The organism is Candidatus Sodalis pierantonius str. SOPE, from assembly GCF_000517405.1.
Lineage (GTDB): Bacteria > Pseudomonadota > Gammaproteobacteria > Enterobacterales > Enterobacteriaceae > Sodalis_C > Sodalis_C pierantonii.
The window spans coordinates 2,415,073-2,472,743 of record NZ_CP006568.1; the positions used below are offsets into that span (position 1 = coordinate 2,415,073).

39 protein-coding genes and 17 pseudogenes (2 of these 56 only partly in view) are annotated in these 57,671 nt (G+C 58.1%); 25 read left to right on the top strand and 31 right to left on the bottom strand.

The features are described from left to right. Positions 1-3,230, bottom strand: partial view of a transcription-repair coupling factor gene (gene mfd / locus SOPEG_RS12340; RefSeq protein ID WP_025245570.1) — the 5' portion only. Its footprint begins 220 nt before the window's first position; 3,230 of the gene's 3,450 nt are visible here — the first part of the coding sequence; the start codon lies at positions 3,228-3,230; its stop codon lies beyond the left edge, outside the window. A gap of 209 nt (positions 3,231-3,439) precedes the next feature. Here mfd and lolC point away from each other — a divergent pair, with 209 nt between their 5' ends. The 5 genes and pseudogenes from lolC to pepT all read left to right on the top strand — a co-directional run bounded on the left by lolC (position 3,440) and on the right by pepT (position 8,801). Beyond that, a complete protein-coding gene (gene lolC / locus SOPEG_RS12345) occupies positions 3,440-4,642 on the top strand; it encodes a lipoprotein-releasing ABC transporter permease subunit LolC (protein WP_025245571.1) in 1,203 nt (400 codons plus the stop codon). Beyond that, on the top strand, positions 4,635-5,342 hold the full coding sequence (lolD, locus tag SOPEG_RS12350) for a lipoprotein-releasing ABC transporter ATP-binding protein LolD (RefSeq protein ID WP_025245572.1): 708 nt from the start codon (positions 4,635-4,637) through the stop codon (positions 5,340-5,342). The genes lolC and lolD overlap by 8 nt, the downstream gene beginning before the upstream one ends. Beyond that, positions 5,339-6,583, top strand: coding sequence for a lipoprotein-releasing ABC transporter permease subunit LolE (lolE, locus tag SOPEG_RS12355; RefSeq protein ID WP_025245573.1), 1,245 nt, complete (start codon positions 5,339-5,341; stop codon positions 6,581-6,583). The genes lolD and lolE overlap by 4 nt, the downstream gene beginning before the upstream one ends. Before the next feature lie 22 nt (positions 6,584-6,605). After that, positions 6,606-7,436, top strand: a pseudogene (gene cobB / locus SOPEG_RS12360) (Sir2 family NAD+-dependent deacetylase). A 102-nt stretch (positions 7,437-7,538) separates the two neighbouring features. Next, positions 7,539-8,801 (top strand): peptidase T, encoded by a 1,263-nt coding sequence (gene pepT / locus SOPEG_RS12365; protein ID WP_025245574.1) that lies wholly within the window; start codon positions 7,539-7,541, stop codon positions 8,799-8,801. A 240-nt stretch (positions 8,802-9,041) separates the two neighbouring features. Here pepT and SOPEG_RS12370 read toward each other — a convergent pair. The 9 genes and pseudogenes from SOPEG_RS12370 to SOPEG_RS24785 form a co-directional block, all read right to left on the bottom strand. Further along, positions 9,042-10,160 (bottom strand): annotated as a pseudogene (locus SOPEG_RS12370) (ribosomal protein uL16 3-hydroxylase). A gap of 112 nt (positions 10,161-10,272) precedes the next feature. Then, entirely contained in the window at positions 10,273-11,739 is a 1,467-nt protein-coding gene (phoQ, locus tag SOPEG_RS12375; protein WP_025245575.1) for a two-component system sensor histidine kinase PhoQ, read from the bottom strand. 5 nt (positions 11,740-11,744) lie between these two features. Further along, positions 11,745-12,416 (bottom strand): two-component system response regulator PhoP, encoded by a 672-nt coding sequence (gene phoP, locus SOPEG_RS12380; RefSeq protein WP_025245576.1) that lies wholly within the window; start codon positions 12,414-12,416, stop codon positions 11,745-11,747. A 178-nt stretch (positions 12,417-12,594) separates the two neighbouring features. Then, positions 12,595-13,965 (bottom strand): adenylosuccinate lyase, encoded by a 1,371-nt coding sequence (gene purB, locus SOPEG_RS12385; RefSeq protein WP_025245577.1) that lies wholly within the window; start codon positions 13,963-13,965, stop codon positions 12,595-12,597. A gap of 21 nt (positions 13,966-13,986) precedes the next feature. After that, the gene (gene hflD / locus SOPEG_RS12390) at positions 13,987-14,616 is read right to left on the bottom strand and encodes a high frequency lysogenization protein HflD (protein ID WP_025245578.1); all 630 of its coding nucleotides are present in this window, start codon (positions 14,614-14,616) and stop codon (positions 13,987-13,989) included. Between the two features lie 218 nt (positions 14,617-14,834). After that, positions 14,835-15,944 (bottom strand): tRNA 2-thiouridine(34) synthase MnmA, encoded by a 1,110-nt coding sequence (mnmA, locus tag SOPEG_RS12395; protein ID WP_025245579.1) that lies wholly within the window; start codon positions 15,942-15,944, stop codon positions 14,835-14,837. 248 nt (positions 15,945-16,192) lie between these two features. Beyond that, on the bottom strand, positions 16,193-16,639 hold the full coding sequence (locus SOPEG_RS12400) for an NUDIX domain-containing protein (protein ID WP_025245580.1): 447 nt from the start codon (positions 16,637-16,639) through the stop codon (positions 16,193-16,195). 36 nt (positions 16,640-16,675) lie between these two features. Further along, positions 16,676-17,233 carry a pseudouridine synthase gene (locus tag SOPEG_RS12405; RefSeq protein ID WP_038470111.1) on the bottom strand — a complete coding sequence of 186 codons (558 nt, stop codon included), beginning with the start codon at positions 17,231-17,233 and terminating at the stop codon, positions 16,676-16,678. Positions 17,234-17,646: 413 nt separating this feature from the next. Beyond that, positions 17,647-17,784, bottom strand: a complete 138-nt coding sequence (locus SOPEG_RS24785; RefSeq protein ID WP_071882196.1) for a GhoT/OrtT family toxin — start codon at positions 17,782-17,784, stop codon at positions 17,647-17,649. A gap of 227 nt (positions 17,785-18,011) precedes the next feature. Between SOPEG_RS24785 and SOPEG_RS12410 the strand changes: the two genes are divergently transcribed. Then, positions 18,012-19,220, top strand: a complete 1,209-nt coding sequence (locus tag SOPEG_RS12410; protein ID WP_025245582.1) for an IS256 family transposase — start codon at positions 18,012-18,014, stop codon at positions 19,218-19,220. A 60-nt stretch (positions 19,221-19,280) separates the two neighbouring features. On the opposite strand, the pseudogene SOPEG_RS12415 reads toward SOPEG_RS12410, so the two are convergent. The 3 genes and pseudogenes from SOPEG_RS12415 to SOPEG_RS12425 form a co-directional block, all read right to left on the bottom strand. Next, positions 19,281-20,356, bottom strand: a pseudogene (locus tag SOPEG_RS12415) (mechanosensitive ion channel family protein). Next, complete coding sequence (locus SOPEG_RS12420; RefSeq protein ID WP_025245583.1) at positions 20,349-20,801, bottom strand: DUF4385 domain-containing protein; 453 nt, start codon at positions 20,799-20,801, stop codon at positions 20,349-20,351. The pseudogene SOPEG_RS12415 and the gene SOPEG_RS12420 overlap by 8 nt, the downstream one beginning before the upstream one ends. Positions 20,802-20,985: 184 nt before the next feature. Beyond that, positions 20,986-22,293: pseudogene (locus tag SOPEG_RS12425) on the bottom strand (MFS transporter). 270 nt (positions 22,294-22,563) lie between these two features. On the opposite strand from SOPEG_RS12425, the pseudogene SOPEG_RS12430 reads away from it, so the two are divergent. The 5 genes and pseudogenes from SOPEG_RS12430 (at position 22,564) to SOPEG_RS12445 (ending at position 25,947) form a co-directional block, all read left to right on the top strand. Further along, positions 22,564-23,329, top strand: a pseudogene (locus SOPEG_RS12430) (SDR family oxidoreductase). 298 nt (positions 23,330-23,627) lie between these two features. After that, the gene (locus SOPEG_RS12435) at positions 23,628-24,317 is read left to right on the top strand and encodes a DJ-1/PfpI family protein (RefSeq protein ID WP_025245584.1); all 690 of its coding nucleotides are present in this window, start codon (positions 23,628-23,630) and stop codon (positions 24,315-24,317) included. Positions 24,318-24,375: 58 nt separating this feature from the next. Continuing rightward, positions 24,376-24,951 carry a Rossmann-fold NAD(P)-binding domain-containing protein gene (locus SOPEG_RS29570; RefSeq protein WP_236851465.1) on the top strand — a complete coding sequence of 192 codons (576 nt, stop codon included), beginning with the start codon at positions 24,376-24,378 and terminating at the stop codon, positions 24,949-24,951. After that, on the top strand, positions 24,839-25,384 hold the full coding sequence (locus tag SOPEG_RS29575; RefSeq protein WP_236851813.1) for an NAD(P)-dependent oxidoreductase: 546 nt from the start codon (positions 24,839-24,841) through the stop codon (positions 25,382-25,384). The genes SOPEG_RS29570 and SOPEG_RS29575 overlap by 113 nt, the downstream gene beginning before the upstream one ends. A 2-nt stretch (positions 25,385-25,386) precedes the next feature. After that, positions 25,387-25,947, top strand: coding sequence for a GNAT family N-acetyltransferase (locus SOPEG_RS12445; protein WP_025245585.1), 561 nt, complete (start codon positions 25,387-25,389; stop codon positions 25,945-25,947). Between the two features lie 18 nt (positions 25,948-25,965). Here the strand turns inward: SOPEG_RS12445 and SOPEG_RS29580 are convergent, their stop codons facing one another. The 8 genes and pseudogenes from SOPEG_RS29580 to SOPEG_RS24790 all read right to left on the bottom strand — a co-directional run bounded on the left by SOPEG_RS29580 (position 25,966) and on the right by SOPEG_RS24790 (position 34,025). After that, positions 25,966-26,697 (bottom strand): hypothetical protein, encoded by a 732-nt coding sequence (locus SOPEG_RS29580; protein WP_236851467.1) that lies wholly within the window; start codon positions 26,695-26,697, stop codon positions 25,966-25,968. Then, positions 26,580-27,146 carry an alpha/beta fold hydrolase gene (locus SOPEG_RS29585; protein ID WP_236851469.1) on the bottom strand — a complete coding sequence of 189 codons (567 nt, stop codon included), beginning with the start codon at positions 27,144-27,146 and terminating at the stop codon, positions 26,580-26,582. The genes SOPEG_RS29580 and SOPEG_RS29585 overlap by 118 nt, the downstream gene beginning before the upstream one ends. Positions 27,147-27,551: 405 nt before the next feature. Further along, positions 27,552-28,690 (bottom strand): annotated as a pseudogene (locus SOPEG_RS12455) (FAD-dependent oxidoreductase); the annotation flags it as partial. Positions 28,691-28,782: 92 nt separating this feature from the next. After that, on the bottom strand, positions 28,783-29,394 hold the full coding sequence (locus SOPEG_RS12460; protein WP_025245586.1) for a hypothetical protein: 612 nt from the start codon (positions 29,392-29,394) through the stop codon (positions 28,783-28,785). 411 nt (positions 29,395-29,805) lie between these two features. After that, positions 29,806-31,143 (bottom strand): argininosuccinate synthase, encoded by a 1,338-nt coding sequence (gene argG, locus SOPEG_RS12465; RefSeq protein WP_025245587.1) that lies wholly within the window; start codon positions 31,141-31,143, stop codon positions 29,806-29,808. 213 nt (positions 31,144-31,356) lie between these two features. Beyond that, positions 31,357-31,743, bottom strand: coding sequence for a helix-turn-helix domain-containing protein (locus SOPEG_RS12470; RefSeq protein ID WP_038468712.1), 387 nt, complete (start codon positions 31,741-31,743; stop codon positions 31,357-31,359). 516 nt (positions 31,744-32,259) lie between these two features. Beyond that, a pseudogene (locus SOPEG_RS23000) lies at positions 32,260-33,432 on the bottom strand (IS256 family transposase). Continuing rightward, entirely contained in the window at positions 33,342-34,025 is a 684-nt protein-coding gene (locus tag SOPEG_RS24790; protein WP_071882197.1) for a GNAT family protein, read from the bottom strand. The pseudogene SOPEG_RS23000 and the gene SOPEG_RS24790 overlap by 91 nt, the downstream one beginning before the upstream one ends. 60 nt (positions 34,026-34,085) lie before the next feature. Between SOPEG_RS24790 and SOPEG_RS28300 the strand changes: the two genes are divergently transcribed. Then, the gene (locus SOPEG_RS28300; RefSeq protein WP_158382398.1) at positions 34,086-34,229 is read left to right on the top strand and encodes a hypothetical protein; all 144 of its coding nucleotides are present in this window, start codon (positions 34,086-34,088) and stop codon (positions 34,227-34,229) included. A gap of 714 nt (positions 34,230-34,943) precedes the next feature. Here the strand turns inward: SOPEG_RS28300 and SOPEG_RS12480 are convergent. From SOPEG_RS12480 to SOPEG_RS12495, 4 genes and pseudogenes are all read right to left on the bottom strand, one after another. After that, positions 34,944-35,776: pseudogene (locus tag SOPEG_RS12480) on the bottom strand (metal ABC transporter permease). 40 nt (positions 35,777-35,816) lie between these two features. Further along, the gene (locus tag SOPEG_RS12485) at positions 35,817-36,677 is read right to left on the bottom strand and encodes a metal ABC transporter permease (RefSeq protein ID WP_025245590.1); all 861 of its coding nucleotides are present in this window, start codon (positions 36,675-36,677) and stop codon (positions 35,817-35,819) included. Further along, a pseudogene (locus SOPEG_RS12490) lies at positions 36,670-37,452 on the bottom strand (ATP-binding cassette domain-containing protein). The gene SOPEG_RS12485 and the pseudogene SOPEG_RS12490 overlap by 8 nt, the downstream one beginning before the upstream one ends. After that, a pseudogene (locus SOPEG_RS12495) lies at positions 37,449-38,322 on the bottom strand (metal ABC transporter substrate-binding protein). Before SOPEG_RS12495 ends, SOPEG_RS12490 begins: the two co-directional pseudogenes overlap by 4 nt. Before the next feature lie 328 nt (positions 38,323-38,650). On the opposite strand from SOPEG_RS12495, the gene mntR reads away from it, so the two are divergent. From mntR to tus, 5 genes and pseudogenes are all read left to right on the top strand, one after another. Further along, positions 38,651-39,118, top strand: coding sequence for a manganese-binding transcriptional regulator MntR (gene mntR / locus SOPEG_RS12500; RefSeq protein ID WP_025245594.1), 468 nt, complete (start codon positions 38,651-38,653; stop codon positions 39,116-39,118). A 187-nt stretch (positions 39,119-39,305) separates the two neighbouring features. Further along, positions 39,306-39,551, top strand: a pseudogene (locus tag SOPEG_RS24795) (thiamine pyrophosphate-binding protein); the annotation flags it as partial. Positions 39,552-39,633: 82 nt separating this feature from the next. Then, positions 39,634-40,843: pseudogene (locus SOPEG_RS12505) on the top strand (IS256-like element ISSoEn2 family transposase). Positions 40,844-40,879: 36 nt separating this feature from the next. Beyond that, a pseudogene (locus SOPEG_RS12510) lies at positions 40,880-41,103 on the top strand (MFS transporter); the annotation flags it as partial. A gap of 355 nt (positions 41,104-41,458) precedes the next feature. Next, positions 41,459-42,388, top strand: a complete 930-nt coding sequence (gene tus / locus SOPEG_RS12515; protein WP_025245596.1) for a DNA replication terminus site-binding protein — start codon at positions 41,459-41,461, stop codon at positions 42,386-42,388. A 52-nt stretch (positions 42,389-42,440) separates the two neighbouring features. On the opposite strand, the gene fumC is transcribed toward tus, so the two are convergent. Next, positions 42,441-43,838 (bottom strand): class II fumarate hydratase, encoded by a 1,398-nt coding sequence (gene fumC / locus SOPEG_RS12520; RefSeq protein WP_025245597.1) that lies wholly within the window; start codon positions 43,836-43,838, stop codon positions 42,441-42,443. 163 nt (positions 43,839-44,001) lie between these two features. On the opposite strand from fumC, the gene manA reads away from it, so the two are divergent. From manA to add, 4 genes are all read left to right on the top strand, one after another. After that, on the top strand, positions 44,002-45,180 hold the full coding sequence (manA, locus tag SOPEG_RS12525) for a mannose-6-phosphate isomerase (RefSeq protein ID WP_025245598.1): 1,179 nt from the start codon (positions 44,002-44,004) through the stop codon (positions 45,178-45,180). A 142-nt stretch (positions 45,181-45,322) separates the two neighbouring features. Continuing rightward, positions 45,323-46,132, top strand: a complete 810-nt coding sequence (locus SOPEG_RS30255) for a YdgA family protein (protein WP_081743003.1) — start codon at positions 45,323-45,325, stop codon at positions 46,130-46,132. Between the two features lie 34 nt (positions 46,133-46,166). Next, positions 46,167-46,853 (top strand): YdgA family protein, encoded by a 687-nt coding sequence (locus SOPEG_RS30260; protein ID WP_250635984.1) that lies wholly within the window; start codon positions 46,167-46,169, stop codon positions 46,851-46,853. Positions 46,854-46,980: 127 nt separating this feature from the next. Then, positions 46,981-47,859 (top strand): adenosine deaminase, encoded by an 879-nt coding sequence (add, locus tag SOPEG_RS12535; RefSeq protein WP_025245599.1) that lies wholly within the window; start codon positions 46,981-46,983, stop codon positions 47,857-47,859. Between the two features lie 69 nt (positions 47,860-47,928). Here the strand turns inward: add and SOPEG_RS12540 are convergent, their stop codons facing one another. The 3 genes from SOPEG_RS12540 to SOPEG_RS23005 form a co-directional block, all read right to left on the bottom strand. Beyond that, entirely contained in the window at positions 47,929-48,204 is a 276-nt protein-coding gene (locus SOPEG_RS12540) for a hypothetical protein (RefSeq protein WP_025245600.1), read from the bottom strand. Positions 48,205-48,212: 8 nt separating this feature from the next. Beyond that, entirely contained in the window at positions 48,213-49,154 is a 942-nt protein-coding gene (locus tag SOPEG_RS12545; RefSeq protein ID WP_025245601.1) for a hypothetical protein, read from the bottom strand. A gap of 114 nt (positions 49,155-49,268) precedes the next feature. Then, positions 49,269-50,465 (bottom strand): hypothetical protein, encoded by a 1,197-nt coding sequence (locus SOPEG_RS23005; RefSeq protein WP_025245602.1) that lies wholly within the window; start codon positions 50,463-50,465, stop codon positions 49,269-49,271. A gap of 807 nt (positions 50,466-51,272) precedes the next feature. Here SOPEG_RS23005 and SOPEG_RS12560 point away from each other — a divergent pair. Beyond that, positions 51,273-52,253 (top strand): annotated as a pseudogene (locus SOPEG_RS12560) (IS256 family transposase); the annotation flags it as partial. Here the strand turns inward: SOPEG_RS12560 and SOPEG_RS30895 are convergent. Together SOPEG_RS30895 and SOPEG_RS12575 are read right to left on the bottom strand one after the other, a co-directional pair. Beyond that, positions 52,246-52,969 (bottom strand): annotated as a pseudogene (locus SOPEG_RS30895) (ATP-binding cassette domain-containing protein); the annotation flags it as partial. The pseudogenes SOPEG_RS12560 and SOPEG_RS30895 sit on opposite strands and share 8 nt — an antisense overlap. Positions 52,970-53,084: 115 nt before the next feature. Beyond that, positions 53,085-54,065 (bottom strand): arabinose ABC transporter substrate-binding protein, encoded by a 981-nt coding sequence (locus SOPEG_RS12575; protein ID WP_025245606.1) that lies wholly within the window; start codon positions 54,063-54,065, stop codon positions 53,085-53,087. Positions 54,066-54,439: 374 nt separating this feature from the next. On the opposite strand from SOPEG_RS12575, the pseudogene SOPEG_RS26400 reads away from it, so the two are divergent. From SOPEG_RS26400 to ydgT, 3 genes and pseudogenes are all read left to right on the top strand, one after another. Beyond that, positions 54,440-55,773: pseudogene (locus tag SOPEG_RS26400) on the top strand (ribulokinase); the annotation flags it as partial. Positions 55,774-55,830: 57 nt separating this feature from the next. Beyond that, positions 55,831-57,337, top strand: a pseudogene (araA, locus tag SOPEG_RS12585) (L-arabinose isomerase). Between the two features lie 250 nt (positions 57,338-57,587). Then, a protein-coding gene (ydgT, locus tag SOPEG_RS12590) for a transcription modulator YdgT (RefSeq protein WP_025245609.1) crosses the window boundary here: on the top strand, positions 57,588-57,671 show its 5' portion. It continues 132 nt past the right edge of the window; 84 of the gene's 216 nt are visible here — the first part of the coding sequence; the start codon lies at positions 57,588-57,590; its stop codon lies off the right edge, out of view.

Genomic DNA, 57,671 nt, shown 5'->3' on the forward strand with positions numbered 1-57,671 from the left:
CGGCGGATACCCAAACTTTGCGTCCGCTGCCTGAGGCGGGCTATCGCCAGCAAATAGCGCGCCGGGTCAGGCAGCAGACCGAAGCGGTCGATAAGCTCCACTTTCAAATCTTCGATTTCACGGTCATCGGCGGCGCTGGCAATGCGTTTATACAGCGACAAACGCGTGTTGACGTCAGGGATATACTCTTCCGGCAGCAGCGCGGGCATACGCAGCTCCACCTCGGTCAATTGGTTGGTGAGATCTTCCAAAGACGGTTCGCGTCCGGCCTTAAGGGCGTCCACCGCGCTTTCCAGGAGCTCCATATACAGGGAAAAACCGACGGTTTCCATCTGACCGCTTTGATCTTCTCCCAGAAGTTCACCGGCGCCGCGGATTTCCAAATCGTGCGTCGCCAACGCAAAGCCGGCGCCCAGATCCTCCAGCGAGGCGATCGTCTCCAACCGCTTATGGGCATCCTGGCTTAGCGTTTTCGGCGGCGGAGTCAGCAGGTAGGCGTAAGCCTGGTGGTGCGATCGTCCGACGCGGCCGCGTAATTGGTGCAGCTGCGCCAGGCCGAAATGGTCCGCTCGCTCGATGATAATGGTATTGGCGTTGGCGAGGTCGATACCGGTTTCAATGATGGTGGTACATACCAGCACGTTAAAGCGCTGATGGTGAAAATCATTCATCACCCGTTCCAAATCGCGCTCGCACAGCTGGCCGTGACCGATGGCGATGCGCGCCTCCGGCACCAGCGTTTCCAGGCGGCGGGCGGCTTTTTCAATATTCTCGACGTCGTTGTAAAGATAATAGACTTGGCCGCCGCGCAGCACTTCGCGCAGGATGGCCTCGCGTACCACCAGCGCGTCGTATTCGCGTACAAACGTTTTCATCGCCAGCCGGCGCGCCGGCGGCGTGGCGATAATCGACAGATCGCGCATGCCGCTCATCGCCATATTCAGCGTGCGCGGGATGGGGGTGGCGGTCAGGGTGAGAATATCGACATCGGCGCGCATCGCTTTGATGCGCTCTTTGTGGCGCACGCCGAAGCGGTGCTCCTCGTCGACGATGAGCAGACCCAAATCATGCCATTTGACATCGCTTTGCAGCAGCTTGTGGGTTCCAATCAGAATATCCACCTTGCCCTCGGCGGTCTGCTCCAGCACTTGGGCCTGATCCCGTGCGCTGCGAAAACGTGAAATCATCTCAATCCGCACCGGCCAGTTGGCGAACCGGTCGCGAAAATTGTCGAAATGCTGCTGCGCCAAGAGGGTGGTGGGTACCAGCATGGCCACCTGTTTGTGGTTTTCGATCGCCAAGAAAGCGGCGCGCATCGCGACTTCCGTTTTACCGAAGCCGACATCGCCGCAGACCAGGCGGTCCATGGCCAACGGCTGGCACATGTCGCTGAGCACCGCATTGATTGCCTGAGCCTGATCCACGGTAGGTTCAAACGGAAATCCCTCGCAAAACAATTGATAATTTTCCCGATTATGGCGGAAGGCGAAGCCGCTTTTGGCGGCGCGCTGGGCATAAATATCCAAAAGTTCCGCCGCCACGTCCCGCACCCGCTCGGCCGCTTTTTGCCGCGCCCGTGCCCAGGCGTCGCCGCCCAGTTTGTGCAGCGGCGCGTTTTCATCGGCGCCGCCGGCGTAGCGGCTGATGAGATGTAGCGAGGACACCGGCACGTAGAGCTTGTCGTTGCCGGCATAAGTGAGAATTAAATACTCGGCCTTGATGCCCCCCGCCTCCAGGGTGGTCATGCCGGCGTAACGGCCGACCCCGTGTTCCAGATGTACCACCGGCTGGCCTTCATGCAACTCGGCCAGATTGCGGATTAAAGTATCGGCGTTAATGGTGCGGCGATTATCCTGCCGGCGGCGGCTGACCCGTTCCCCCAGCAGATCGCCTTCGCAAATCAATGCCCTTGTGCGCGGCGCATCGATAAAACCCCGTTCGCTGGCGCCGATGATGAGATAAGCGCCCCGTTCGGCGGCGTCCTTCAGCCGGCTTATCAGCTTCGGCAGAATCTTCACCCGCGCCAGCAGCTCGCTTAAGGTTTCCCGCCGACCTTCGCTTTCCACCGAGAAAATCACCGGGCCGTCAAACTGCTCGCAAAACCGGCGTAACTTGTCCATGGGCGCTTTGCTCTGCACCTCCACCGCCAAATCCGGCAGCGGCCGATAATCCATGTTGTGCTGGCCGGCTTTCTCCGGCAGCGTTTGCGTGCTGAGCTGCACCCGCGGCCAGCGTTTAAGTTCGGCGAACAGACCCTCAACCCGCAGCCACAGGGCCTCGGGCGGCAGCAGCGGGCGCATGGGATCCACGCGGCGATTGTCAAAACGCACGCAGGCGTCGTCCCAGAAACGGCCGGCGCCGGCCTCGAGATCTCCGGTGTTGACCACCAGCGTGCCCGCCGGCAGATAGCTGAACAGCGGCACCAGCGGCTCGCTGAAAAACAGCGGCTGCCAATATTCGATCCCCGCCGGCAGCGTCCCTTTGCTTACCTGCTGGTAAACGTGCTCGGCGTCACGGCGCACATCAAACTGCTCGCGCCACTGGCTGCGGAACAGCTCTATCGCGGCTTTATCGGTAGGGAATTCGTGCGCCGGCAGCAGATTGATGGAGGTGACTTCTTGGAGGGTGCGCTGGGTATCCACGTCGAAAATACGCAGGCTGTCGATGTCGTCATCAAAAAAATCGATGCGGTAAGGCTCTTCGCTACCCATGGGATAGAGATCCAGCAGCGCGCCGCGGGTGGCGAATTCACCGTGCTCCATCACCTGATCGACGCTGCGGTAGCCGGCCTGTTCCAGCTGGGCGCGCAAGGTCTCCCGCGACAGACGTTGGCCTTTGGTCATCAACAGCGTGTGGCGGTGCAAAAAGGCGTGCGGGCAGACGCGCTGCATCAGGGTATTTACCGGTAGGATGATGACGCCGCGCGCAAGGGTAGGCAACTGGTAGAGGGTGGCTATCCTGTCGGAAATAATTTCTTGATGGGGAGAGAAACTGTCGTAGGGCAGGGTCTCCCAATCGGGTAGAGTAAGGACCGGGTGACGGGTGAACTGCCGGATCTCATCATGCAGCCGCAGCGCGCTTTGCATGTCGGTAGCGATGAGCAACACCGGTCCCGGATAGCGGTCGACAATGGCGGCGCACTCTACGGCGCTGGCGGCGCCGGTAAGCTGACCCAGGGTCAGTTTTTTGCCGGTTTGGGTCGGTAAGGTATAACGATCGCGTTCTGACATAGCTAATGATAAATCTCTTTTCTCACATCACGGGGCCATCGCAGCACAGCCTGCGATAGAATGCCGCAGCGGCGGGGAAGATGGCTAAAAAATGCGCGTTTTCAGGAATAAAAGCCGGCCGTTGCGGCGCTTAATGGTTCCATAATGCCATACGACCCTTTATTATCCTTGATCACTTTGCTTTCGCAACCGCATCCAGACGGAAATCAATGTATCAACCTGTCGTATTATATATTGGCCTGCGCTATATGCGTGGGCGGGCATCAGACCGCTTCGGTCGTTTTGTCTCCTGGCTCTCCACCAGCGCCATCACGCTTGGCGTGATGGCGCTGGTGACGGTGTTATCGGTGATGAACGGTTTCGAGCGTGAACTGGAGAGCAATATCCTCGGATCGATGCCCCAGGCGCTGTTGACTACCCCCGAGAGGCGGCTTGATCCTAAACGTATTCCGGCCTCGGTGCCAGATGCGCTTGCGGGGGTAACGCGCGTAGCGCCGCTGACCACCGGCGATGTCGTGCTGCAAAGCGCGCGCAGCGTCGCGGTGGGCGTGATGCTCGGCGTCAATCCGGGGGATCCCGAACCGCTGTCGCATTATTTGCTGGAGACCCGACAAGATGACCTGGTGGCCGGCCAATACCGGGTGATCCTGGGCGACGAACTGGCCGCCGCGCTCAGCGTGAAGCGCGGCGATGCGGTGCGGCTGATGGTGCCCGGGGCCAGCCAATTCACTCCGATGGGCCGTATTCCCAGCCAGCGTTTATTCACCGTGGCCGGCACCTTCGCCGCCAACAGCGAAGTCGATGGCTACCAACTGCTGGTCAATCAGCAGGATGCGTCGCGCCTGATGCGCTATCCCGCCGGCTACGTTACCGGCTGGCGCTTGTGGTTGCAGCAGCCGCTGGCGGTAGAAAGTTTGAGCACGCAGTCTTTGCCGGACGGCCTGGTGTGGCACGATTGGCGCGAACGCAAGGGGGAATTATTCCAGGCCGTGCGTATGGAAAAGAACATGATGGGCCTGCTGTTGAGCCTGATCGTCGCGGTGGCGGCGTTTAATATTATCACCTCGCTTGGACTGCTGGTGATGAAAAAACAGGCCGAGGTGGCGATATTACAGACCCAGGGTCTGACTCGCCGTCAGGTTATGCTGGTGTTTATCGCCCAGGGGGCCAGCGCCGGCGTTGTCGGCGCGTTGCTTGGCACCGGCCTCGGCGTTTTGCTGGCCAGTCAACTGAACCGTCTGATGCCGGCCCTCGGAGCGCTGCTTGACGGGGCCGCGCTGCCGGTGGCTATCGAACCGGTACAGGTGGCGGTCATCGCGCTGTCGGCCATGGCCGTAGCGCTGCTGTCCACGATTTATCCTTCCTGGCGCGCCGCCGCCGTTCATCCCGCTGAGGCTTTACGATATGAATGATGCTCCTTTGTTACACTGTTCCCAACTCAGCAAACGTTATCAGGAAGGTAAGCTTTACACCGATGTATTGCGTAACGTGAGTTTCACGCTGCAGCGCGGCGAAATGATGGCGATTGTCGGGAGTTCCGGTTCCGGTAAAAGCACGCTGTTACATCTGCTGGGCGGGCTGGATGAACCGACCGGCGGCGAGGTGATATTTGAAGGCCAGCCGCTGAATACGCTTTCTTCCGCCGCGCGCGCGCTGTTGCGCAACCGGCGGTTGGGTTTTATCTACCAGTTCCATCATTTACTGCCCGATTTCACCGCGCTGGAAAATGTGGCGATGCCGCTTCTGATTGGCGGTAACCGCCCGGCCCAGGCGCAAGAGACGGCGCGGGAAATGCTGGCGGCGGTAGGGCTTGAGAAACGCGGCCACCACCGCCCGGCGGAACTGTCCGGCGGCGAGCGGCAGCGGGTGGCTATCGCGCGCGCGCTGGTGAATCATCCGGCGCTGGTGCTGGCCGACGAGCCCACCGGCAATCTGGATCAGCGCAATGCGGACAGTATTTTTGAACTGTTGGGCGAGCTGAATATGCGCCAGGGCACCGCCTTTTTGGTGGTGACTCACGATCTTCAACTGGCGAAGCGCCTGCACCGGCAGCTGGAAATGCGCGATGGCGCGCTGCAGGCCGAAGGCGCGCTGCTGGGAGCCGGGCAATGAAGATGCCGCTGTCGTTGCAAATCGCGCTTCGCTTCAGCCGGGGGGGGCGGCGGGGCGGTATGGTGTCGTTGATTTCGGTCATCTCCACCATCGGCATCGCGCTCGGGGTCGCGGTGCTGATTATCGGCCTGAGCGCCATGAACGGGTTCGAGCGTGAGTTGAACAACCGTATTTTGGCGGTGGTGCCCCATGGCGAGATCGAACCGGTGAATCCGCCGTTCGCCGACTGGCCGGCGGTGTTAAAACGTATTGAACAAGTGCCGGGCATCCTTGCTGCCGCGCCCTATCTGAATTTTACCGGCCTGGTGGAGCGTGACGACAAGTTGCAGGCCATCCAGGTAAAAGGCGTCGACCCGGCGCTGGAACTTCGGCTCAGCGCGCTGCCGCGCTACGTAAAGGGTGATGCCTGGTCGCATTTTCAGGCCAGTCATCAGCAAATCATCGTTGGTAAAGGGGTGGCCGATACGCTGAAGGTCAAGTCCGGCGACTGGCTGACGGTGATGATTCCCAACAGCGATCCCCAGATGAAGCTGTTACAGCCAAAACGTATTCGCTTGCAGGTCAGCGGGATTTTGGCGCTGAATGGCCAGCTGGATCACAGTTTTGCCATGGTACCGCTGGCGGACGCCCAGAACTATTTGCAGCGCGGTGAAGACGTCGGCGGCATCGCCATTAAGGTCAGCGACGTTTTCAACGCCAATAAACTGGTGCGGGACGCGGGGGAGGTGACCAATGCTTATGTCAAAATCCGCAGCTGGATCGGCACCTACGGCTATATGTATCGCGATATTCAGATGATCCGCGCCATTATGTACCTGGCGATGGTGTTGGTAATAGGCGTCGCCTGTTTCAATATCGTTTCCACGCTGGTGATGGCGGTTAAGGATAAAAGCGCCGATATCGCGATTTTGCGCACCCTTGGGGCCAAAGACGGGCTGACCCGTGCTATTTTTATTTGGTATGGCTTGCTGGCGGGCTTGACCGGTAGCGTTATCGGCGCGGTGGGCGGCGTGTTGATGGCGCTCAACCTAACGACGCTTGTGAAGGGGCTTGAGCGTCTGCTGGGCCACCGGCTGCTGTCCGGGGATATTTACTTTATCGATTTTCTGCCGACCGAGCTGCACTGGGTGAACGTCACCAGCGTGCTGGCCACGGCGCTGTTGCTCAGTCTGCTGGCGAGCTGGTATCCGGCGCGGCGCGCAAGCCGCATCGATCCGGCCCGGGTATTGAGCGGTCAATGAGGCCGCATAAGGAACAGTGCGCATGCGTATTCATCGTCGGTTAATCCGGTTTCGCAAAAGTAAAAGATTACGGCAGCAACGCCTGCGCGCCCGTATTTTTCACCGGGACTTACTAGCGGTGACCAAAATGAAAAAACCTTTTGTTGTGGTGCTTACGGGCGCGGGTATTTCCGCGGAGTCGGGCATTCGCACTTTCCGGGCCGAAGACGGGTTATGTGAGGAGCATCGGGTGGAAGATGTCGCCACCCCCGAAGGGTTTGCCCGCAACCCCGCGCTGGTGCAGGCGTTTTATAACGCCCGCCGGCGTCAGCTGTTGCAGCCGGAGATCGCGCCCAATCCCGCGCATTTGGCGCTGGCTGAACTGGAGCAGATGCTGGGCGATAATTTTCTGCTCATTATGCAAAATATCGATAATCTGCACGAACGCGCTGGTAACCGGCGTATCATCCATATGCACGGTGAATTGCTAAAGGTGCGCTGCAGCCAAAGCGGCCAGATCCTCGAGTGGCGTGACGACGTCACCGAGGCTGATCGCTGCCATTGCTGCCAGTTTCCCGCCGTGCTGCGTCCCCATGTGGTCTGATTTGGCGAAATGCCGCTCGGGATGGACGATATCTACCATGCCCTGGCGCGCGCCGATTATTTTCTGGCGATTGGCACCTCGGGCCACGTCTACCCGGCCGCTGGCTTTGTTCACGAGGCACCTCTTTGCGGCGCCCGCACCGTCGAACTGAATCTGGCGCCGAGCCAGGTGGAAAGCCAGTTCGAGGAAAAATACTATGGCCCGGCCAGCCGCTGTGTGCCGCAGTGGACCCGCGAGTTTATCGACGGTTTCATCGCCCAGCGCGGCTGAGCCGTCGGTTTTGCTCTCTTCAGGCATAAAACTGACCTGACACAATATTTTCCAGCGCGTCGCTGGTCATAATGGGCCGTGGCGAAGAGACAGGCGGAAACAATGAATAAATTACTCGATCGTTTTTTACATTACGTATCTTTTGATACCCAGTCCAAGCCCGGCGTAAAGCATGTGCCCAGTACCGACGGTCAATGGAAGCTGGCCCGCGCGCTGCAAGATGAGCTTGCCGCGCTGGGGCTTGCGGATATTACGCTTAGCGATCATGGCTGCCTGATGGCGACTTTGCCGTCCAATGTGTCCTGGCCGGTGCCGGTTGTCGGCTTTATCGCGCATATGGATACCGCGCCGGATTTCACCGGTAAAAACGTCAATCCGCAAATCGTGGAACAGTATCGCGGCGGCGATATTGCTCTCGGCAATGGCGATGAGGTCCTTTCGCCGGTCATGTTCCCGGTGCTGCATAATTTGATTGGCCATACGCTTATCACCACCGATGGCAAAACGCTGCTGGGCGCCGACGACAAAGCGGGGCTGGCGGAGATCGTCACCGCGATAGTGCGGCTCAAGGAGCAGAGCATTCCTCACGGCACGATCCGCATCGCGTTTACGCCGGACGAGGAAGTGGGCAAGGGGACGCAATTTTTCGATATCGAGCGCTTCGGCGCCGAATGGGCCTACACCCTGGACGGCAGCGATGTCGGCGAGCTGGAGTATGAAAATTTCAACGCCGCCTCGGTGACGGTGAAGATCGTCGGCAATAATGTGCATCCGGGCACCGCCAAAGGGGTGATGGTAAACGCGCTGTCGCTGGCCACCCGCTATCATCAGATGATGCCCGCTGCGGAAAGCCCGGAGGCGACCTCCGGCTATGAGGGGTTCTATCACCTCAATACGATGAAAGGCAGCGTGGATAAGGTGGAAATGCACTATATCGTGCGTGATTTTGACCGCCAGCGGTTTGAAGCGCGTAAGCAGTTCATGATAACCAGCGCCGAGACGCTGGGGAAAGGGCTGCATCCGGATTGCTATATTGAGCTGACTATTGAGGACAGCTATTACAATATGCATGAACATGTCGCCAATCACCCCCATATCATCGAGCTGGCGCGGCAGGCGATGGTGGACTGCGGCGTCGAGCCGGTCATCAAGCCCATCCGCGGCGGTACCGATGGCGCCCAGCTCTCCTGGCGCGGTTTGCCCTGCCCGAATCTGTTTACCGGCGGCTATAACTACCACGGCAAACATGAATTTGCCTCGCAGGACGTGATGGAGAAAGCGGTGCAGGTGATAACTCGCCTTGCCGCGTTAACGGCACTCCGGGCTAAAGGCGCGCATGCCAAGCCCGCGCCGGCGGCGGAGTAACGGGTGATGCCGTTCGCACAACGGAGGGCATGACTGCCCCGTCGCGGCGCCCGGCGAGCGCGTGATTTACTCGCCTAGTGATGGTGTGTGGTGGCAATCTCACCCAGGGCGAGGCGGCGATGGCTGCTCGCGCATCGCTCTCGGGGCCGCCCACCGCATCGGAAACGCGACATGCCCCAGGCAAAAACACCCCCCGCCGGGTAGCGGGGGCCTGAAGGGGCGTCTCAGCCGCCGGGGAGATCAGTTTTTAAAATACCAATAGCCGCTATTAATCAGGCCCGCCAGCAGCGCCAAGAACGAAGGATCCTCCAGCGCGTCGCCTAACTGTTCCCGACTGATGTCGTAACGTGCGGCAAGCGCGGCGGCGGCACGGTGTGGCGTCACAATCTTTTCGCCGTTGACGTAGCTGTCATCGCCGACCCGCAGCACCCGCAGCCCGCCGACGCGAAACAGGCTTTCGCCCTGATTGAGCAAATCATAGATTTCTCCGGCCTGATAGGGCGGCTCGAGCGGCGCCAAATCCAGCTCATGGCGCGATTGGGAAATAAATTCGCCAAACCATTGATTGAATTGATCGGGCTGCTGCATCAGCGCCATCATCATGGCGCGCAGCGCATCGACTTCCGCCGGCAGGATATGGGCGGGATCGTCGAGCGACGGGATCGCCGGATCGCTGTAGCGTTGGCCGCCCAGTTCCTGGGCCAGCACATAATCGGCAAAACCGCTTACCAGCTCGCGGCTGCTCTGCGCCCGGAAGCCAACGGAATAATTCAGCGCGTTCTCCAGCGCATAGCCTTCATGGGGGAAGCCGGGCGGAATATATAGCATATCGCCGGGCTCCATTTGTTCGTCGATAATCGCCTCAAAGGGCTCGACCTGTAGCAAATCGGGATGGGGACAGTGCTGTTTCAGCGGGATTTTATCGCCGACGCGCCAGTGCCGGCGGCCCTGGCCTTGAATAATAAACACATCATATTGATCGAGATGAGGGCCGACGCCGCCGCCGGGAACCGAAAACGAAATCATTAGATCGTCTATGCGCCAGTCAGGCAAGCGACGGAAGGGCTGCATGAGCGCCGCCGAGGGTTCGTGCCAGTGATCGACCGCCTGTACCAGCAGCGACCAGTTGTGGTCCCCCAACTGATCGTAGCTGGCAAAGGGACCATGGCTCACCTACCAAACGCCATCGTCATGGCTGACCAGACGGCTGTCCACTTCGGCTTCCATGGCCAGGCCGGCCAGTTCGTCAGGCGACAGCGGATCGACGAAGTCGCGAAATGCGCGTTTAATGATTACCGGGCGTTTCTGCCAGTAGCGTTGTAGAAAGTCGTTCCAGTCCAACTCAAGTTGATAATCCATAGCCTGATTCCAGCGCGGGAGAAATTAGAGGAATTATAACGGATAGCAGCGGCGCAGGCCGGAGATTTTTACCCGCGCTGCGCCAAACGGGATGGGGCGCCCATAACCGGCCTTAATCGTCTTCGGGCTGCGTACCCTGCTGCTTGAAGATGACCTCCACCAGCGCCCCGCCGAGGGCGCTTTCGCCAATCACAATATCGCCGTCGTACTGCTCAAGAATTTCCGCCGCCACCGAGAGCCCCAGACCTTGGCCGGGACGCAGCGTATCGGCGCGCTGACCGCGCTGGAAGATAAGGGTGCGCTTGGACTCCGGGATGCCCGGGCCGTCATCTTCGATAATAATATGTAGCGCGCTTTCCCTTTCGCGGGCGCTAACCTCGACAAATTCCAGGCAATATTTGCAGGCGTTGTCCAGAATATTACCCATCACCTCCATAAAGTCGTTTTTCTCGCCAATAAACGTCAACTCCGGCGAAATATCCAGCGACAGGGAAACCCCTTTGCGTTGATAAACTTTGTTGAGGGCCGAGCACAGGCTATCGAGCAGCGGCGGCACGGAATGCAGCTCGCGGCTCAGGACATTATGATCCGAGTGGACGGTGGCGCGGTGCAGGTAATAGCCGATTTGCTGGGAAATGCGGCTGATTTGCTCCAGCATAATCGGTTCCGCCATTTCAATATTGGTGTCGCGATCGGTGCGCAGGGAACGCAGCGTGGTTTGCAGCACCGCCAGCGGCGTTTTCAGACTGTGGGTCAAATCAGACAGGGTGGAGCGGTACTTCTGGTAGCGCTGGCGTTCGTTATTCAGCAAAATATTTAAATTGCGCACCAGGATATCCAGTTCGCGCGGCGGGTTCTCATCCAGACGTTCCCGTTCACCGACCTCCAGCTCGCGCACCTGCCTGACCAGATCTTTTATAGGGCGCAGGCTCCAGTGTGCCGCCAGCCACAGCAGCGGCACCACCAGCAGGAGATTGGCCAGCAGAACATAGCTGAACCATTCCCAAACGAGATCGGTGCGCTGCAGCTCATGGGGAATGGTATCGACGACCACTATGGTCAGCGGCGGCAGGCGGCCGGTCGCCGGATAGCGGTTGACCGCAACGGAATGGGTCAGGGCATTATCGTCGCTGCTGTCGAACTCTTTGAGCCGCACCTGGGCGCTGGGGTTGTTACCCACCACCGCGCTGCTGGTGCGCATATCGGTATCGAGCTCGAAATAGCCGGTCTTGGTCAGCCAGTCCTGCTGCAGGCGAGACTCCAGCGCCGGCACATAACGCTGGCGCCAGAGTATATGGCCATTTTCATCATAAATCAGCACCAGCGCGGCGAAGTTGATATCGATATTCGGCGGCACGGCTATCGACAGTTTGTTGTCCTTCCACTGCGCCAGACTGAAAAAGAGATTACTTTCGCCCCGCAGCAGGCGGAATGACGTTTTATCAAAGCTGACGCTGTAGCCAATGACGGCCACCATGCCGTAGCACAGAGAGAGCGCCAGAACTACGCAGGCTGCAGCCAGCAAAAATCTGACGCGCAGGGAAAACGGTTTTTTGTGGCGAAACGGAAATAGGGTCATAGAGCCTAGTTAACATCAAAACGGTAGCCCTGACCGCGAATTGTGGTGATCACTTCATGCGGGTAATTGGCCTGCATCTTTTTCCGTAGACGACCCATTAACACGTCGATGGTGTGACTCTCGCGCAATTCAGCGTCGGGATAAAGTTGCAGCATCAGCGAATCCTTGCTGACGACTTTGCCGGCGTTGCGTATCAATGTCTCAACTATAGTATATTCAAACGCGGTGAGCCTGATATTAACCTCGTTAATCATGAGCTCACGGCGCGAAAGGTCAATGAGGAAGGGCGGCAGCTCGATGACCTGCGACGCCAGACCGCTGTTGCGGCGCATCAACGCCTGCATGCGCGCCACGACCTCTTCCAAATGAAACGGTTTAGTGACATAGTCGTCGGCGCCAGCTTCCAGCACCGTGACTTTATCCTGCCAGCCTTCGCGGGCGGTGAGCACCAGCAGGGGAATTTTCACCTGATGGCTGCGCCAGCGGCGAATAAGGTTGAGACCGTCCTCATCCGGTAGGCCTAGATCAACAATAGCGATATCGGGTGGATGCTCATTTAGAAAGTAGTCCGCCTCCCTGGCGTCCGCTGCGGCATCCACCTGGTGCCCCATTTCACGCATCTGTACCGTCAGATGATGACGAAGAAGAGAATTATCTTCTATTACCAGAACTCGCATCGCAGCTCCTAAATAAAATCACTCTTAACGGATCCGGTGGCGCAATCCGTCTTGCTTAAGCGGTTATCCTCCCGGCTGGGAAGGAATATCTTACCGGATAAGAGTATCCCAGAGAGTGACTAAACTCCGCATAAACAGAGAGGGAACCAGGGTCGGACGCAGGTTCCCTTTTTATCACCTATTTTAATTCATCAACCATCGCCGCCGCGCGGCCGATATAGTTAGCCGGCGTCAGCGTTTTCAGTCGCGCTTTTTCCGCATCCGGCAGCGGCAAACTGTCGATAAAGGCTTTCATGCCTTCAGCGTCGACGCGCTTACCGCGGGTGAGTTCTTTCAGCTTCTCGTAAGGTTTTTCAATCCCGTAGCGGCGCATCACCGTCTGTATGGGTTCAGCCAGGACTTCCCAATTATGGTCGAGCTCCGCCAATAAATGGGCCTGATTGACCTCCAGTTTACTAATTCCTTTAAGCGTAGACTGGTAAGCGATAAGCGCATAACCAATACCGACGCCTAAATTGCGCAGTACGGTGGAGTCGGTCAAATCCCGCTGCCAGCGCGAGACCGGCAATTTCGCCGCCAAGTGGTTCATCACCGTATTCGCCAGTCCCAAATTCCCTTCTGAATTCTCGAAGTCGATGGGGTTCACCTTGTGCGGCATGGTCGACGAGCCGATTTCGCCAGCGACGGTACGCTGTTTGAAATGATTAAGAGCAATATAGCCCCAGACGTCACAGTCGAAATCAATCACGATAGTATTAAACCGCGAGATGCAGTCGAACACTTCGGCGATATAATCATGCGGCTCGATTTGGGTGGTAAAGGGGTTCCAACCGATACCGAGCCCGGTGACGAACTCTTCGCTGAAACGATGCCAGTCCACCTCGGGATAGGCAACCATATGGGCGTTGTAATTGCCGACCGCGCCGTTAATCTTGCCCAGAATCTCTGCCTGTTCGAGCTGAAGATACTGGCGCGTCATGCGATAGGCGACATTCGCCATCTCCTTGCCAAGCGTCGAGGGCGTCGCCGGCTGGCCGTGGGTGCGCGACAGCAGGGGAATATCGCGATAGCGTTCGGCAAGCGCGGTGACGCCGTCGATGATTTGGCGCCAGGCGGGCAGCAGGATAGTCTCGCGGGCGGTGGCCAGCATCAGCGCGTGGGAGAGATTATTGATATCTTCGGAGGTACAGGCGAAATGGATAAATTCGCTCACCGCCAGCAGCGCCGGTTGCGCGGCAACTTTCTCTTTCAGAAAATATTCAACCGCTTTCACATCATGATTGGTGGTGCGCTCAATGGTTTTGATGCGCTCGGCGTCTTCGACGCTGAAATTGGCGACAATCGCGTCAAGGTAACCGTTTGCGTGGTCGTCAAAGGGTGGGACCTCTTTGATCGCGTCACAGGCGGCCAGCTTTTGCAGCCAGCACACTTCCACCTGTACGCGAAATTTCAGCAAACCAAATTCGCTGAAAATAGCGCGCAGCGGGCTGACTTTGTCGCCGTAGCGGCCGTCGACGGGCGAAACGGCGGTCAGAGAGGATAATTCCATCGATTGCGACTCCTGGAAAGATTAAGAATGGGTAAGTATCTGTTTAGCTTCTTTAAATAACCGGTTGCGGCCGAACATCAGCTGAAGCCGTCCGCCGCCGACCTGTTGCCATAGCACGGCGGAACGGATGCCGGCCAGCAGTACGGCGCGCACCTTGGCCTGGATCTGGGTGTTTTGCAATACCGCCGGCGCGCCGGTGACCTGGATGCGCGGCCCGAGCGGGCTGATAATGTCCACATAGATGCTGGCCATGGCGCTGATAAGCGTATCCGACAGCAAATCAAAATGGCCGAGCTGGCGGTGAAGTCCGTCGATGCGGCGGCTCAGCGCCTCTTGAGCGCCGCGGTTGCCGTTCAGCTTGCGTTCAAGCACCATCAGCCCCAGGGTATAGCGGGTCAGCTCGGCGCCAAGCCCTTCTCGCGACGAAGCATTCAGCACGGCCTGCAGCGTCTCCAACCCCATGCGCAGATAGGTCGGGTTATCGCCGTAGACCGCACGCACCGACGGCGGATTAAGATCCAGCAGGCTTTGCAGCGAGACGCGTAAGGGCTGCTCGTTGCATTGGCTCTGGTGGGCGAGCTGCTGCACAAGGCGCGCGCTTTGGCAAACACCCGCCAGCGCCAGCGTAATGTCAAAATAGTTCTTGGCCAAAATGACTCCTGTATCCATCCCTGAGGTTAAGTCCACCCGCCGGGCGTCCGCTCAACGGCGCGGCAGGCGCGCTACGCTTGCGCGATCATGCCATAAAAGCGTGGTCAAACACAGCGGTAAAGGCGCGCGGCGGGCGTTTCGCCACCCCATTAGGGTTTCGCGCGACGCCACCCGCCAGGGATGCTACCGGTCAGGACACCACCGGCGCGGGGAGCGTCTCAGTGAGGCAACGGCTGGCGCGCTTCAATGATGCCGCCGCCCAAGCAGCGTTCCGCCAGATAAAATACCGCCGACTGGCCCGGCGTGACGGCGGCCACCGGCCGATCGAAAGTCACCTGCAAACGTCCGTCCGACAGCGGCGTCACCAGACACGCGATGTCCGGCTGACGGTAACGGGTTTTCACCGTACAGCGCAGCGCGTCTGTAAGCGGTTCCCGATCGACCCAGTGCAGCTGGCCGGCGACAAGGCCGGTAGACATCAGCCGCGGATGTTCGTGGCCCTGGGCGACAATCAACCGGTTATTGTCAAGATCCTTGTCCACCACATACCAAGGGTCCTCGCTGCCGTCGCGGGTGCCGCCAATGCCCAGCCCTTTGCGCTGGCCTAATGTATGGTACATCAACCCCTGATGGCGGCCCGCCTCCTGGCCGTCAACGGACATAATCGCACCCGGCTGTGCCGGTAGGTAGCGGCCGAGGAAATCGCGGAATTTCCGCTCGCCGATGAAACAGATGCCGGTGGAGTCTTTTTTGGCCGCGGTCGCCAGGCCGAGCTCGGTGGCGATGCGCCGCACTTCCGGTTTGGCTACTTCCCCAATCGGGAACAGGCAGCGCGCAAGCTGCGCATGGCCTAACGTATAGAGAAAATAGCTCTGGTCTTTGTTATCGTCCAGACCGCGCAGCAGTCGGCTTTTGCCGTCCACGTCGGCGCGGCGCACGTAATGGCCGGTGGCGATAAAGTCGGCGCCGAGATCCTCGGCGGCAAATTCCAAAAAGGCTTTGAACTTGATTTCCTTATTGCACAAAATATCCGGATTGGGCGTGCGGCCAGCCTGGTATTCGGCAAGGAAGTGCGCAAAAACGTTATCCCAATATTCGGCGGCGAAATTAACCGTATGCAGCGTGATGCCCAGGGTGTCACATACCGCCCGAGCATCGGCCAGATCGCTTGCCGCGGTGCAATATTCCTCGTTGTCGTCCTCTTCCCAGTTTTTCATGAACAGTCCCTCCACCCGATAGCCCTGTTGCAGTAGCAACCAGGCGGAGACGGAAGAGTCGACACCGCCGGACATACCGACGATTACTTTTTTTTGACCGTTGTCTGACATGGGATTCTCACGAGCGGGATGACCGCCGCGCGGCGCAGTAAAACAGGCGGCATATTTTATCACGATCCGACCCCGTGCCGCCACCTTCCCCCATAAGGCGCGTTTTCGTCGCCCTCTGCGGCCCTAAAGGGGCGAAAAGCCGTCACATACGCGCCTTGAGGACCCTCAAAACGACCCGCGGCGACGGACACAGACGTTAGCAGCATCGACCCTGTACGCCATTGCTCCCCGCCGGCAACCTGACGCCGTCAAAACGGCCAATTGAATGCCTGGAGGAAAGTCAGCGGCAGGTGTTCGCCGCGCTGATAGCAGCGAAGACTTTCCGCCACCAGGTGGGAGCGCAACTGGTCTGACGCGAAAAGAGTCTCAGCGGGCAGCCAAAGACAGCGAACGATATCGTCATCTTGCGGGATGGCCGTCACGCAGCGTGGCAAATCGATAACGAACAAAAACCGCAGAAACGGCGTGTTGTCGGGCGCAATCCATTGATGTATCCGCAATAACGCCTGGGGTTGGGCGTGGATACCCGCTTCCTCCCACAATTCACGCTGCGCCGCCTCGATAAGGGTTTCATTCGCCTCGAGATGACCGGCCGGCTGATTCCAGCGCGGTTGACTGTGAATCGTTTCCTCTACCACCAAAAATTGGCTCTCCGCTTGTACCACGCAGGCGACGGTAACATGGGGTTTGAACATAGCGGGGCTTGTCCTCCATAGGTAGGGCAAAAAGCATTACGCCGGGTCGATATCGCGCCACTCTCCTGGCGCCAGACCGGCCAGGCACCATTCCGCGATTTGATAGCGAATCAGCCGCAGCGTGGGATGCCCGATATGGGCGGTCATACGGCGCACCTGACGGTTTTTCCCCTCGTACAGGGTTACCCGCAGCCAGCACGTAGGAATAGCCAGGCGCACGCGGATCGGCGGCGTTCGCGGCCATAACCAGTCAGGCTCGTCAACGCGCGCCACGCCGGCGGCCAGAGCGGCCCCGTCCGGCTCGCCTTCCACCTGAACATAATAGATCTTAGCGGTTTTCTGCGCCGGCTGCGTCAATCTGGCCTGTAGCTTACCCTCATTGGTCAGGATCATCAGCCCTTCACTGTCGCGATCTAACCTGCCGGCGGCGTAAACCGACGGTATGGGAATATAATCTTTGAGCGTAGCGCGGCCGGCGTCATCGCTGAATTGCGCAAGCACGTCATAGGGTTTATTGAACAAAATGACACGGCGCGGATCTCGCGCTGGCGCGGTTTTGCGGCGGAAGTTGCGTGCGGGGCTGGGCTTTTTGATAACGGAGTACGCTCTTTCGGGGCCAGAAAAAAACAGTATACCGGAATAGGGACCCCGCGTGCCAAGCGTGGCGCCGCGGCGATAAAAAAAGCGAGCCCGCAGGCCCGAAAAAATGGGCAAACTACAAACTTGCATGTGGAACACTAACTCTAGCCGAGGGCGCGTCTTTTGCTTCACGGTAACGAATTAATAATTAAAAACTGTTATGCAGCTGCGTCGGTCGTGTGTAAACGGCGGATAGCGGATAGCGGATAGCGGATAGCGGATAGCGGATAGATCTCCCGGCCGGTTGCGGCAAAAGCGCCGCCGGCCGCGATGAATCAGCCTGCAAGGGTGTCATGAGGCGTTAAGCGATGCGCGCAAGCGTAATGTCAGAATAAAGCAAACAGCACCACCACCGGCAGGCTCATCGGTCAGGTCAAACCAATGATTTTCGCGGTAAACAAACGAATGCGCAGGGAAGGATCGTGACTCAGCAGGAAGGTGACGGGCACCGCGATGAAAAGTCCGATGATATAAATGTGCGTCAGCGCTTCCCAAGCGGGGGACATAGCTTTACCGATCCTGTTTTATTTTTGTGAGCGCGGAGTGTAGCCGTTCATTGCGCGTTAAGCAATCGGCCGCCCGCCCGGCGTTTACCGGCGCCCGGTGGAGAACGTGCGGAGCGGGCGGCCGGGTCAAAGAGCGTCAGCGCCGCCCGGGCAATGAGCCTGTTTAGAAATTTGTGTATTTGCCTGATTTTGATATGTTCAATCCAACATCAAAAACAGGTTAATTTATGGACGAAAAACAGTTGCAGGCTCTGGCTAACGAACTGGCCAAAAATCTCAAAACCCCTGAAGATCTCAGTCACTTCGATCGGCTGCTGAAAAAAATCAACGTCGAAGCAGCTCTCAATGCCGAAATGACCCATCACCTCGGCTACGATAAAAATCAGCTTAAACCGGGGACCAACGCCCGCAACGGCTATTCCACAAAAACCGTTACCACTGGCGATGGCCCGCTGGCGCTGCGTACTCCGCGCGATCGTGACGGTTCCTTTGAACCGCAACTGGTGAAGAAGAACCAGACCCGGATTACCGGGATGGATAACCAGATTTTATCGTTGTACGCCAAAGGGATGACCACCCGCGAGATCGCCGCCGCGTTCAAAGAGCTGTATGACGCCGATGTCTCGCCGGCGCTGGTCTCAAAGGTCACCGATGCGGTCATGGAGCAGGTTGTCGAATGGCAAAACCGGCCTCTGGATGCAGTCTATCCCATTGTTTATCTTGACTGTATCGTTCTAAAAGTCCGGCAGGACAGCCGCATCATCAATAAATCTGTGTTCCTGGCGCTGGGCATCAACATCGAAGGCCAGAAAGAGTTGCTAGGTATGTGGCTGGCCGAAAATGAAGGCGCAAAGTTCTGGCTGAACGTGCTGACAGAGCTGAAAAACTGCGGCCTGAACGATATCCTTATCGCCTGCGTAGACGGGCTGAAAGGTTTCCCTGACGCTATTAACGCGGTGTATCCGGAGGCGCGGCTCCAGCTGTGTATCGTGCATATGGTGCGCAACAGCCTGCGGTTCGTCTCCTGGAAGGACTACAAGGCCGTCACCCGCGACCTGAAAGCTATCTATCAGGCCCCTACGGAAAAAGCCGGCTTACAGGCGCTGGAAGCGTTCTCCAGTGCCTGGGACATCCGCTACCCGCAAATAAGTCGAAGCTGTCAGGCAAACTGGGCCAATCTGGCCACGTTCTTTGCCTACCCAACGGACATCCGCAAGGTGATCTACACGACCAACGCCATCGAGTCGTTAAACAGCGTGATCCGGCATGCCATCAAAAAGCGCAAGGTGTTCCCGACCGACGACGCAGTGAAAAAGGTGGTGTGGCTGGCGATACAGGCGGCCTCACAGAAATGGACAATGCCTTTGAGGGACTGGCGCATGGCAATGAGCCGCTTTATTATCGAGTTCGGTGACCGCCTGGACAGTCACTTCTGAGAAAAGGCATTTACACAGAATCGTGTACAGGGTCCGGGCAATCGGTGAGTGAAGCGGCCTTCAGCCGGTGCCGTTTTGCGTCACTTGTACCGGCGCCGTTTCCTCGCCCACCACTTTCAGCGGGGGGAACTCGCTTTCATTGAACAGCACATTTTGCGTCGGGATGGCAAGCTTGATGTCCAACGCTGCCAGTTCCTCCATTAGGCGAATATTAATCTCCTGCTGGATGTCCATATACTTATTGTAATCCGCGCTGGCGACGATATGCACCACTTCAAAGGTCAGGCGGAAATTATCGAAGGACAAGAAATGGGCACGGTCGAAACGGGTTTCCGGGATTTCCTTGATGATTTTTTTCACCCTATCGCCCACCAGGCGTAATTTTTCGGGCGGGGTGGAATAGGCCAGGCCAAAGGTGAAAACAATCCGGTGCGTCAGCATCCGCTTGTAATTGTGTATGGTTTGCTGCAGCAGGATTGCATTGGCGCAAACAATTTGCTCACCGCTCAGACTGCGGATACGGGTGGTTTTCAAACCGATATGCTCTATGGTGTCGGCGATATCGTTAAACACCACGAAATCACCGATGACGAAGGGTTTATCGAAGCCTATCGCCAGCGAGGCGAAGACGTCGCTCTGCACCGTTTGGATCGCCAGCGCGATGGCGATGCCCCCCCTACGCCCAAACTGGCCACCAGGGCGGTGATGTTCACGCCGACATTGCCCAGAATGGACAACATCATCACCGCCCAAATCAGCACCCGCATCATTAAGCCCAGGATGACCATGGTCACCGGGTTACGCGCCGCGCCAGGCTCGCGGGTCATGTTGCTTAGCCAGACGTGGACGGCGCTGTCCAGCCACATGGCGATTTGCAGCGCCAGAACCAAAAACCAGCCGTGGGAGATAACGTTATTCCAACTACCGGGCAAATCGATGAAATGAATACTCAGCAGCAGCGCGGTAAAGAAGATAAGCAGGCTTTTGGTGTTGTCGAGCATCTCTACCACCACCCGGTACAAAATGCTGTGCTTGCCGCTGCTCCACTGCTTCACCCGATGGCCGGACAGACGGATAATTTTGTTGATGACCCAATAAATAATAAAGCTGGCGACGACACACGCGCGGCTAACCATAACGCTGCTGGTGGGCTTTTTTTCGCTGCAGGTAATCTTCATCGGCGCGCAGGCGGTCCCAGTACTGTTTGAAGATGGCCGCCGCCGCTGCTTTGACCGGATCGTTACTGTGGGGCTTGACGGCCCGGTCTTCATCATATTTCCTGCCGCCCTGGTGATTGGCATAACGCCGCGCGCGGGTGTATCCCATTTGGATGAATTTGCGCGCCATATCCATGCCGACAAAATCGTCCGCCCGCCGGTACTGCTCGAAAAGCTGATAAATGGTCTCGGCTGACTGCGCCGCGACCTGCGGATTTTTGAACCGCCAGTGCGGTAAGATCTCCCCTTTATAAGGCTCAACCAGCAGGACGCCCTGTTCGCCGCGACCGACCTGATAACGCTCGGGGTGCTGGCGAAAATCAATCTGGCTGAAATCCTGCTGATAGTTAAAAGGGATACCCATTTCTGCTCATCCGCCGTGTCGTGCCGCAGGCGGCAGGAGATTTTCCGCGCGCCAGGCATGATTAACTAGCATAGTGCCGAATGCGGCGATTTTCATCCCGCCGACAAGCCTGCAAAGGCGCCGAGGTGTCGGTTACGGCGGATGACGGTGGCGCCCTCAGCGCCATGGCGTTGCCAACAGCTCATCAGCCCAGGGTGTCGTCCAACTCGCGCACATGATCATCCTTGTTCAATGTCATAAGCGCGAAGAAACTGATGATGGCGGTGATAACTACATACCAGGCCGGGATATCCAGGTTGCCGGTCTGTTTAATCAGCCAGGTAATCATCAGACCCGCGCAGCCGGAAAAGACCGCATTTGACAACGAGTAGGCCAGCGCCAGCCCGGTATAACGTACCCGGGTGGGAAACATTTCCGCCAATATCGCCGGGCCTGGACCCGCCAGCAGGCCTACCGCGCCGCCGGCGATAAAGACCGCCAGCCCTTTGATTAGCAGAGCGCCCTCCGGATTTTGCAATAGTCGCAGGAGCGGAAAGGATAACGCCAACAGCAGCACGGTGGCGGTCATGAGCACGCGTCGCCGGCCTATCCTATCGCTCAACATGCCGGCGGGGATAATGGTCAGAGCAAAACCGGTGTTGGAAATCACGGCGATAAGCAAGGCGGTTTGCATATGGGTGTGCAGCGCCGATTGCAGGTAGGTAGGCATGATCACCAAAAAGGTATACCCTGCCGCGGACCACGCCATCAGCCGGCTGATACCGAGGGCGATGATGTAACTCATCACGCCGGCGCCGGGCGCGAGGGCGGGCGTGGCCGCCGCCTGGCGCGACCGAATGAAGGCCGGCGTTTCCTTAAGACTCAGGCGTAGCCACAGCGCCACGGCCCCCATCGGCAGCGCCAGGAAAAACGCGATCCGCCAGCCCCATTGCAGCAACGCCTCTTGCCCCAATACCGCCGCCAGCAGGGCCACCACGCCGGCGCCGGCCAACAGGCCCAGCGCGACGGTCAGGGACTGCTAGGCGTCGTATAGGCCGCGTTTACCCCTCGGGGCGAATTCGGTCATCAGCGCCACCGCGCCGCCGTATTCGCCGCCGGCAAAGAGCCCTTGCAGGATGCGCAGTAGCGTCATGAGGACTGGGGCGGTAATACCGATACTGGCATAGGTTGGCACCAGTCCAATCACTGCGGTGGCGATAGTCATCAGCACCAGCACCAAAATCAGCGTCGGCTTACGGCCCAGGCGATCGCCAAGGCGGCCGAACAGCGCCGCGCCGAGCGGCCGAAAGAAAAAGGCGACGGCGAACGACGCATAGGTGAGGATAAGCCCGGTGAGGGTGCTTTCTCCCTGCAGACGGAAGACATTCTCCGCGATCACCGTCGCCAGGAAACCGTAGACCGCAAATTCATACCATTCGATAAAATTACCAACGGCCCCGGCCAATAAGGCCTTTTTATGGGACAGCGGGGATCTGCTGCGCGCGTGATGCATAACGGTATCCTTAAGGCGAGAGAGAAAGGCCAACGCCGTCTCGCGCCGGTGAACGGCGTATCGCCGAACGGGGTCAGGCGCGCTGCATGAGACGGTGAGGTAGGGCAACACGCGGCGCCGGCGCGGGTGCCGTCTGACCAATTTATCCTAAATCAACGCGTCATCATGTCAACGGTCGGCCGCGGCGCCACCGTCTATTACTGCATGAGGCGGGCACGGGGGCGCCGGCAATTCGGCCCGGCGCCGGGGTGGTGACGCAGGAGACAAAGTATGACCGAGACAATACAAAAAGTCGCCGTGGTAACGGCATCGGATTCCGGTATCGGCAAAGCGGCCGCGCTGGCGCTGGCCGCCCAGGGGTATGATGTCGGCATCACCTGGCATTCCGACAGGCAGGGCGCCGAGGACACCGCTCGCCAGGTGGCGGCGCTGGACTTGACCACGCCGCCCGCCGCCGCCGAGGTGATTGATGATTTTGCCAACGCTTTCGGTCGACTGGATGTGTTGGTCAATAATGCCGGCGCCAGACATAACGACCCGCTGTTGACGCTTGAGTATGAACGGTGGCGACAGGTCTTTTCCATTGTTCTCGACGGAGCTTTCCTGTGCGCCCAGCGCGCCGCCCGGGTCATGAAGACTCAGGGCTCGGGCGGGCGCATCATCAATATTACCTCAGTGCATGAACATACCCCGCTACCCAACGCGGGGGCGTATACCGCCGCTAAACACGGCCTGGGTGGCTTGACCAAATCGCTGGCGCTGGAACTCGCGCCGTATGGCATTTTAGTCAATGCGGTGGCGCCCGGTATGATCGCGACGCCTATCAATGATATGAACGAAGAGGCGGCCTGGCATACTCCCGAACCGGGTATTCCCCTCGGCCGCCCCGGGCCATGTGCGCGAGATAGCCGGTATGGTGGCCTGGCTTGCCAGCGACGCCAGAAGCTATACCACTGGTCAATCTTTCGTCATCGACGGGGGGTTTATGCTGGTTAACCTACAATTCGAGGCGCAGAAAAAACAGGCGGCCGAATAGCCGGACAGGGTGGCGACAGCGGCCGCGCGTACCTACCGTTAAGGACGATGAGCCGCTGACGGCGGTTAGCAGGGCGCTTTAGGCGACGCCGAATGCGGTGCCGGCGCAGGACGGGAATGTGATGGCCGTCATGGCCAGAAGGCCGTGCGGCTTTACTTATGGCGCACATTTTGTATACTAATTTAATTGTTTTGATGATAACTAACTGGGCGGATTGCCCGTTCGCGCGCACTGCCGGTCACCCAAATAACCTCGTGGCGCGGCTGCGATGCGGTTCGCCTTTGTTTGAGGATGCTGGATGTCCACCCCCTTTACGTTGCTTTTCGCGCTGTATCCCGGCGTAACACAACTGGATTTCACCGCGCCGCATCAGGTTTTCAGCCATTGGCAGGGGGCCTCGGTGCGCGTCGCGTCCCTCGAAGGCGCGCCGGTGAGCGCCAGCGGCCTGCATTTTTCCCAGCTCGACGCGCTGGAGGCGGTGGAAAACTGCGATTTGCTGTGCCTTCCCGGTGGACCGGGCTGCACCGAAGCGATGCTTGATGCGCGTTTCATGGCGCAGATCCGCCGACTGGCGGCCGGGGCGCGCTATATCACTTCGGTATGCACCGGTTTATTAATCCTGGGGGCCGCCGGTCTGTTACAAGGGCGGCGCGCCACCTGCCATTGGTCGATGCTGGAGAGCCTGTCACTCTTCGGCGCCCTGCCGCGCGCCGAGCGGGTGGTGCGCGATGGTCATCTTATCACCGGCGCCGGCGTCATCTCCAGCATCGATTTTGCCCTGACGGTTGTGGCGGAAGTGGCGGGAGAGAGTGTGGCGCAAGCTATCCAACTGGGGCTGGAATATGCGCCGGCGCCGCCGTTTGATGCCAGCCATCCCGCCACGGCGCCGGCCGCGATTGTGCACGAAGCACGCGAGCGGCAGGCGGCCTTCCGCGCCCGGCGCTTGGCGCAGGTCGCGACGGCGGCCGCGGCATTAAAGGCGCGCTAAACGGTTGTCCAGGCCAACAAAGGAGTAGGGTAATGTATTCTGCGCACGGGGTTTTGTTATGACGGTCCGTCTCTTATCACACATCGATGTTCCCCCCACGCACCGGCCGGCATTCGCCGCCGCGGGCGTGACGCTCTATCTGGCGCCGCGAGCGGATCACACCGGCCCACTGTGGCCCGACGGCTCGCTGCGGCCCGTGCCGGCAACCGCGGCGCAGGGATCCGCCGAAGATGAATTGTTCGATGCGGCCGCAATTGACGTCCTGTTGACGATCGGGTCGCTTGGGATAAGCGCTCAGGAGATGGACAAACTGCCCACGCAGCGTCTGATTTGCTGCCTGGGGGTGGGCTATGAGCGCGTCGACCTGGCCGCCGCCGCCGCGCGCGGCATCCGCGTGACCCACGGCCGCGGCACCAATGACACCTCGGTGGCCGATCATGCGATGACGCTGATGCTGGCGCTGGTGCGCGATATCGCCCCCCTGGATCGTGCGGCGCGGCCAGTGGCAACAGTCGCGGCGTTTGCGTCCGCAGCTGAGCGGCAAACGGGTCGGGATCCTGGGGCTGGGCACAATCGGCGCCAACATCGCCGAGCGGTGCGCGCGCGGATTTGCCATGGAGGTCGGCTACCATAACCGTCACCCGAAACCGGATTGTGCTTACCATTACTGCTCTAGCGCAACGGCGCTGGTGCAATGGTGCGAGATTTTGGTCATTGCGACTCCCGGCGGCGCTGCCACCCGGCATTTGGTGGATGAGGGGGTGCTCACGGCGCTGGGCGCGGAGGGTTTCCTGATTAATATCGCCCGCGGCAGCGTGGTCGATACGGCGGCGCTGACCGCGGCGCTGCAGGCGCAGGCCATCGCCGGCGCGGCGCTGGATGTTATCGAAGGTGAACCGCAGGTACCGCCCGCGCTGCTGGCGCAGGATAATGTGCTGATAACGCCCCATGTGGTGGCGGCGCGCTCCCCCCAGGCGATGACGGCGATGTACCGGCAGATGCTGGAAAACCTGGCCTGCCATCTGAACGGTCAGCCGCTGCTGACGCCGGTGGTGGCGGGAGAGTAAGGATGGACTACCGACAACGGATTATTGCGCCGGCGTTCCGCTTGGCGCTGCCGCGCGAGGAAGATGCCCCGGCGCTGTTCCATCTGGTGCAGCAGGAACGCGCGCACTTGAGCCGCCATCTCGCCTGGCCTGAAACGGTCCGTTGCGAAGCCGATACGTTGGCGACGGTGCGCGCCAATCGCCGCGCTTACGCTGCCGGAGAGTCGGCGGTCTACCTGGTGTGGCTCCAGGAGCGGGTCAGCGGGGTGCTATCGCTGAACAGCATCAGCGGCAGCGTGGGGGAGATAGGCTATTGGCTGGCCGCCGAGATGACCGGCCGCGGTCTGATGTCCCGCGCCGTGCTGGCGTTAATGACCTGGTATCTGGCGGACGGCCGGCTCGATACGTTTATCTTGCGCTGCGGCGTAGAAAACCTGCCCAGCAATCGCGTGGCGCAGCGGCTGGGCTTCAGTTTTTATCTGCGGCAGGCGCAGGCGGAAAAAATTAGCGAGCGCTGGGTGGATCATAACATTTATCACTGGCGCGCCGGACGCAATGCGCTGCCGCAATCGTTGACGTCCTAACCCCGTACCCGCTCGTCTTTAACGCAGGGGCCCGCCACAGTCGTCGAGTTCCTGGCGCAAACGGCGAAATACGCGCCCGGACTGGCGAAGGCCATCGTGCTCGAATTCATTGGTCACCCACGCTTGCAGATTGCCCACCCGCGCGGCGGTAGCCAACGACAATTCGGCATCGACGTACATGTCATCGTGATAAATCACCGCCGAGACCGGAACCTCATTGTTTGCCAGCCGGTCGCGGTCATACAGCGGCGGGTAATCCTGACGGGTGGATAAATGCGCCGCCGCGGCGCGAAACGGGCGCAGCGAGCGGATCTCGTCGAACATCCAGGGATAGATCATCTCGCCGGTAAACAGCAGCGGCCGGGTGTCGGGCTGGAAAGCGGGAAACTGCCCCCGTACCCGCTCCGCCGCCCAGCGGCAGGCGTGCCCGGGCTGGCCATAAATCACCTCTTGCAGCAGCGCATACAGCGGATTACCGTCGTAACCGGTTTCCGCCATGACCGCCATCAGGAAATGATCCGACAACCGAGTTTCGGCGCTGTCGCTGAATGCCTCTTCGATAAGGCCATGCACCTGGTCGAAACCGGTCGCTATGCCGAACGCCATGCCCAACGTTTGCAACCGGCGCACGCTCAGGTGATCGCCATCCGGCAGCCGCACGTCGCTACCGGCGATAACGTCCGCCAGACGGGCGATGCGCGCCGCGTCGGCAGGATAACGGTGGTCGTAGCGCGCGTTTTTCGCCGCCACCCGCGGGTAAGTGCGCCGGTAAACCTCATCGGCATCCGCATCGAGGCCGGGCAGCCCGCCGGTAACATAGCAGGCGGACAGACCTTCGGGCGCCAGAGAGATAAATAGGTCAGGGTTAAAAAGCCGCCATAGCTCTGGCCAAGCGTTTCCCAACGGTCGCCGCCAAACAGTGCCGTGCGCAGAAATTCGCAATCGTGCACGATGCTGTCGGCGCGGAAATGCCACAAATAGGCCGCGCGGGCCTGACCGTCCATCGACGCCAGGGTAGCGCTTTCGACCCGGCTGCTGCGCCCGGTACCGCGCTGATCCATCAAGATCACCCGGTGGGTTTTCAGCGCCTCGGCAAGCCATACCGGCCCGCCGCCCTGGGGACGCGGCCCTTTGCCGCCGGGGCCTCCCTGAAGAAATGCGAGTTTGGGTAACGATTGATGGCGCTTGCGCGGGTCCACACCACCTCGCGCACAAACAGATCCAGCGTGCGGCCGTCTCGCAGCTGCGACCAATCCAACGGTACTTTTACCCGATGTTCTTTGATGAACATGCCGGGCAAGGTATATTCACAGACGTTCAACACAAACTCCTGAGCTGAGGGCGAATCCGACACTGCTGAGCGTGGCGTCAGCCAGAGGGAGACAGTGTAAGGCAATCTGCCGACGGGGGGGGGAAGAGCCAACGTGCCCGGGCAACGCGTTCGCTGCGGCGCAGGGTGGCGGCGAACGGTCTACGTCCCGCGGGCGGTGGGATGAGAGCTATCGCGGCTGCGTTTCGGTCTGTATGCCCCGCAACAGCGCGCGCCGCGGTCGTTCTGGCTGAAACCCCAAGCCAATAATCCTGCCGGCCAGGCGCGGTAGTCAAGGACGTTGACGCAGCCATAATTCCAATGTCGAGGGTGCGCGCGCAGGGCGGGTGGGTCGATGTCCCTTACCGGTCATCATAATTTTCAGCGCCTGGGTGGCGCGGGTCGGGAACTGGCGGCGGCGCTGCACGCGATTAAGCTCACGCAGGCTGACCGCGCCGCGCGCCAGCGGTTTAGCCAGCAAATTCGCGGTAGCCACCGCGTCCTGGATGGCCAGGTTGACGCCGACGCCGCCAATGAGCGACATGGCATGGGCGGCATCGCCGATGCACAACACGCCGGACGCGGCCCAATGCGTCAGCCGGTCAATGCGGATATCCAGCAATTTTACCTGCCGCCAGTCGGTGATATGCCGCCGAAGCCGTTCGACGCTGACCGGCGCCACCGCCGCCACCTGCATTAGCAGCGCCGCTAATCCCTGCTGCTGTAGCCGTCGAAACTACCTTTGACGATGCTGTAGCCGCACTGCCAATAGTCACCGCGGTCGAGCATGATGAAATTATTTTTCGGCCCGCCGTGGCCGCTGGCCTAACCGGCATCGCCCGCCTCTTTCGGCAACTTCATCCATACCACGTCGCGCGGCGCGCCGAAATTCCTCACCTGCAACCCGGCGTCGGCGCGCACCATTGATCTGCGGCCGTCGGTACCTATCACCAGCGGGGTGGTAATGGTAAGTCGGCCGGCGTCGTCTTCGGCGTTGACGCCGACAACCCGCCCCTGGTGCCGACATAATGAGATGCCACGCGTCGCGCGCAGTAGGGTAAAGCCCGACAGCAGTGCCGCCTGTTGCGCCAGGAAACTGAGAAAATCCCACTGCGGCATTAGCATCATATATTGGCAGCGGCCGGGAAGACGGCTGAAATCGGTCATTGTGACCGTCTTACCCTGTAGTCCGCCGCGAAGGGTCGTCACCTTTTGGTGGAGTAACGCCAATAGCCCCTCAAGCAATCCCAACTGATGCAGGATGGCAAGGGTAGAGGGATGGATGGTGTCGCCGCGAAAGTCGCGTAAAAAATCGTGATGTTTTTCCAGCACCGTCACCGCTACCCCCGCCCGCGCCAATAAATAGCCGAGCATCAGACCGGCTGGCCCGCCGCCGACTATACAGCACGGCGTGTTAAGTGATGTTTCGCCCATGGTGCGTTTCCCTTTCCTGGCTAAAGTTCAATCATAAGGAGCAGGCGCCATGTTGCAAATAGTTATCGTTTACCATCGTTATTGGCCGGGCCTCAATCGAGCCGTTGGCACGCCCGCTGCGGCGTTAAAAGAACCCGATATGGTGCAAACGGAAACACGGCGCCGGCGGCTGGCCTGTCTCCGGTAAAAAACCGTCCAGCGCCATAGTTAGCGCCTGCGGGTCGCAAGGGCAGCGAGAGATGCTGATAATGGCAACGGGGCGCGTCCAGCAAATAGAGGTGGTCCGCGAACACGATGACGTTGAGCGCCTGGAGATCGGGTGCGTTAACCAAACAGCCGCTCAGCGCCCTTGGCGGCCCCAATGTCAAAACGCCGTTGATGAGATCGCGTTTTTGCAGCAGCTGCGCCAGCTGGGACGAGGAATCCGCCCCATAGCGCCGATAGTGGAGGTCGTCGTGTATGATGTCACGGCAGTCCAGGCCCTCTAATAACCCCAGACGCTTGATGCCCTGGGCGATTTCCAGGGCGATGTCCAGCGTGTTCTGGTCGTTGGCCTCCTGGCGTATACCACCGCGAAACGAACGGAGCGCTTGCGGCCACAGTCGGTGGCTATCGGCGAAAAACAGGCGTCGATTGAGATAATACTCCAGCTCGCGGCGCCTATCATCGAGTAGCGGCTGGCGCAGGCAAGTTTTTATTCGCATCGGGGTGTGGCTCTGACGCCGTTGCTCTGACGGGTGACTTTTCTGGCGGACCCTGGCGGGAGACAGCGCGCGCGGACGGGGCAGCAGCAGGGGCTCGTGCGTGTGGGCAAAACGCGAGGCCGTCCCCGCCAGCCCGGCGCAGGGAGATCCCGCGGATTGCCGCGATCGGTGCGGCAGGCGTTGCGCTTGGCTGTCGCGTTGACGGCGTGTCGACGCAGGACGCTGGTGGCATCGGGGGGACATGGCGGCCAATTATCATGCCTGCGGCTCCTTAAGAGCAAAGCGTAAGCTAAGAATAGACGCTTAACCCGCCTCGATCAAGTTAGCAAGACATGTGCTGGGCGTTAACGACGGCAACGGGGGGCTATTTGGACCGCGCGGCCCGCCGTCGAGGCGAGCCGCGCTGTGGGGTTAATCGCCGTGCTTATCCTCAAGCTGGGGGACGCCGCTGTCGTCGGCGGCTGAAAGCAGGCCGGTGCTAATGTAGTTCATAAGCTTGGCGCGCGTGTCGGTGATATCCAAATTACGCATGGTTAGCTGACCAATACGATCTTCCGGCGAGAAAATCGATTCCCCTTTCTCCATGGTGAGACGCTCCGCCATATAGGTCAAATTATCGGAAACCGTATTCAGTATGGAGTAATCGTTGCCGCGGCGCAGTTCCAGCGTCACTTCGCCGGTTATTTCGCCGGCGACCCAGCGCTGGGTCGCGTCACGCAGCATCAGCGCCTGCGGATCGAACCAGCGGCCCTGATACAGCAGACGGCCCAATTGTCGACCGTTGGCGTGATATTGGTCGATGGTGTCTTCGTTATGAATACCGGTCACCAATCGTTCATAGCCGATATGCAACAGCGCCATGCCCGGTGCTTCATAAATGCCGCGGCTTTTGGCCTCGATAATGCGGTTTTCAATTTGATCGCTCATGCCCAAACCGTGACGCCCGCCGATGTGGTTGGCCTCCAGCAGCAGCGCGACCTGGTCGTCGAAGCGCTGGCCGTTGATCGCCACCGGCAGTCCGCGTTCAAAGCGCAGGGTCACTTCTTCCGCCGGGATACGCACGTTTTCATCCCAGAATTTGACCCCCATGATGGGGTTGACGATCTTCACGCTGGAGTTGAGATATTCCAGCTCTTTCGCCTCGTGGGTGGCGCCGAGAATGTTGGAATCAGTGGAATAGGCTTTTTCGGCCGACATTTTGTAATCGAAGCCGGCTTCGGTCATAAACTGCGACATCTCCTGGCGTCCGCCGAGCTCATTGATAAAGTCGGTGTCCAGCCAGGGTTTATAGATTTTCAGCTCGGCATTGGTCAGCAAACCGTAGCGATAAAAACGCTCGATATCGTTGCCTTTGTAAGTGCTGCCGTCGCCCCAGATATTGACGCCGTCCTCTTTCATCGCGGCCACGAGCATGGTACCGGTTACGGCGCGGCCAAGCGGGGTGGTGTTAAAATAGGTCACGCCGGCGGTCGTATTATGAAATGCGCCACATTGCAGGGCGGCCAGACCTTCCGCCACCAGTTGCTTGCGACAGTCTATCAGACGGGCTTTCTCTGCGCCGTAGGCTAACGCCTTGCGCGGAATGGCGTCGTAGTCATCTTCGTCCGGCTGGCCGAGATTCGCGGTGTAGGCGTAAGGCACCGCCCCTTTCTGACGCATCCATAACAGTGCGGCACTGGTATCCAGACCCCCGGAAAAAGCAATACCCACGCGTTGATTAACCGGTAGATGTCTGAGAATCGTTTCCATTGATGTGAGCCCTATAAAAAAAAATGACAACAAAAGGTGAAATCGCCCGTCGCGGCAGGCTGCCGTTGCCTCATCTTAAGGAAACTCTCCCCGGAACGCTACCCTCAACCGGCGCCATCGGTCGGGAAATCCCGCCGCCGAGGCTTACGCCGTTGGCGGCCGCCGCGCCCGCATAAGAAGCCTGGCGCCTCGCCGCTGGCCGCACTGACGACGTTATCTATCCCGTGAGGACGTTTTGGCCCAGGGCGCTTCGGTTACCGCCGCCACGACGCGGCCCGGCGCGCTTTTAGACGCGGCGGTAGCGGTTGTCGCGAGCGGGCCATGGATGCGCGCATAGGCCAGTCCGTAGCGATAAAGCCGCGCACCCAGCCAAATCATGCCGTTATCGTCACGTTCCAGTAAACGGCTCGCCACCAACACGTCCACCAGCGAGTAAATGCTGGATAACGGGGCGGCAAGATCTTTCGCCACTTCATACGTGGTGGCGGGGCATTGCCGGTTTTGTAAACAATCGAGGATTTGCAACGTGCGATCGATGCAGCGCACGCGGGTACGGCGCTGGCTACCGGTGGTGTTGGGGGCTTGCACGCTTTCGTTCATCGTCATCTCCTAAGCTGCGAGGCTGGACCGCCGCCGGCCGGCGAGTTACCCGGAGCGCGCTTGCTAACTGCGGCCTATAAACCTGCGCAGCAATCCGACCGGAAAAAGGGGGCCGAGCGGGAAAGCCCGACTTATGCTTCACTATCGGCAACCGGCGGGAAATATTTAGCGCCAGCTTCCTCTGTTGCGGTATAGGGGGTGTGTGGGATGGCAATCATTCCTGGACTTTACAGGGCGCCATAAAACCACGTGTAAGCGCTGTTCTGGCGCGGCTTACAGCGGATTTAAGGCTTTTAGACATCGTGGTGAAAAACGAGCAGGACATGATGTTGTAAGGACGAGATTCTGGACTCGAATGACGGTGTTTTAGGCACATTTACACGGGATTGAATAGGGTCTTTACCCACCTTGAACACTGTTGAGTTAAGTTAAAAAAACACTTGTAAAACATGAAGATAATGAAATTCAAGCGATAAAGGGCTGAGCCCGTACCGGATTCTGTGTAAATGCCTTTTCTCAGAAGTGACCGTCCAGGCGGTCACCGAACTCGATAATAAAGCGGCTCATTGCTATGCGCCAGTCCCCCTCAAAGGCATTGTCCATTTCTGTGAGGCCACCTGTATCGCCAGCCACACCACCTTTTTCACTGCGTCGTCGGTCGGGAACACCTTGCGCTTTTTGATGGCATGCCGGATCACGCTGTTTAACGACTCGATGGCGTTGGTCGTGTAGATCACCTTGCGGATGTCCGTTGGGTAGGCAAAGAACGTGGCCAGATTGACCCAGTTTGCCTGCCAGCTTCGACTTATTTGCGGGTAGCGGATGTCCCAGGCACTGGAGAACGCTTCCAGCGCCTGCAAGCCGGCTTCTCCCGTAGGGGCCTGATAGATAGCTTTCAGGTCGCGGGTGACGGCCTTGTAGTCCTTCCAGGAAACGAACCGCAGGCTGTTGTGCACCATATGCACGATACACAGCTGGAGCCGCGCCTCCGGATACACCGTGTTAATAGCGTCGTGGAAATCTTTCAGCCCGTCTACGCAGGCGATAAGGATATCGTTCAGGCCGTGGTTTTTCAGCTCTGTCAGCACGTTCAGCCAGAACTTTGCGCCTTCATTTTCGGCCAGCCACATACCTAGCAACTCTTTCTGGCCTTCGATGTTGATGCCCAGCGCCAGGAACACAGATTTGTTGATGATGCGGCTGTCCTGCCGGACTTTTAGAACGATACAGTCAAGATAAACAATGGGATAGACTGCATCCAGAGGCCGGTTTTGCCATTCGACAACCTGCTCCATGACCGCATCGGTGACCTTTGAGACCAGCGGCGGCGATCTCGCGGGTGGTCATCCCTTTGGCGTACAACGATAAAATCTGGTTATCCATCCCGGTAATCCGGGTCTGGTTCTTCTTCACCAGTTGCGGTTCAAAGGAACCGTCACGATCGCGCAGAGTACGCAGTGCCAGCGGGCCATCGCCAGTGGTAACGGTTTTTGTGGAATAGCCGTTGCGGGCGTTGGTCCCCGGTTTAGGCTGATTTTTATCGTAGCCGAGGTGATGGGTCATTTCGGCATTGAGAGCTGCTTCGACGCTGATTTTTCTCAGCAGCCGATCGAAGTGACTGAGATCTTCAGGGGTTTTGAGATTTTTGGCCAGTTCGTTAGCCAGAGCCTGCAACTGTTTTTCGTCCATAAATTAACCTGTTTTTGATGTTGGATTGAACATATCAAAATCAGGCAAATACACAAATTTCTAAACAGGCTCCTAAATTCGGATTGGTCTTTAACTTCTCCTCCCATTGCGATAAAGTCTCGCAACTCCCTGTTTCTACTAGTCTTTGCTTTTGAGCGGAAACCATGCTGGCCACACCCTTTCGCTAATTGCATTTGCCGGTGACTATTAAGTTTATACGTTGCATTAATGACATTGCTGTTTAAGTCGGACAAGTATTTTGTTCTAAAAGGAACTAAATGCTTTAGCGAAGATGAGATGGGTAAAGCTATTTCACCGCAGGTCAAAGGGTACTGCTCTAGACACAAATTTGCCCTGGCTTTGGTGTCGCCAGCGAGATAACGATGTCCCCAAGCACAGCAGTCGCCAATTAATTCACCTGTTGAATTACGTTTAATGAAATAGGTGTGGTTGCACTTTGCTTTGCCATGAAAAAACGGAAGTATATCAGGATGTGTAGCCGTGCTTCCCCCATAGATATGGTAAGCTTCAGCATATTGATCTTTATCACCAATTTCCCAGCCTGATAACAACGATTTAATTTTTACTCTCATGCATACCTTGAAGCATTAATTCTAAGCCATCCTTGTTTAGCTTGTCATGATATAGGAGTTGTGGCGCTGAAACAAGATATTGCTTGGGTTGAAGATGAATCATTTACTCCACCACATCGCAGGCTATGGGTAGGTAATCATAATGCGCATGTCAAATTACCGCGTAAGAAAGGCGTTGCAATATGGGATGAAGTAAATTGGTGAAGCCATTCACCAAAAGTAGAAACGTGCACCGGTTTAAATCTGTGTCGGTAAAATGCAAATAGATGATTTTAATATTTTTCAATGAATTATAGGTAATTGCTATTATCAAAACCCCGAAATCACGCAAAACATATCCGCTTCGATGAAACATATTTTAAAAATCGTCTACCCATTCTAAAAAACCAAAAAAAAGCGGGCGATCGCTCTCAAGCCATCTTCATCTTAGCGGCATGTTATTTAAAACCTTGTATGTTAAACTTATTCTTTGTGAGAATAATTGCTAAGAAGTTAAGTGATTGTTGTATTTAAAGTGCCTGTTGTTATTACTGATTTTCCTCATTGTGTGCACTGCTTGCTTAACGTTCACGTTATTAGATTATGCGCTACAGCACTACAGCACTACAGCACTACAGCACTACAGCACTACAGCACTACAGCACTACAGCACTACAGCACTACAGCACTACCGCTGCTACATGTGAAATGAGAAAACGACCTCGGTTGAAAATGGTTTTCTACTCGCATTGCAATTTATAGATGCTAGCTCTTTAAGTCGTTAGCTGCAGCGACGATACAAATATTAGTCTAGAGGATCATTTGTTAAATATTCAATGGATGAAAGGAGGACAACATCGAAGAGCGTCATACTAAGTAAGACCCATTTTCCTGCGCAAAGCAGGCGCCCCGGTAGGGAGGCGCCATTGAAGGGGTGGCTCAGGGCCGCACGCCGCGGGTTACGCGTCGTCTGCCGCTGGCGTGGCGGTAGGCCAGCGCCAGTACAAACAGCAGACTCTGTACCAGCACAATACAGGGGCCGGTGGCGGCGTCGAAATGAAAACTCAGCAGCGTGCCGCTGATGCTGGCGACAGCGGCGGTAAGCAGCGCCAGCGCGAGCATGGCATCAAAGCGACTGCATAACGTTAAGGCGGTGATGCTGGGTGTAATCAGCATGGTGATCACCAGAATGACTCCCACGGCCTGAAGCGCCGCCACTACCGTCAACCCCAGCAGGCACAGCAGGCACAGCAGGCACAGCAGGCACAGCAGGCCATAATGCAGCACAGGAATGCGCAGGCCCAGCACCGTCGCCTGTCCGACATCAAAGCAGTACAGCGCCAGATCCCGCCGTTTGAGCAGCAGCACCAGGGTGACCATACCGGCAATCGACAGAGTATGCAGCAGTTCGCGCGGGGAAATGCCGAGCACGTTGCCGAATAAAATATGGTTAAGGTGCTGATCGGTATCAATACGGGTAAACAGCACCAGACCGAGGCCGAACATGCCGGTGTAGAGTATGCCCATCACCGTGTCCTCTTTCAGCCGGCAGCGATCGCGGATATATAGCCGGTACCCAGCGCACAGCTGACCCCGACGACGAAAGCGCCCACCGCCAGGGGGAAACCGGCGGCATAGGCCAGTACGATCCCCGGCAGCACGGCGTGGGAAATCGCATCGCCCATCAGCGACCACCCTTTAAGCACCAAAAAACACGATAACACCGCGCAGACAATCCCCGTTGCTAGCGCCGCTAGCAGCGCGCGCTGCATAAGGGGTAGCTTAAAGGTTTGGTCAACCAGTCAAATCCCATCATCGGACGCCCTCTTGCGGGGCGCGCCGGCGTCGGCGGGCGGCCAGCAGACCGTAGCGCGGCGCGACGATCCAGGTCAGCAAAAAGAGCAGCGTTTGCAGGGTGACAATTACCCCGCCGGTGGCGCCATCGACAAAATAGCTTAACCAGGCGCCGACGGCACAGGTGACGGCACCAAAGCCGACCGACAATGTAATCAGACGTGAAAAACGGTCGGTTAATAGCCAGGCGGTCGCGCCGGGCGTTATCACCATCGCCATGACCAAGATTGCGCCGACGGTTTGCAGCGCGGCGATAACGCTGGCGCTGAGCAGGACAAAAAACACCAGTTTAAGGCGCAGCGGCGCCAGTCCGAGAGAACGGGCGTGGGTTTCGTCGAAAAATACCGCCAGCAGATCCTTGCGCAGAAAAAACAGCACCGCAAAGGTGATGCCGCTTATCCATTGCACTTGGCGTACGTCTGGCGCCGCAATAGCGAGGATGTTGCCGAACAGAATCGTTTGCACATTCACCGCGGTGGGATTGAGCGAAACGAGCAGTAGCCCGGCGGCGAAAAAAGTAGAAAACACGTAGCCAATGATAGCTTCTTCACGCAGGCGGGTGAGGTGCCGCGTCAGCGCCATGGTTAGCGCCGCCAGCAGGCCCGTAACGAAGGCGCCGGCGGCGTAGGGGAGACCGAGTGCATAAGCGGCCGCCACCCCCAGCATGACGGAGTGGGATAGGGCGTCGCCCATCAGCGACCAACCTTTTAACACCACAAACGCCGACAGAAACGCGCAGGAGGCGCCCACCAGGGCACTGACCCCGATCGCGTTGCGCATATAGGCGTAATGCAGCGGCTCCAGGGCCCATTCAAGCATCGGCCGGCGCTCCCGTCGTTACTTGCAGCGGAAGGCTGCCGCCGAAGGCGCGCCGCAGATTGCCGGCGGTAAAGGTCTCATGCAGCGGACCGGCGACGACGAAGGAGCCGTTAACCAACACCACCCGATCGCAGTAGGTGGGCACACTGGCGAGATTGTGGGTGGAAATCAGCACCAGATGACCCTCCGAGCGCAGCGTGCGCAGCAGGCTGATGATGGTGCTTTCGGTCTGGCTGTCGACTCCGGTAAAAGGTTCATCCAGCAGCAGTATTCGTGCCTGCTGCGCCAGCGCCCGTGCCAGAAACACCCGCTTTCTCTGGCCGCCAGACAGCTCACCTATCTGCCGCCGGCGCAGCGCGGTCAAATCCACGCGCGCTAGCGCCCGATCTACCTGTAGGCGATCTTCGCGCGACGGGCGGCGCAGCCAGGACATTTTACCGTAGCGGCCCATCATGACCACATCGTCCACCAGCACCGGAAAATGCCAGTCGACCTCTTCGCTTTGCGGTACATAGGCCACCAGGTTCTACCGTAGGGCGAGCGCCACCGGCAGATCGTTAAGACGAATCAGGCCGGCGCTTGAATGCACCATTCCCATGATGCTCTTGAACAGTGTGGATTTGCCGCTGCCGTTTACGCCCAGCAGGGCGCACCGGGTGCCGCCCTCAAGCGTAAAGCCGGCGTCGCGCAGAGCGGTATGGCCATTGTGATAGGTGACCGTCAGCCCGCTCACCGCAAGCCGAGTGGGATCTTGTGCCGCTGCGGGTGCGCTCATTGACCGAACCCGGTGGCGATGGTGTCAACGGTGGTGCGTAGCAAGTCGAGATAGGTGGGGACCGGCCCGTCGGCGGCGGACAAGCTATCGACGTACAGTACGCCGCCGTAGCGGGCGCCGGATTCAAGACTGACCTGGCGCGCCGGTTTATCGGAGATGGTACTTTCGCTGAACACCACCGGAATGTGATAACGGCGTACGGTATCGATAACCTTTTTCACCTGTTGCGGCGTGCCCTGTTCGTCGGCGTTGATCGGCCAGAGGTAGACCTCGCGCAAGCGATAATCCCGCGCCAGGTAACTGAATGCGCCCTCGCTGGTGACCAGCCAGCGCTGCTCGTCGGGGATCTTCGCCAGTCGGGCGCGCAGCGGCGCATCGATGGCTTTGATTTTAGCGGCCTAAGCTTGCGCGTTGCGATTGTAAATCGCCGCATGGGCCGGATCGTATTTCGCCAGCGCCTGCCGGATATTTTCCACATACACCAGCGCATTGGCCGGCGACATCCAGACGTGGGGGTTAACCCGATCACGGGCGGCGCCGTCGCGGATCGGCATGGGGTCAATGCCCTCGGTCACCACCACCGACGGCACGCCGTGTAATTGGTCGAAGAAGCGGCGAAACCAGCGCTCAAGGTTCATGCAGTTCCAGAGGATCAGATCCGCCTTCTGCGTTTTGACGATATCCCGCGGCGTGGGCTGATAATCATGCACCTCCGCGCCTGGGCGGGTGATGGAATGGACCTACGCCTCCCTCCTCGCCCTCGACCTGACGGGCCATATCCTGAATCACGGTAAAGGTGGTAATGACCTGAAAAGGTTTTTCCGCCCGCGCGCTGCCGGTGAATAGCGCGATCAGCATCCCCGCCAGCATCAGGCGCAGCGTGAAGGGCGAGCGGGTGAGAACGTGACAAGGAGAAGGTGTCTTGGCCATGGCGATTTCCCGGGTAGCGGTTAGCGTCTGTAACAGCGGCAATCACGCCTATGTTGGCGTGGCAAGCGCCACGCCGTGGCGACCTGTCGTCGGTGCCTTGCTGGCGTGGCGCGTGCATAATAGACAGATATAGCACGGGCTATATTAGATAGCAAAAGCAATTAATTCAAAATTTTGTACTCGCCCGCTCTTCGTTTAAAATGCTTAGCCACAATGTGCCTGTCCCGCCCGCGCGGGACCGTTGGCCATGACATAACGAGGAACAGGCATGACCCAGGGTGATTCATCCGCACTGTTCAGCGATCTCACGCCGTTGGTGGACGTGAAAGAGCATGTACAGGGATTCTTGCAGGTGCGTGAGGCGCATCGGCGCGAGCTGATAGATGACTATGTCGAGCTAATTGCCGATCTGATCCGCGATTGCGGTGAAGCGCGCCAGGTTGATCTGGCGGCGCGGCTGGGTGTTTCGCAGCCGACGGTGGCCAAGATGCTTAAGCGGCTGGTCGCGGCGGGATTGGTAGAGCAGCAGCCCTATCGCGGTATCTTTCTGACCGCCGAGGGGGAGGCGCTGGCCCACGAAAGCCGCATGCGCCATCAGATCGTGGAATCTTTCCTGCTGGCGCTGGGCGTCAGCCCCGAAACCGCGCGCCGCGACGCCGAAGGCATTGAGCATCACGTCAGTGACGAAACGTTACAAATTTTCCGCCGCTTTGCCGATAACGCCGAAAACCGCTAACTCCCCCCGTTGACCCTTTCCCTCGCCGTATGGCGTCGCGTTCGCGCGCCGGCCACGTCGCGCGCCCCGGCGTTGCCGCCGGCCGGACTCGTTAAATTGAACTATGCTTGGATAAGCGATTTTATTAGCAAAATCAAACGGCCGCTGCGACGACGGGCGGCGCCGAACGCGTATCTGAGGCAGACACATGGCAACCAAAACCAGCGATTTTTTTGTGGAGCGTCTGAAATCATGGGGCGTCACCCGTATTTACGGTTATCCCGGCGACGGCATCAATGGCGTGCTGGGCGCGCTACAGCGTGCCGCCAAGGACGGCGAGGGGATCGAATTCATTTAGGTACGCCATGAGGAAATGGCGGCGTTTATGGCCACCGCGCATGCCAAATTGACCGGCGAGCTGGGGGTGTGTCTTTCTACCGGCGGGCCGGGTGCTGGTTCCGGTCGAGCCTGTTTAGAAATTTGTGTATTTGCCTGATTTTGATATGTTCAATCCAACATCAAAAACAGGTTAATTTATGGACGAAAAACAGTTGCAGGCTCTGGCTAACGAACTGGCCAAAAATCTCAAAACCCCTGAAGATCTCAGTCACTTCGATCGGCTACTGAAAAAAATCAGCGTCGAAGCAGCTCTCAATGCCGAAATGACCCATCACCTCGGCTACGATAAAAATCAGCCTAAACCGGAGACCAACGCCCGCAACGGCTATTCCACAAAAACCGTTACCACTGGCGATGGCCCGCTGGAGCTGCGTACTCCGCGCGATCGTGACGGTTCCTTTGAACCGCAACTGGTGAAGAAGAACCAGACCCGGATTACCGGGATGGATAACCAGATTTTATCGTTGTACGCCAAAGGGATGACCACCCGCGAGATCGCCGCCGCGTTCAAAGAGCTGTATGACGCCGATGTCTCGCCGGCGCTGGTCTCAAAGGTCACCGATGCGGTCATGGAGCAGGTTGTTGAATGGCAAAACCGGCCTCTGGATGCAGTCTATCCCATTGTTTATCTTGACTGTATCGTTCTAAAAGTCCGGCAGGACAGCCGCATCATCAACAAATCTGTGTTCCTGGCGCTGGGCATCAACATCGAAGGCCAGAAAGAGTTGCTAGGTATGTGGCTGGCCGAAAATGAAGGCGCAAAGTTCTGGCTGAACGTGCTGACAGAGCTGAAAAACCGCGGCCTGAACGATATCCTTATCGCCTGCGTAGACGGGCTGAAAGGTTTCCCTGACGCTATTAACGCGGTGTATCCGGAGGCGCGGCTCCAGCTGTGTATCGTGCATATGGTGCACAACAGCCTGCGGTTCGTCTCCTGGAAGGACTACAAGGCCGTCACCCGCGACCTGAAAGCTATCTATCAGGCCCCTACGGAAGAAGCCGGCTTGCAGGCGCTGGAAGCGTTCTCCAGTGCCTGGGAACATCCGCTACCCGCAAATAAGTCGAAGCTGGCAGGCAAACTGGGCCAATCTGGCCACGTTCTTTGCCTACCCAACGGACATCCGCAAGGTGATCTACACGACCAACGCCATCGAGTCGTTAAACAGCGTGATCCGGCATGCCATCAAAAAGCGCAAGGTGTTCCCGACCGACGACGCAGTGAAAAAGGTGGTGTGGCTGGCGATACAGGCGGCCTCACAGAAATGGACAATGCCTTTGAGGGACTGGCGCATGGCAATGAGCCGCTTTATTATCGAGTTCGGTGACCGCCTGGACGGTCACTTCTGAGAAAAGACATTTACACAGAATCGTGTACAGGGTCGCACCGTCTCCAGCGGTTGGATTGGCCGCCGCGCGCGTCGCGCCAAAGGACAGGCTATTTGTTCTGTTACTACCTCGGCTCCAGTACCGCCGGTACCCTGGGCGGGTTCTTTTGGCATGGCTACGGCTGGGCGGGCGTTGTGGCCTTTATTACCGTGCTCCTGCTCGTTGGCCTTTACGTCGTCGCCCAACGCCTGCGCCGGTTGCCGGAACTGCGCGCGGTATAACGCTGAGCGGCTAAAGCCGTTTGGTGGCGCAAATGCGGCAGCCGCCGACGGCGCAGGGTTCCCCTGCTTTCATCGTGCGGCCTGCCTTGCGTTTTTGCCGTTAGCGTCCAGGAGCATGATGTCGGCGCCAGGGCCGCGGCGAGGCGCGAAGGCATGCGGGGGCCCTGCTCTTCCCTCCCTTCGTTATGCGCTTTCGCCCGTGTTGCTACTCATGGATGTGAACGGCACGCGCTCGCGGGTTGAGGTGATTCCCTGCCGAGGTTTCTGGACGTGACGGTTTTTCTTTCGCTAAGGTGATAGCAGTAGAATAGTGTTAAAGTTTATAGTATGTTGTAACTAACAACGAGATGGAACTATGCCCTCTTTGGATTTGACACAGCGTCTTAATGCCTACTTCAACACCCTGCAGCTGCGCCTGGAGGCCCTAGGACCGCTACTTGGCGGTTTTCGTCTGCTGGCCGCCCGCGTATTTACCCTCCCTGAAGTGGAAAAAGGTCAGGAGCAGGCCGAAATCACCACGCTCGAAGTACAACAGCAAGTGGGAAAAACCGCGCTGGCGACCGGTCTGGCTCATTATCAGCGCCTGTTTATTTATCATCAGAAGACTGACAGCAGCGGCAAAGCGGCGATTCGTCTACCGGACGCCTTATGCTTCGCCGTAGATGATGATCAGTATGCGTCCACCCTCGCCTTGATGGGGAAAATCAACGACCTTAAAGCGCAATTGGCCCAGTTGATTACCGTCGAGTCGCAGCTCCCGCCGGAGCAGCGTTTTGACTTTGTACATCGCCATTTGCGCGGTCTGAAAACTCTGAGCGCCTATCGCGGCCTGCAGGTGATTACCGATCCAGACTCGGTGCGTTTCGGCTGGGCAAATAAACAGGTTATCAAAAATCTGACGCGCCAGGAAGTGCTGACGATGCTGCAAAAAAGTCTGCAAGGCGGTCGCGCGGTCCCCCCTTACACCCGGGAGCAGTGGCGGGAGCGGGTGCGCGATGAGATTAACCAGGTGTCAAAACTGCCGCCGGACACCCCGCTGAAAATCAAACGGCCGGTAAAAGTACAGCCGATCGCGCGGGTGTGGTACAAAACGCGGCAAAAGCAGGTGCAATACGCCTGCCCTTCTCCGCTTATCGTGCTCTGCCGCACGCAGCAGGGAGCCACGGTGCCGGCGCTGGGGGAATTGCTGAATTATGACCGCCGCACTATCCGCCCGAAACACGTACCGGCCGCGCTGCCCGCCCATTTACTGATTGAACGACTGCATCTCTATGTCGCTACCTGAGGCGAGCCTTTGCCTATGGCCCGCCTTTCGCCGGTTTTTAGACCGTAAACGGTCAGCTTTTCATGCTGCCGACCATGTCTTCCGGTCGGACCCATTCATCGAACTGCCGCTCCGTCACATACCCCAACTTCAGCGCTGAAGCCTTAAGCGTCAGCCCCTCTTTATGGGCTTTCTTCTCGATTTCCGCCGCCTTGTCGTAGCCGATATGGGTATTGAGCGCCGTCACCAGCATCAGAGATTCATTGAGCAACTGATCGATACGATCGCGGTTAGGTTCGATGCCGACCGCACAGTGATGATTGAAGCTGTCTATACCGTCCGCCAGCAGGCGCACCGATTGCAGGAAATTATGGATAACCATGGGGCGGTAAACGTTTAACTCGAAATTACCGGAGGCGCCGCCAATATTCACCGCAGCGTCATTTCCCATCACCTGGCAACAGAGCATGGTCATCGCTTCGCACTGGGTCGGGTTGACTTTGCCCGGCATGATGGAGCTGCCCGGCTCGTTTTCCGGAATACTCAGCTCGCCGATTCCGCAGCGTGGACCGGACGCCAGCCAGCGCACATCGTTGGCGATTTTCATCATCGACGCCGCCAGCCCTTTCAGGGCGCCATGGCCGTGAACCAGGGCATCACAGGTCGCCAGGGATTCAAACTTGTTAGGCGCGGTGACAAACGGCTGTCCAGTCAGTTCCGCCAGCGCTTTCGCCACGCGAACCGCATATTCTGGGTGGGTGTTTAGACCGGTGCCCACCGCGGTACCGCCCAGCGCCAGTTCGCACAGATGCGAAATGCTCTGCTCAATATGCTTTGCGCTATGCTCAAGCATCGCCACCCAGCCGGATATTTCCTGCCCCAGCGTCAGCGGCGTGGCGTCCTGGAGGTGGGTACGGCCGATTTTCACGATATCGTTAAAGGCGGCAGCCTTGGCGGCCAAGGTTTTCTTTAATATCGCTATCTGCGGCAGCAAATGTTCACGCACGGCGATAACCGCGGCGACGTGCATCGCCGTGGGAAAGACGTCATTGGAACTTTGGCTTTTATTAACATCGTCATTGGGATGCACCAAACGCCCATCGCCACGCTCGCCGCCCAGCAATTCACTGGCGCGGTTGGCCAGCACTTCGTTCATGTTCATGTTGCTTTGCGTGCCGGAGCCGGTCTGCCATATGGCCAGCGGGAATTCGGCGGGGTGTTTGCCGGCCAAAACTTCATCCGCCGCGCTGATAATGGCTTGCACACGCTTGGCCTCAAGCAGGCCGAGATCCTGATTGACCTCAGCCGCGGCGCGTTTGGTTTGCGCCAGCGCGCTAATCAATTCCGGGGGCATTTTTTCGCTGGAAATCCGAAAATGTTCCAGCGAGCGTTGCGTTTGCGCGCCCCAAAGGTGGTCCGCGGGGACGTCAATCGGCCCCATTGAATCTTTTTCTACACGAGTGACTGCCATCATAACCTCCTGGTATTCATCCTAAAGATCGCTAACCCGCCCCTAGATGCTTACTTCTATGCCCAGGGCATTGGTAGTATAGTCCCACACAAAAACGCCTACCATTATGCGAGCGGTGAGCGCTATTACAATACGAATCAATAAATTATTAACGGGAACGATCATGGAAAAGATGATAAATACCCTCCAGCATTACGCCTGGGGCAGTAAAGACGCCCTAATCCGGCTTTACGGCATTACCGATCCCGATGGCCGGCCGATGGCGGAATTGTGGATGGGCGCGCACCCCAAAAGCAGTTCGCGCGTTCTGGATCCCCAGGGCAACGAAATCGCGCTGCGCACGCTCATTACCCGCGATCCGCAGGGCATGCTGGGCCGAGCGGTGGCGGAACGTTTTGGGGAATTGCCGTTTTTGTTTAAGGTGCTATGCGCCGACGAGCCGCTGTCTATCCAGGTTCATCCCTGTCTGAGCGCGGCGCGCATGGGGTTTGCCAAAGAAAACCAGGCGGGCATCACCCTGGACGCGCCCAACCGCAATTACAAGGACACCAACCATAAGCCAGAACTGGTGTTTGCCTTGACGCCGTTTCAGGCCATGAATGGCTTTCGCACGCTGTCGTCTATCGTCTCGCTATTACAGCCCGTCGCGGGAGCCCACCCCACCATTGCCGCCTTCCTCTCCCATCCTGACGAGCAGCATTTAGCGCAACTGTTCGGCGATTTGCTGACGATGACCGGCGAGCAAAAATTCCTGGCGCTGGATATTCTCACCGCCGCGCTGGACCATCAGCATGACGAACCCTGGGACACCGTGCGGATGATTGCCGAGGTTTATCCCGACGATAGCGGCCTGTTCTCGCCGCTGCTGCTAAATGTGATCACCCTGCAGCCCGGCCAGGCGATGTTTTTGTTCGCGCAAACCCCCCATGCCTATCTCAAGGGAGTGGCGCTGGAAGTCATGGCCAACTCCGACAATGTGCTGCGCGCGGGCCTGACGCCGAAGTATATCGACGTGCCCGAGCTGATGGCCAACGTCCAATTCGTCGCCAAATCGAAAGACACGCTGTTGACCGTCCCCGAACAGCACGATGGCGCGCTGGTGTTCCCCATCCCGGTGGACGATTTCGCCTTTTCGCTGCACGCGCTCACGCCGGCGCCGCGCACGCTGGCCCAGGACAGCGCCGCCGTTTTATTCTGCGTCGACGGCGAGGCCTCCGTGGACGGCGGCGGTCGACAATGCACCCTCCAGCCGGGGGAGTCGGTATTTATCGCAGCAAAAGATTCCCCGATTACAGTCAGCGGCAGTGGCCGTTTAGCTCGGGTTTATAATCAAAGCGAATGACCGCCGGACGAAATGCTTGTCAATTGCTACTATATTAGTTGCATGGCATGAGCCTCGTTCCCGGCCGTGTCTGTTTTTTGTTGCCTTTGGCGTTGCTGGGCGGACAAGTGGGATAGCAATAAATTATAAGGATGCATAACCTATGAAAAAAACCCTCGTAGCGGTCAGCGTAATCGTCATTCTCGGCGCCGCCTGGACCGGCGGCGCTTGGTACACCGGCAAACAATTCCAGCGCCGTTTATCTGATTTGGTTAACGACGCCAATGCTCGGTTGCAAAGCGCGTTTCCACAGTCGGGTCTGCGTTTTGCCGCGGAAAACTACCGGCGCGGCGTCTTCACCAGTCATGTTGATATCGTTGTGCAGTCGGACGGCAGTACCGGCGACAATAAATTGCTCAAGCCGGGCGAAGAGGTGCGCTTTAATGAGAAAGTTGATCACGGTCCTTTCCCGTTTGCCCAACTGAAAAAAGGCGTGCTCATCCCCAGCATGGCGTCGGTACATAGCGTGCTGGCGAAAACGGCCAAAACCCAGCCGCTGTTTAACGCCGCGAAGGGCAATGTGCCGCTGGTGGCGGAAACCCGCTTTGGCTACGGCGGCAACACGGTTTCCAAAATCACCCTGGCGGCGATGGATTTTCAGGATAACCAGACTATCATTCGCGCCAGCGGCGGGACGTTCGATGTCGACGCGGATGGCGATGGCGACAAGCTGAAGGTCTCCGGCGGCATCGACAGTCTGGTGCTGGGCGGGCTTAATCAGTGGCAGCAGCGCGAACAGTTGACGGTGCATGATTTCACCGTGGATAACGATACCCATAACGGCAAGCAAGGTTACAGCATCGGCGACAATACGCTGAAAGCGCGTACGCTGGTGTACAATCTGGACGGCAAAGATATTCTAAGTATCGACGCACTCTCCCAGGGTTACCCACGCGCAAGAAGACGGCGATAAGTTATCCGTTCAGGTCGCCTATGCCCTGGACGCGCTGCATATTCAGGGGCAAAACTTCGGCGCCGGCAAGCTGAACATCACCTTATCCAATCTGGACGGCAAAGCGATTGAAGCTTTCAGCCATCACTATCACCAGGAGGTCGCGCAAATCATGCAGCAAACGGGGGCGGTAGATCCGCAGCAACAGCAGGCGCAAATCACCCAAGCCTTCTTGCAGCAGTTGCCCACCGCGCTGAAAGGCAGCCCATACCTGACTGTCGCCCCGTTGAGCTGGAAGAACAGCAAGGGGGAAAGCACCTTCACGCTGACGCTAAATCTTAACGATCCGGCGGCGGCACAGCAGGCCGCGCAAGATCCGGCACTAACGTCGGATCAACAATGGGCCAGGTTCGTCAAAAAACTCGACGCCAAGCTGACCGTGCCGCTGGATATGGCCACCGAGACCACCGCGCAGTTCGCCCGCTTGCAGGGTTACAATGAGAAAGACGCCGACCAGCTTGCCAAGCAGCAGGTCCAGGGGCTGGCGGCCATGGGGCAAATGTTTAAATTGACCACGGTGGCGGATAATACGCTGACCAGCAGCTTTCAATATGCCGACAACCAAATCAACCTGAACGGCCAGAAAATGTCGATTCAGAACTTCCTCGGTCTGTTCGGCGTGCTCGGGCTGCCCGAAGGCGCCCCACAGCCCGCCGCGCCGCCGGCGGTGCCGCAGCCGTAAATCCCCGCGTTATCGTCACCCGCTCCCGGCGCCAAGCCGGGAGCGTTTTCTCAACCGGGCGAATATCGCCCCGGCCGCGAACTGTTATAATGAATCCTATTAATGTCACCTGAAAGAGTTATCACCCATGATTGATACGTCCCTGCCGCTGACGGATTTGCACCGTCATCTCGACGGCAATATACGCCCGCAAACGATCCTCGATCTCGGCCGCGAATTTGGCGTCTCCCTGCCCGCCAACACGCTGGACGCCTTGCGTCCCCATGTGCAGGTCACCGCTACCGAGCCGGATTTGGTCAGTTTTCTGCAGAAATTGGATTTGGGCGTGTCGGTGCTGGGGTCGCAGGAAGCGGTCATCGATGGCGTGCAAAGCGCCAGCCGCGAAAGCGGATTGCCGGTGCGTCTTATCGGTATTATGAGCCGCACCTTCGGCAAAGACGCCTGCTGGCAGGAGCTGGAGGCGATCCTCGCCTGCCGCGACGGCATTACCACCGTGGATCTGGCCGGCGATGAGCTGGGCTATCCCGGCAGCGAGTTTCTCAGTCATTTTACCCGCGCCCGGGACGCCGGCCTGCGTATTACCGTGCACGTCGGTGAGGCCGCGGGGCCGGAAAGTATTTGGCAGGCTATCCAGGAGCTCGGCGCTGAACGCATCGGCCACGGCGTGAAGGCCATAGACGATCCCAAGCTGATGGATTTCCTCGCCACCCACGCCATCGGTATCGAAAGCTGTTTGACCTCTAATATTCAGACCAGTACCGTGCGCGATTTAGCGCACCATCCCTTGAAACGCTTTCTCGATAGCGGCATCTTGGCGACATTGAACTCCGACGATCCGGCGGTACAGGGAATCGACATCGGTCATGAGTATCGTCAGGCGGCGCCGGCGGCAGGCCTAAACGCGCAGGATATCGCCCGCGCTCAACAAAATGGCCTAACCATTGCTTTTCTCAACAAGGCAGAAAAAGAGGCGCTGTGCGCGCGGGTACTCGCCCACAAACGCTAGCCGTCGCCCGCGGCGCGTCCGTTATCGAGCCATTATTGACGCCGGTGGCGAGTCCGGCACCGGGGTCTCTCAGAGCGGTGACGCGCCCGTGACCAACGCCTCCCCGGGCCGGTGGCGCGCCGCCGCGTGCTGCCATAGGGCCCGGGTGGCAAACAGCGCCAGCACTTCGACATTCACCCGTTTCGCCGGCGTTGTCGCCCGCTTCTCCCTCGTTAAGACTCTATCCGCCAATTCCATAATAATTTGGCTGAACGAATCGGCATTTTGCATTAAAAACCGCCCTCTCACCTGGGGAGACTGATTAAACAGTTGGCGGGCTAACGTCTTCTCTTTCAGCGGCGACAATGGCACCTTTAGCGCTTTCGCCGTCTCGATAATGCCCCTGGCTTCTTTTTTGACATATCGCCAATATACAGTCTGGCCAGTTCGTCATTAAGCGGCCGATGGCCCTCTCTGCTGTCGAGATAAAAAAAATCCCGGGTGTTGATGGCGGCGTGAGAGGCTTCATGCAGGATCGTCGCCACGTCATCATTTAATTTGTAGCGGGTGCAGAGAAAATGGCATTTGACGTTATAGCGTTTGTAATGTTGGTAGGCGCCGCTTCTTTTAAGATTGATGAAAATGCGCTTAAGCGGATCGTTGCGATAAACTTCCCCGACCACATTCTGATTGACGTGGTCTATCAGCCAAATGCGGCTGAAGTTATCGCTAATATGGCGCGAAATCTCGCTCCCCGTGTCCTCAATATTGCGCAGCAAGGTGACCATAAGGGCCTCGGCGGACTCGGGCTCGGGCTCGACCGCGAAAATTTCATGAAAACGCTGCAATACCGGATGTTCTGCATCGCCAAGCATCAGCGCTTGCTTGACCTGATGAATATGCTGATACGCGGTGACTACGCCCTCTCTTAATTCCCACGCAGCGTCGGCATACTTACCCGCCAGCGCCAGCTCTCCGTCGTCCAGTCCGTAAAGGAGGATCCCTCTAACGTTATCGCGCAGGTCATCATCCACCTGCAACACCCCGCGATACTCTTCAAAATCATCCGTGCGGAACCCCTCCCGATAGCGAATTTTTTGACTCTGCTGGGCGAAGCTTTTCTTCAGGCGGAGCTGCGCTTCCCTCACCGCCTTGACGTAGTCGATTTCAGCGCCGGCGGCGCCCACAAAGCCCTTTTCATCAGGAACCAGCACAAAGCGTTGTGACCGGCGATCAAAGCGACAGAGGATCTTATCCGCCGCCTCCGGTCCCAGCATAAAGACATGCGGCAGTAACGGATGCTTATCGATTTTCACCACCTGCTCTCCTAACAGCAGATACCGAGTGCCCTGGCGCGAACTGCACGATCCCTTGGCTGGTGGGCGGCGAGAGCGCGTCGACATCGACGCTGGGGTCCATTAAGGTCTCCGTTATGGCCTGGCGCAAACGCGACGACACAAAGCGTACGCATGCGGGCCTGAACCGCTTCGCTGTTGCTGCGCTTTCACTTTAAAACCCAACCGCCATCGATTCTTTGCGTCGAGATAGACCGGATAACCGGATTTGCCCGGTTTAGCGATATCATAAACTTCGTAATAAGGAGGATGATCGTGTTGTCTAACCGGCAAAAATTGATCCGCGATTTGAATACACGTTTGCTTGCTCTTATCGTTCGCCAGGGTCACCTCAAACAGGCCGCCATCCTGCTCGTGCTCGAGGGATCTGGCCGCCTGTACCCTGAGCGCAAGCTGATTGATAATGCGCTCCTGACCATGATGGTGTGAGCTTTGCCCGGGCACCGCCCAGGCTGGCCCGGGATCCGTCTTATCCACCCACCGCCCCCTTTTTACGTCGTACTGCACTTCTCGCTCGACGCCGTGACGCCGGGCGTAAAACCGCCCCTGTCGGTGCGTTATTCTCCACACTTCACCCTCTAACCGGGTAGCCAGGGACTGACCGGACACGAATGTGTTTTTGGGTAATGTCAGCGTGCGGTCAATCGGTACGCCGCGGTTATCTTTCGGCGAGGCCGCTATGATCGATTTCGCCAACAGCAGAATCTGATTATTGACCTCGTTCGCCTCATTAACATCCACGGGTAGGCCGTCAATTTCATCGGCCAACATTTTAAGCAGCGGACCGCCTATGTTTTGCGCAATGACCAGCGGTTGCGAACCGGGCAATAACGCCACCACCGCGGAGACCACCGCATCCACTTTATGGGTAATGTTGCTAAGCTTTTCCACTTCGTCTTCGCTGGGGCAGCGGCCCACGTTCTGATAGAAGTAGATCACCTGCGACTCTTCCGCCAGGGCCGATACCGGATTTTTCAAGGTATTACCAATTTGGCGCAATATACCGGCGGCCGTCAGGGTTTGCCGTTGCTCAAAACATGAAAAATCCAGCTTGACCTTTTTGACCTCATCCGGCGTCGGGGCAAGCGTGGTCGTGGGCGGAGGATCCGCCACATAGGCGGCGGCGTCGGGATGGCGCACGTAGCCAAGGGTATCCCTCCGAGTCTCGTCGTTATCATGGCCCGCCAAAGACCATGGCCCGCGCCAACCGCGCCGGCCAGCAGCAGACCGCCAAGCAACAACGCTTTTTTGGCGCTCAGTCGCCAGCGGCATGGCGGCGCCCCAAGCCCCGTTTCGCGCTGATGCCGGGCCCGATCCATCAACGTTTCACAGCAAAGCATCACCTGTTGCAGCAGCGAGTCGTCTTCCCAAGGAAGGATCGCGCAGGCGGCTGACTGACGCTCGGCGCGCGCGCCACACGCCGGGAGGGCCCCCGGCGAGGTTGGCAACAGCGTCGTACATTCAGGTGTATTGGCGATAGACTGCAGGTGACGGATCCCAGTGCTGCCGCCGGCGGCCGGCGCGGGGGCGGGGGAATGTCTGCGCGGCGGCGTTATTCAATGACTTTACGGGCATGGCCTAATGGGATGAGGGATAACAGGCACCAAAAAAGCGTTGTTGCTTGGCGGTCTGCTGCTGGCCGGCGCGGTTGGCGCGGGCCTCTGACGTGTTTATCACGTGTGGGGTGGCAATCATTTCTGGACTCTCAAGGGGAACGATGAATTAGCCGGAAGCCCTTTACTGGCGCGGCTTACAGCGATTTTAAGGATTCTGGACTCGTCGCAAAAAAATGAGCAAAAAATGATTTTTTTGCACTATATTCTGGACTAGATTGGTCGTAGTTTGAGTAAGTTTGAAGGCCGTTTAAACAGGTTTATATTTGCTATTTTAACAAAAATTAAACAAATAATTTCCACTTGTTTAAATGGCCTGCTTGTGATTGTGTGCTAAATTAGGTCTGTTGTGTCTTTCTTCCTCTGCAGGAGCACACACGTTGTTGTCAGCGATGAGCCTGTTTAGAAATTTGTGTATTTGCCTGATTTTGATATGTTCAATCCAACATCAAAAACAGGTTAATTTATGGACGAAAAACAGTTGCAGGCTCTGGCTAACGAACTGGCCAAAAATCTCAAAACCCCTGAAGATCTCAGTCACTTCGATCGGCTGCTGAAAAAAATCAGCGTCGAAGCAGCTCTCGATGCCGAAATGACCCATCACCTCGGCTACGATAAAAATCAGCCTAAACCGGGGACCAACGCCCGCAACGGCTATTCCACAAAAACCGTTACCACTGGCGATGGCTCGCTGGCGCTGCGTACTCCGCGCGATCGTGACGGTTCCTTTGAACCGCAAGTGGTGAAGAAGAACCAGACCCGGATTACCGGGATGGATAACCAGATTTTATCGTTGTACGCCAAAGGGATGACCACCCGCGAGATCGCCGCCGCGTTCAAAGAGCTGTATGACGCCGATGTCTCGCCGGCGCTGGTCTCAAAGGTCACCGATGCGGTCATGGAGCAGGTTGTCGAATGGCAAAACCGGCCTCTGGATGCAGTCTATCCCATTGTTTATCTTGACTGTATCGTTCTAAAAGTCCGGCAGGACAGCCGCATCATCAACAAATCTGTGTTCCTGGCACTGGGCATCAACATCGAAGGCCAGAAAGAGTTGCTAGGTATGTGGCTGGCCGAAAATGAAGGCGCAAAGTTCTGGCTGAACGTGCTGACAGAGCTGAAAAACCGCGGCCTGAACGATATCCTTATCGCCTGCATAGACGGGCTGAAAGGTTTCCCTGACGCTATTAACGCGGTGTATCCGGAGACGCGGCTCCAGCTGTGTATCGTGCATATGGTGCGCAACAGCCTGCGGTTCGTCTCCTGGAAGGACTACAAGGCCGTCACCCGCGACCTGAAAGCTATCTATCAGGCCCCTACGGAAGAAGCCGGCTTGCAGGCGCTGGAAGCGTTCTCCAGTGCCTGGGACATCCGCTACCCGCAAATAAGTCGAAGCTGGCAGGCAAACTGGGCCAATCTGGCCACGTTCTTTGCCTACCCAACGGATGCACCAGTTGGGCGTGGGATACCGAGGCGGTATCGGTAAACGTCTGCACAAAGCGGCCATCTTTGAACACGGTGATGGCATCGCTCAGGGCAAAGATCTTCTCCATGCGGTGCGACACATACAAAATCACCCGCCCTTCGGCGCGCAGTTCGCGGATTACGCGAAACAGCTGTTCTATCTCCCGTGCCGATAGCGAGCTGGTCGGTTCGTCGAAGGCGATAATTTTCGCGTTGCGCGCCTGCGCCTTGGCGATTTCCACCATTTGCCATTGGCCGATGGACAGGTATTTCAGCGGCGTATCCGGCGCGATATCCAGCCCCAAATGCGCCAGTTGCAGTTGGGCTTCATAATGCAGAATTCGGCGGCGCACCAGGCCACCCCGCGCGGGCAATTGGCCCAAATAAATATTTTCCGCCACCGTCATCTCGGGCACTAAATGCAGCTCCTGATAGATAATGGCGACGCCGGCGTTCAGCGCATCCAGGGAGGTTGCAAACCGCACCGGCTGGCTGGCCTTTGATCAGTATTTCGCCCTGCGACGGCGTATAGCTGCCGCTGAGGATTTTCAACAGCGTCGACTTGCCGGCGCCATTTTCGCCCATCAGGGCATGGATCTGGCCGGGATAACAATCAAAACTGATGGCGTCCAACGCCTTGACGCCGAGAAACACTTTGCCAATGCTGCGAAACGACAGGTAAGGCGGTGTCGTGGTCATGAATACATCCTCGAATAGCCGCGCCTGTTACCCCGGCGGCCGGAGCCGCGGCGAGGGAATCACGTCATCCATGAGACGGGCCGCCACGCGGCGGCCCGTCAACCGACAGGACTGGTCACAGCCCTTTTTTGTCCAGCTCCTGCTTGAAATTGTCGCGGGTGATGAGTACCACATCGGTCACTTCGGTGAATTTAGGCGGCTCCACGCCTTTGGTCACCCACTTATCCAGCATTTGAATGCTCTTATAGCCATGTACGTCCTGGCTCGGCAGCAGCGAACCGTAGAAACCGGTAGCGTTGGCTTTGGACAACTCGCTTACCGCGTCCACGCCGTTGATGCCGATACCAATGACATTTTCGGCCTTGAAGCCCTGTCCTTCAAACGCGCGCGCACCGCCCAGCACCGTATTGTCGTTCATACCGATAATCAGCCAGTTCTTCACCGCCGGATGCTGAACCAACAGCGAGTTGGCCGCGTCAAAGGCGCCCGGAATGTGGTTAGATTTGGTGGGGACCTGATAGATCTGCTTTTCCGGGAAACCCGCGGTCTTCAGCGCGTCCATAGAGCCCGTGGTCCGACGGCGGGCGGTGTCCAGTTCATTGGTGGTGATGGCCATTACGCCGGTGTCCTGCACCTTCCAGCCGCGTTTGTTCATCTCTTTCCACAGCTCTTGCCCCTGGTGCTCGCCGATTTTAGTGGCGGCCACCATGACCAGCGGCACGCTATCCATCGGCTTGCCTTTGACGGTGACGAACTGATCGTCCACGGCAATGACCTTCAGATCATAGCTGCGCGCCTTGGCAACGATCGCCGAACCGAGTTTGGGATCCGGCGTGCATATCACGAACCCTTTCGCACCGCTGGCGGCAAGGCTGTCGATGGCTTTGAGGGTTTTCTCGCCGTCCGGCACGGCGATCTTTATCACCTCGAAGCCCAAATCCTTGCCGGCCTTATCAGCGAAGCGCCATTCGGTCTGGAACCAGGGTTCCTCGGGCTGTTTCACCAAAAAACCGAGTTTTAAATTGTCAGCCATAGCCGAATGAGACATAACCGCGGCTAGTCCGATAGCCGCTAACGCCTGAGTGAATTTATACATGTGATTCTCCGATTTTAGTTATCATCGTGCTCCGTTGCCGGCGAGTGTGTAAACGCTCTCATAGAATCTTCGGGTTATCTCCACCGGGCAATAATGCACATTGATACCGCATAATGCCGCCCGCCAGGGGACAAACCGGGGTAGTTTTAGCCTGTAAATGTCAGCCAGAGGTAGAGCGTTATCACATTTCCCAAGAACAGCAGATAACTCCATAAATTCAGCTAATTTAACCTGCTATTAACCTTTGAAGTCGCTCACAAAATGACCATAAGCGGCAGATTTGTGCATACATCCAGCTAACCCCTCCTCACCGCCCGCGCCGAGAGTCCTTATGGTTATCCTCATCGTTAGCGCAACGGGTAAGGGAAAATGAAATGAAGAATGCGGCCATCAGTCTGGGACTGGACTTCGGCAGTGACTCGGTTCGCGCCTTGGCGGTATCCTGCGACACCGGTCAGGAGCTGGCGACCGACGTGGTATGGTACCCACGCTGGCGTGCCGGCCAGTTCAACCGCCCCGCCATCAATCAGTTTCGTCACCATCCGGCGGATTACCTGGAATCCATGGAACAGGCCCTGAAGGCCGTCATCGAACAGCTTTCCCCCGCACAGCGCCAGCAGATCGTCGGTATCGGCGTTGATACGACCGGGTCGACGCCGGCGCCGGTGGATGCCGAAGGCCGCGTGCTGGCGCTACGCCCCGACTTTGCCGACAACCCCAATGCCATGTTCGTCCTGTGAAAAGACCATACCGCCATCGATGAAGCCGAGGCCATTACCCGTCTGTGCCACCAGCCCGACCAGGAGGACTACACCCGCTATATCGGCGGCGTGTACTCCTCGGAATGGTTCTGGGCCAAAATCCTACACATCACCCACCAGGACGAGGCCGTGCGCCGGCATGCGGCTTCCTGGGTCGAACTGTGCGACTGGATCTCGGCGGTATTGTCGGGCACCATCCAACCGGCGGCGCTGCGCCGCCGGCCATAAATCCCTTTGGCATCCCGACTGGGGCGGCCTGCCCCCCGCCGGGTTTTTCAACGCACTGGACCCGCTATTGACGCGGCACCCAAACCGCGGAACAACCGGTGGGCCGGCTGTGCAGCGACTGGGCGACCAGGCTCGGCTTGTCGCAAGAGATTGCCATCGCCGGCATCTGCGGCCAGGTCGACGGCAGCGTCGTGCCGGGCTTTATTGGGCTGGAGGCGGGCCAGTCGGCGTTTGGCGATATCTATGCCTGGTTCGCCCGCCTGGTGGACTGGCCGCTACAGCAGGCCGTTGAAGCCGATCCGTCACTCGCCGCCACGATTGCGCCGGTACGGGAAGCCCTGTTGTCCAGGCTAGCGGAAAGCTGGGCGCAGGATCCGCAGTTGGATCATCTGCCCGTCGTGCTTGACTGGTTCAACGGCCGACGCACCCCTTACGCCAACCAGCGTTTGCAAGGGGTGGTGACCGGTCTGACACTGGCCACCGACGCGCCCGCGCTGTTTAGCGGCCTTATAGCCGCGACCGCCTTTGGCGCCCGAGCCATTATGGAATGCTTCGAGCAGCAGGACATTCCGGTGGAAAACCTGCTGGTCATGGGCGGCATCGCCCGCAAATCCCCGGTGATCATGCAGGTGTGCGCCGACGTCATGAACCGGCCGCTGCAACAGGTGGCCTCGGATCAGTGCTGCGCCCTCGGCGCCGCCATTTTCGGCGCGGTGGCGGACAATGCCGGCTGAACGGCCGCGCGCAGGACCAACGTGTTTCACCGTTCAGGAGTCATGATGGAAATCTGCCAAAATTATAAAGTATTGTTCGTCATCGGCAGTCAGCATCTTTACGGCGAAGAGACCCTGCGCCAGGTGCAGCGCCACGCCGAAACGGTGGTTGCCGGCTTGAATGATGATGTCGGCCTGCCGCTGAAATTGGTGCTCAAGCCGCTGGTGACGTCGCCGGATCACATTCTCGCGCTCTGCCGTGACGCCAATTATCAGCCCCGCTGCCTGGGCCTGATAACCTGGCTGCATACTTTTTCTCCGGCCAAAATGTGGATAGGCGGACTGAGTATCTTGCATAAGCCTTTACTGCAATTTCACACCCAATTTAACGATAAGGTTCCCTGGCAGACCATGGATATGGACTTCATGAACCTTAACCAAACCGCGCACGGCGGGCGGGAATTCGGGTTTATCGGCGCGCGCATGCAACTGGCGCATCAGGTGGTGGTCGGCCACTGGCGCGATCCCCGCACCTACGCGGAGATCGGCGACTGGATGCGCGCGGCGCTCGGCCGCCAGGAAAGTCAGCAGTTGGTCGTTGCCCGTTTCGGCGACAACATGCGCGAGGTGGCGGTGACCGAGGGCAACAAGGTTAGCGCGCAGATCCAATTCGGCTACTCGGTTACCGCCTACGGGCTGGGCGATCTGGTGTCGGTGGTGGACGCGGTCAGCGACGGCGATGTGGATGCGCTTATCGACGAATACGAATCGCGTTATATCCTGACCCCGGCGGTGCAGACAGGCGGCGACCGGCGCGAGAATTTGCTGGATGTGACACGTATTGAGCTTGGACTGAAGCGATTTTTGCAGCAGGCCGGCTGTTACGCCTTTACCACCAATTTTGAAAACCTTTACAGGTTAAAGCAGTTGCCGGGACTGGCGGTGCAGCGGCTTATGGAGCAGGGCTATGGCTTCGGCGGCGAGGGCGACTGGAAGACCGCCGCCCTGCTGCGCATTTGCAAAGTCATGGCGGCGGGACTGCCGGGAGGCACCTCGTTTATAGAGGATTATACTTATCATTTCGAGCCCGGTAACGACCTGGTGGTGGGCTCGCACATGCTGGAAGTCTGCCCGAGCATCACCCGCGAAGAAAAACCCCTGGTTGATGCGCAGTACCTCGGCATCGGCGGCAAAACCGATCCGGCGCGGCTGCTGTTTTCGACACCCGCGGGACCGGCGGTGGTGGCTTCTGTTATCGACTTGTGCTCCCGCTTTCGCCTGCTGGTAAATGTGGTCGACACCATCGAACAGCCGCAACCGCTGCCCAAACTGCCGGTGGCGTGCCCAGCCGTCGCTGGCGGTCGCGGCGCAAGCCTGGATCACCGCGGGCGGCGCTCATCATACCGTGTTTAGCCAGGCGCTCACGCTCACGCTCACGCTCGCGCCGCTGCGTCTATATGCGGAAATGAATAATATTGAATTAATGGTGATTGATAATGAAACGCGGCTAGCCGATTTTAAACAGGCGCTGCGCTGGAATGAACTTTATTATAAACTCGCGGCAAGTTAATGCGCTGAATAACAATATCTATTAATCGACGGTGCGCGCCATAGCGTTATCCATTGCGCTTGCGGCGCCTTTATTTCGGTTCAGGCGAGCCCGCGCCAGGCTTTCCGCCGTTGCGCGACCTTATTTTGGCCGAATCGATGTCAACGCGGGTATTTTTCCGCGTTTTTGCGTTTTTTGACAGGAATTTCTGGACAGGCCGGCCGCACGGAATATACTACGATGCTTATATTCTCTTCCCTGAAAGCGCAACATGACTGCCCACGATTATTTGCTGAAGTTTCGTAAGGTAAACACATCTGAAAGTCTGGAAAAACTGTTTGATCATTTAAATTAT

Excerpts from the sequence above, each read along its gene's own strand:
- SOPEG_RS30255 (WP_081743003.1), top strand. The coding sequence starts at position 45,323 with ATGAAAAAAACCCTCGTAGCGGTCAGCGTAATCGTCATTCTCGGCGCC.
- fumC (WP_025245597.1), bottom strand. The coding sequence starts at position 43,838 with ATGGCAGTCACTCGTGTAGAAAAAGATTCAATGGGGCCGATTGACGTC.
- mnmA (WP_025245579.1), bottom strand. The coding sequence starts at position 15,944 with ATGTCAGACAACGGTCAAAAAAAAGTAATCGTCGGTATGTCCGGCGGT.
- SOPEG_RS29570 (WP_236851465.1), top strand. The coding sequence starts at position 24,376 with ATGACGGTCCGTCTCTTATCACACATCGATGTTCCCCCCACGCACCGG.
- argG (WP_025245587.1), bottom strand. The coding sequence starts at position 31,143 with ATGGAAACGATTCTCAGACATCTACCGGTTAATCAACGCGTGGGTATT.
- SOPEG_RS12575 (WP_025245606.1), bottom strand. The coding sequence starts at position 54,065 with ATGTATAAATTCACTCAGGCGTTAGCGGCTATCGGACTAGCCGCGGTT.
- SOPEG_RS24790 (WP_071882197.1), bottom strand. The coding sequence starts at position 34,025 with ATGAGAGTAAAAATTAAATCGTTGTTATCAGGCTGGGAAATTGGTGAT.
- tus (WP_025245596.1), top strand. The coding sequence starts at position 41,459 with ATGCCCTCTTTGGATTTGACACAGCGTCTTAATGCCTACTTCAACACC.
- SOPEG_RS12470 (WP_038468712.1), bottom strand. The coding sequence starts at position 31,743 with ATGAACGAAAGCGTGCAAGCCCCCAACACCACCGGTAGCCAGCGCCGT.
- SOPEG_RS12410 (WP_025245582.1), top strand. The coding sequence starts at position 18,012 with ATGGACGAAAAACAGTTGCAGGCTCTGGCTAACGAACTGGCCAAAAAT.
- mntR (WP_025245594.1), top strand. The coding sequence starts at position 38,651 with ATGACCCAGGGTGATTCATCCGCACTGTTCAGCGATCTCACGCCGTTG.
- pepT (WP_025245574.1), top strand. The coding sequence starts at position 7,539 with ATGAATAAATTACTCGATCGTTTTTTACATTACGTATCTTTTGATACC.
- add (WP_025245599.1), top strand. The coding sequence starts at position 46,981 with ATGATTGATACGTCCCTGCCGCTGACGGATTTGCACCGTCATCTCGAC.
- lolD (WP_025245572.1), top strand. The coding sequence starts at position 4,635 with ATGAATGATGCTCCTTTGTTACACTGTTCCCAACTCAGCAAACGTTAT.
- SOPEG_RS24785 (WP_071882196.1), bottom strand. The coding sequence starts at position 17,784 with ATGTCCCCCGCTTGGGAAGCGCTGACGCACATTTATATCATCGGACTT.
- phoQ (WP_025245575.1), bottom strand. The coding sequence starts at position 11,739 with ATGACCCTATTTCCGTTTCGCCACAAAAAACCGTTTTCCCTGCGCGTC.
- phoP (WP_025245576.1), bottom strand. The coding sequence starts at position 12,416 with ATGCGAGTTCTGGTAATAGAAGATAATTCTCTTCTTCGTCATCATCTG.
- SOPEG_RS23005 (WP_025245602.1), bottom strand. The coding sequence starts at position 50,465 with ATGCCGCTGGCGACTGAGCGCCAAAAAAGCGTTGTTGCTTGGCGGTCT.
- purB (WP_025245577.1), bottom strand. The coding sequence starts at position 13,965 with ATGGAATTATCCTCTCTGACCGCCGTTTCGCCCGTCGACGGCCGCTAC.
- SOPEG_RS12435 (WP_025245584.1), top strand. The coding sequence starts at position 23,628 with ATGTCCACCCCCTTTACGTTGCTTTTCGCGCTGTATCCCGGCGTAACA.
- SOPEG_RS12485 (WP_025245590.1), bottom strand. The coding sequence starts at position 36,677 with ATGCTTGAATGGGCCCTGGAGCCGCTGCATTACGCCTATATGCGCAAC.
- lolE (WP_025245573.1), top strand. The coding sequence starts at position 5,339 with ATGAAGATGCCGCTGTCGTTGCAAATCGCGCTTCGCTTCAGCCGGGGG.
- lolC (WP_025245571.1), top strand. The coding sequence starts at position 3,440 with ATGTATCAACCTGTCGTATTATATATTGGCCTGCGCTATATGCGTGGG.
- SOPEG_RS12445 (WP_025245585.1), top strand. The coding sequence starts at position 25,387 with ATGGACTACCGACAACGGATTATTGCGCCGGCGTTCCGCTTGGCGCTG.
- SOPEG_RS12460 (WP_025245586.1), bottom strand. The coding sequence starts at position 29,394 with ATGCGAATAAAAACTTGCCTGCGCCAGCCGCTACTCGATGATAGGCGC.
- manA (WP_025245598.1), top strand. The coding sequence starts at position 44,002 with ATGGAAAAGATGATAAATACCCTCCAGCATTACGCCTGGGGCAGTAAA.
- SOPEG_RS12400 (WP_025245580.1), bottom strand. The coding sequence starts at position 16,639 with ATGTTCAAACCCCATGTTACCGTCGCCTGCGTGGTACAAGCGGAGAGC.
- SOPEG_RS12420 (WP_025245583.1), bottom strand. The coding sequence starts at position 20,801 with ATGGGTATCCCTTTTAACTATCAGCAGGATTTCAGCCAGATTGATTTT.